Genomic DNA, 55534 nt, shown 5'->3' with positions numbered 1-55534 from the left:
GCCAGCCCGCCGGTGCTGCTGACCCTGGCCGGCATCCTGGTCACGCCGGTGCTGGTCGCCCGGAATGTGCCGGGCGCGCTGATCCTGTCGATCGCCGCCATCACCGCGATCGGCATCTTCGTGCCGCTGAAGGATGACGGCACCATGGTGACGACGCTGCCGGAAGCGGTGTTCGCCCTGCCGAAATGGCCGGCGAGCACCTTCCTGGCGCTCGACTTCAGCTACCTCGTCTCGCATTTCGTGGTGGCGCTGCCGCTGATGTTCTACTTCCTGTGCGGCGAGTTCTTCAGCACCCTGGCGACGCTGATCGGCGTCACCGGCGCGGCCAATCTGCGCCGGCCGGACGGGTCGATCCCGAACGCCACCGCCGCCTTCTCGACCGACGCCACCGCGACCATCGTCGGGCCGCTGCTCGGCACCTCGGTGGTCACCGCCTTCATCGAATCCGTCGCCGGGGTGCAGGCCGGCGGTCGCACCGGGCTGACCTCGGTGGTGGTCGCGGCGTGCTTCGTCCTGGCGCTGTTCATCTGGCCGGTCTTCGTCATCATCCCGCCCCAGGCCACGGCGCCGGCGCTGGTGGTGGTCGGCATCTTCATGCTGCAGGGGCTGGCGCGGGTCGACATGTCGGACCTCGCCAACGCCGTGCCGGTGGTGCTGATGCTGCTGGTGACGGTGCTCAGCAACAACCTGATCAACGGCATGGCGATCGGCACCTTCGCCTACATCCTGCTGTGCCTGGCGCTGGGCCGCCGGGGTGGCGTCACCCCGGTGGTCTGGGGGCTGGGGGTGATCTTCGTGCTGTTCTTCGTGGTGACCAGCCGGCTGATGTGAGACCGGTCGATAATGCTACTGGGGCGGCCGCCTGATGGCGGTTTCTCCGCTTCCGGTGCTCACGGACTTAAACGTCCGCTGCGCGCCGGTTCTCGAAACCACCACCAATCGACTCACCCCAGCGCATTCTCAACCGGCCTCTGCTGGCGAAGTACTCTGACCATGCTCTTTTCCTGTCATGCCCGGGCTTGACCCGGGCATCCAGGGAATGCCGATGCCGCTCTCGGTGGCCCCTGGATCGCCGGGTCAAGCCCGGCGATGACGATAAGGGAAGGGCGGGGAGACGAGCCTCACCCCATCCGCGGCCGGCCGGCGGCGGTGGCGGTGACGGTGCTTTCGACGAACATGTCGAGGCCGCCGGCCATCGACACCACGCGGTCGGCGCGGGTGACGGTAACCGCCACCTCCTGGCCGCCGGCCTCGCGGGCCAGGGCCTCGGCCCGGCCGCGGGCCTCGGCCTCGGCATGGGCGGCGGCCTCCTCCAGGCTGCCGAAGGTGCGGATGCCGGCCGGGGCGTGGACGCGGAAGCGGCCTTCCTCCGGCGCGGTGATGGTGATCGTGGCGCGCTGCAGCACGCCGCTGGCCACCGCGCCGATGGCGTTGGTGACGCCGGCATGCTCCGGCACCACGCTCTCGGTGCCGAGACGCCGGGCGATCTCCGGGTAGTAGGTCGCGGCCGAGGCGCCGATGCCGACCAGCGGCAGGCCGAGGGCGAGGGTGGGGCGCAGCAGGTCGGAGGCCGCGCGGTCGCCCGCCACCGCCCGGCGCGGCAGCAGGCCGCGCGCCTCCCGGGCCGGGTCGGCGACGCCGTCGCGGGCCAGCGCCGCCTCGACCAGCGCCAGGGCGCTGTCGGCGGTCAGCCGCTCCAGCACCGAGCGGGCGAAGGCTTCGGCATCGGCGGGCGGGGTCCAGCCGGGCTCGGCCGGGCGCCGGGCCCACAGGGCCGCGCCGAGCAGCGCCGCCTCGCGCGACCAGCCGCCATGCAGCCCCAGCACATGGGCGGCGTCGGTCGGGGTGAAGCCGGACAGGATCACCAGCCCGCGCGCCACCAGTCGCTCCAGCGGCCGGTCGAGCAGGTGGCTGCTCAGGACGGTCTCCAGCGGCTGCGGCCCGTCGGCCAGCGCATCCCAGATCCGCCGCTCCGGCGGCGACAGGGTGTCGGTGTCGAGCGCCCGCAGGCGCAGGGCGAAGCGGCCGTCCAGGCTGATGCCCTCGGTGCGCTCGGCCTGGCGACGCAGCGCCGCCAGCATCTCCGGATGCTGGTGCACCAGCAGGCTCAAGGGCACCGACCGGCGCGGGCCGACGGCGAGGCCGAAGCCCGGCTCGATCCGCACCTCGCTGTCGCCGCCCAGGCCGAAGGTGCGGATCTCCACCGCCTCGACCATGGTGCGCCAGCCGCCGACCTGGGCGCCCTCGCGGTTCACCAGGGGGCGGCCGTCCTTCAGGATGGCAATGTCGGTGGTGGTGCCGCCGATATCCGAGACGAAGCAGTCCTCGCGGCCGGTCAGCCAGCGGGCGCCGACGACGCTGGCGGCGGGGCCGGACAGCACGGTCTCGACCGGCCGGGCCAAAGCGAAGCGGTCGGCGATCAGCGACCCGTCGCCCTTCACCACCATCAGCGGCGCGGTGATGCCGCGGGCGTCGAGCCGGCCGCGCACGGCCCGGATCAGCGATGCGGTCAGCGGGATCAGCCGGGCGTTGAGCAGCGCGGTCAGGGCCCGCCGCGGCGCGTCGAGGCCGGAGGTCAATTCATGGCCGCAGGTCACCGGCTTGCCGGTCAGGTCGCGCACCAGGTCGCGCACCGCCTGCTCATGCGCCGGGTTGCGCACGGCGAAATAGCCGGCGACGGCGAAGGCGGTCACGGCCGGGGCGTGGCGCAGGATGGCGGCGCGGACCGCCTCCAGGTCCAGCGGCGCCTGCTCCTCGCCGGTCGACCGATGCCCGCCGGACACCGCCACCACCGGGTCGCTGCCGAGCGCCTCGCGCAGCCCGGCGCGGTCCAGCGCCGCCTCGGGATAGCCGATCAGGATCAGGCAGGCCGGGTTGCCCTGGCCCTCGACCACGGCGTTGGTGGCCAGGGTGGTGGACAGGCCGACGAAGCCGATCTCGGCCGGGTGCTGCTCCAGCACCGCGTCGATCGCGGCGCCGATGCCCAGCGCGAGGTCGTGCTTGGTGGTCAGCCGCTTGGCGGCGGCGACAACGCCGCGGTCCGGGTCGAACAGGACCGCGTCGGTGAAGGTGCCGCCGGTGTCGATGCCGAGGGAGAGGGACAAGATGAACCGCGCCGAAGCTGAAAATGCCGTCTCGGATTAGGACAAGACGTCTCGCGCGGCAAAGCTATTCGGCATGCGACGAGGATGGGTCCAGCCGCGGCCGGTGCCGGGTCGGATTTACCAGGTGTTGCCGGTCACCAGGAATTCGGCCTCGTCGAGAGCGGTGTCGAAATCCACCAAGTCGTAATCGGCATCGTCCCTTTCGTCGGGCTCGAAATTGGCGCCCGGCATCTCGACCAGCAGCGAGAGCACCTGTCCGGCGGCCTCGATGTGGTCGTATTCGTCACCGGAAGGCGGGTTCTGGCTGGCCAGCAGGCACCACAGGATCTGGTCCAGAACCCAGCGCTCCTGCGGCGGCGGAACATCGTCGTCGGACCACGATTCGCGAACCCGCCGGAGCGCGCGCAGGATCCTGGCGGCGTTCTGGCGCAAGGACTGGATTTCTTCCTGACGGCCGACCAGCGATGCCTGGATGACCCCGGGCGCTGCCGACGGAGAAATTCCGGAGTTGTCGAATTGCGTGAAGGGCATGGTGGTCCCCCCTCTGATCCCAATACGGCTCGCAGGCCTTAGACTATATACCTAAAATCTAAAGCATTTTATCTAATTTGCAATCATCCATTTGGCTAGGATCTGCTGGCCGGTTCGGGGATGCATCCGGCAAAATCGCGGCCAGAGGAGATCCTATACACCGCTGGCCGCCGCCAGATCCTCCGCATCGTCGAGATCAGCGTCGAAATCGACCAGGTCGTAATCGTCGTCGTCCCCGGCGACGGCCGCGAACTCCTCATCCGACATGTCGAACAGCAGGGCCAGCGCCTGGCCGGCCACCGCGATCCGGTCGAACTCGTCCCCGATCGGCGGGTCGCAGCTCACAGTCAGGCATTCGATCACCTGCTGCAGCACCCAGCGTTCCTGGGCCGGCGGCAGGTCGGTGTCGGGCCAGGTCTCGCGGACGGCCCGAAGCCGGAACAGGATCTCGGATGCGTTTTGCCGCAGGGAGAGGATCTCGTCCTGGCGGCTGACCAGGGCGGTTCGGATGGAGGTCGCGGGTGCCGTTGCCGGCAGGGCCCGATCGTCGGCGATCTGAATGACGGACATGACACCATCCCCTGAGCCAATGCGTTTCAAATGAGCATGACTATATACCTACAAACTACGGCATTTTACCTAATTTGCAAGTGATCCAATTGGGGTGCATCGCGAATTCATGAGGGGCGGCGGCTCAGCCGCCCTTCACTGCGCCGGAGGTCAGGCCGGCCACGATCTGCTTCTGGGCGACCACGGTCAGCACCAGCACCGGCAGCACCACCACCAGCGCCGCGGCCGAGAGCGGGCCCCAGCTGACCTGCTCGAAGGTCAGCGAGTTGTAGACCGCGACCGGCAGGGTGCGGGTGGTGCGTCCGGCCAGGACGATGCCGAACACGAAGTTGTTCCAGGAGAAGATGAAGGACAGCAGCAGCGCCACGGTCAGCCCCGGCCGGGTCAGCGGCAGCACGACGTGGCGGAACACCTGCCAGCGATTGGCGCCGTCGATCCGCCCGGCCTCCTCCAGCTCGATCGGCAGGGCCTCGAAATAGGAGATCAGGACCCAGATCACGATCGGCAGGGTGATCACCAGATGGGTGATGATCTGCGGCCACAGCGTGCCCATCAGCCCGAGCCAGCGGAACATCAGGAACAGCGGGATCAGGTAGCTGAGGCCCGGCGTCATCCGCGCGATCATGACGACGACGGACAGCTTGGTCGCCTTGGCCCGGGCGATGCCATAGGCGGCCGGCGCGCCGATCACCAGGCCGATCAGCGTGGCGCTGCCGGTGACGATCAGACTGTTGATGAAGTAGCGGCCGAAAGAGTTCTCGGCGAAGACCTGGGCGTAGTTGCTCCAGGCCAGGGTGGTCGGGATCAGCACCGGCGGGTAGCTGATGTTGTCGACCTCCGGCTTCAGCGACAGCGACAGCATCCACAGGAAGAACAGCAGCGCCGGCGACACGATCACCAGCACGGTGAAATACAGGGCGGCGCGGCGCAGGGCCTTGGTGAGAGCGCGGGGGGCGAGGGGGCGGGACATGATCTGGACCTCCTCAGGTGGCCGCGAGCTTGGCGCACTGGCGCAGCCACAGCAGCGCCAGGGACATGGCGACGACGATGCCGAAGAACACCACCGCGATCGCCGAGCCGTAGCCGATGTCGTAGTAGGTGAAGGCCTGGGTGTAGAGATAGATGTTGATCGTCTCCGACGCCGTGCCCGGGCCGCCCTGGGTGATGGCGTAGATGATGTCGAAGCTCTTCAGCGCGTCGATCGAACGGATGATCACCGCCACCATCAGGAAGGGCGAGATCATCGGCAGGGTCAGGTAGCGGAACTGCTGCAGCCAGCTGGCGCCGTCGATCTGGGCGCTTTCATAGGGCTCGGTCGGCAGGGCGGACAGGCCGCCCAGCACGATCAGCATGACCAGCGGCGTCCACTGCCAGGTCTCAACCAGCACCAGCGACGGGATCACCGTCGCCTGGTCGAACACCCAGAGCGAGGGCGGCAGCCCGACCAGGCTGAGCAGGTAGTTCAGCACGCCGAGCTGCGGGTGGAACATCATGGTCCAGACCAGGGCGATGGCGACCGGGGTCGCCATCATCGGCATGATGATGATGCCGCGGGCCAGGCCGCGCAGCGGGAAGCGCTCGTTGAACACCAGCGCCGCCGCCAGCCCGAGGACCAGCGGCAGCAGCACGGAGAGGACGGTGTAGACCAGCGTTTGCCACACCGCCTCGCCGAAGCGGGCGTCGGTGAACAGCCGGGCGTAGTTGTCGAGGCCGATGAAGCCGCCGGCGCCGGTGGCCTGCCAGTCATGCAGGCTGACCCAGCCGGTGAAGGCCCAGGGGAAGACGATCACCGCCCCGACCACCACCACCGCCGGCAGGATGAAGGGCAGGTAGGTGCGCAGGGTCGGCGCGACGGCGTTCGGCCGCCGCGCCCGCACCCGCCGCCTCGTCCCGGCGTCCGCGGCTTCGATCACCTCAGGCCTCGCTCTTGTCCAGGATCGGCTTGAACTGCTCGGTCGCCTTGGCCAGCTCGGCGGCCGGGTCGGCCCCGCCGGCGATGTTGGTCAGGGCGATGCCGAAGATGTCGCGGAACTCGGTCACCGGCACGATCACCGGCAGGCCGAGCTTGCTGACCTTGGACGAGCCGACGACGGCATCGATCCAGTCGGCCGGCAGGGTCACGCCCTTGCGCACCTCGGCATCGTCGAGGATCGAGGTGCGGAACGGCACGCCCGAGCCGCTCTGCAGCAGGTCGGCCTGCACCGTGCGCGACACCGCCCACTGGCAGAACAGGAAGGCGGCCTCCTTGTTCTCGCTGCCGGCGGCCACGCCGATGCCGTCGCCGAAGGTGGCGGAGGCCTGGGCCTTCGGGCCTTTCGGCATGACGCCGTAGCCGGTCTTGCCGACCACGCGCGACAGCTTCGGGTCCTCCAGCGGCTTGGCGAAGCCGACGCCGTCCAGCCACATCCCGACCTTGCCCTGCAGGAAGGCCGACTGGCACTCGTTCCAGTTGAAGCCGGCGACGCCGGGAGGGGCCGCCTTGGTCAGCAGGCGCTGGTACAGCTTCGCCGCCTCGACCGCGCCGTCGGAGGTGGTGGCCAGGCTGCGGTCGTCGGCGAGCGGGGCGACGCCGTTGCCGAGCATGAACGAGGTCCAGACCGGGACATTGGCATTCTTCATGCCGCGGGCGACGAAGCCGTAGGTGCCGGCGGCCGGGTCGGTCAGCGCCTCGGCGGCGGACACCAACTCCTCGAAGCTGGTCGGGTATTTCAGCCCCTTGGCCGCGAACAGCTCCTTGTTCCAGTAGATGATCCAGTAGTCGACGCTGAGCGGCAGGCTGCCGATGGCGCCGTCGTCGGCGGTGGCGTAGGCCAGGCCGGCGCTGGAGAAGTCGGTCAGGCTGAGGTTCGGGTCGGCGAGGGCCGGGTCGGCCAGGAACGGCCGCAGGTCGGCCAGCCAGCCGCCCTTCTCGAACATCCGCTTCTGCACATGGTAGCTGAGATGGATGACGTCGAAGCTGGGGGCGCCGCTGTTGAACTCGATCACCGCCTTCTGCCGCTGCTGCTGCTCCGGCGTCTGCTCCAGCCCGACATCGATGCCGGTCAGGTCGGTGAATTCCTTGAGGTTCCGGGCGATGGTCTCGCTGCGCGGGCTCTTGACCAGGTTCACCTCGATATGGGTGCCGGCGTATTTCTTCCAGTCCGGCGCGGCCCAGGCCGGACGGATCCGGGGCAGGGCGGCCGCAGCGGCGGCGGCTGCGGTGCCGGCCAGGAGCGAGCGGCGGCTCAGATTCAGTATGGACGCCATGATATCCTCCCTTTGATTGCTTGATCCGGGCTGAGCCCGGCCGATTTGCGTTATAGCCCGAGGGCGCGGTTGCGGGCGTTGGCGATATGCGCCGTCATCGCCTCGGCGGCGCGGACCGGATCCCGGCTCGCGATCGCGTCGATGATGCCGAGATGCTCCCGCATCACCGGCACGACCAGTCCGGCGATGCCGGTCAGCTCGCGCCGGATCAGCCGGATCTTGATCGAGTTGACGCGATAGGTCTTGGAGATGATCTCGTTGCCCAGCGCGTCGATGATGATGTCGTGCAGGCCCCAATCGGTGGCCTGGGCGTCGTCGACCACCTGCGGGGTTGGACCTTCGCGCTCGACCCGGGCGATGATCTCCTCATGCTGCGCCCGCAGCACCGCCAGGCCGCCGTCGGTGACCGAGCGGGCGAAGGCGGCGGTTGCCTCCTTCTCCAGGAACAGCCGGAACTGGTAGGCGTCGCGGATCATGGTCAGGTCGATGTGCATGATCTGCATGCCCCGCTGCGGCACGGTCTTGATCAGCCCCTCGGCCTCCAGCCGCGGCACCAGCTCGCGGATGGCGCCGAGCGGCATCTGGGTCAGCGCCACCAGCTCGCGCTGGGAGATGAACTGCCCGGCGTGCAGGTTGTTGGCCAGGAGGTGCTGGGTGAAGCTGTCATAGGCCTTCTCGCGCAGCTTCAGCGGCTCGCCGTCGCTCATCCGGTCGCCGCCATCGCCGTGAACAGGCTGTCCGCCACGGCGCCGAGCCGCGCCGCCTCGGTCGGCGACAGCGGCTGCAGCGGCGCGCGGGTGGCGAGCCAGGTGCGGTCGCCGGTGCGGTGAGCCACCAGCGCCTTGACCGCCGGGATCACCGGATAGGCCAGCAGCGCCGCGACCAAGCGGTGGATGCGGTCGTCCTCGCGGCCCTCCTGCACCAGCGGCAGCATCGCCTCGGGGTAGATGTTGGCGATGCCGGAGATGGCGCCCTGGCCGCCGAGCCGGACGGCGGCGGCGAGGCAGCGCTCGTCGCCGATCAGGATCGCCAAGTCGCGATGCTGCGCCAGCAGGGCCTGGGCGTAGTCCCAGCTGCCGGAGGAATCCTTGACGCCGCGGATCACCTCGGGGAAGGCCGCGCGGAGCCTGCCGACGAGGTCGACGGAGAGGGGCACCTGGGTGACGCTGGGGATGTGATACAGGAGGACGCCGCGGGCGGCGGCGCCGAGCTGCTCGAACACCCGGGCGAACCAGGCGAACAGGCCGTCGTCGCCGACGCCCTTGAAGTAGAAGGGCGGCGGCAGCAGCAGCGCGTCGGCCCCGAAATCCAGCGCCATGCGCGCCTGGGCCACCGCGTCCTCGGCCGAGGAGGCGGCGATGCCGCCGACCAGCTGGCGCCCCTCGATGCCGGCGCCGGCCAGCGCGCCCAGCACCTGATCGCGCTCGGCCAGGGAGAAGGCGGCACCCTCGCCGGTGGTGCCGAAGGCGGTGACGGTGCGGCAGCCCTGCGCCAGGCACCAGCGCACATGCGCGACGAAGCGCGGGAAATCGACATGCCCGTCCGGCCGGAAGGGAACGGTCAACGCCGCGGAAAGGCCGAAACGCTCGCCTGCGTGGGGCACGTCCAACTCCCTGTCGTCTGCCGCTTGGTTGCGTGCGGCCAGTGATATCGATCTGACATGTCAGTCGTAGCGCAGGGAGTATGGCCCGTCAATATGTCGAACAAAAAAGGTGCTGGATTCCGTCGGCAAGGCCTTCACATCGTCATGGCGAGGCGCGCAGCGCCGCGGCCATCCAGGTGCCGGAGTCTGCTCCGGCCGCGGGACTGGATGATCACGCTTCGCTCGCCATGACGAGGTGTGGCCTATGAGGTCCGGGCCAGCTCCGGCAACGCCGTCCGGATGCGGGCGATGTGCTCCGGGCCGATGCCGCAGCAGCCGCCGACAAGGGAGGCGCCGAGGCCGACCCAGCGCCGGATCCAGCCGAGATAGCTGTCGGGATCGAGGTCGGCGCGCAGCTCCGACAGACCGTCATTGGCGGCGGCGTCCTCCGGCTGCGGCGGAAAGGCGTTGGCATAGACGCCGATCCGGGCCGGCGCCGCGCCGATCACCCGCGCCGCGGCGGCGACGGCGTCGCCCATCGCCTCGGGCTGGCTGCAGTTGAACAGCACGGCCTCGGCGCCGAGGCCGAGGGCCGCGCGCACCGCCTCCGCCACCGGCTCGCCGGAGCGCAGCCGGGGCGCGCCAGGTTCGGGCCGCTCGTCCTCGATGGTGTAGGACATCCACAGCGGCTTGCCGCGCCCGGCGACGGCTGCGGCCGCCGCGGTGACCTCGCGGATCGAGCTCTGGGTCTCGGCCAGCCAGAGGTCGACATGCGGCGCGAGCCCGTCGACCAGGATCTTCGCGATCTCCGGCGCGCGCTCCGGCTCGAACAGGTCGGGGCGGTAGGAGCCGAACAGCGGCGGCAGCGATCCCGCCACCCGCACCGGGGCCACGGCTGTTTTCGCAGCTTGGCGCGCCAGCCGTCCTGACAGGTCGGCCAGCTCCAGCCCGCGTGCGGCAAAGCGCTCCTCGCCGATGTGGAAGGGCACCAGCGCATAGCTGTTGCTGGTGATCACCTCGGCCCCGGCGGCGATGAAGGCCTCGTGCGCCGCCTGCACCGTGTCCGGCGCCTCGATCAGCGCCAGCGCCGACCATTCCGGCTGCCGGAACGGGGCACCCATGCGGGCGAGCTGCCGCCCCATGCCGCCATCCAGCAGCGTCACGCCGGGTCCTGACATGTCGACGCCCTCGGTTCCGTTCGGGACGCGACACTGCAGCCCCGGCAGCCCCGCCGCCAACACAAACTGTCATCCTCGGGCTTGACCCGAGGATCCAGGGGCGGCCAGAGCGGTTCTTGGCGGCCCCTGATGAGGTGGACGGCCCCCGAACGGCATCAGTGTGCCAGGATGAGGCTGTCAAAGATCTCATCGAAGGAGGCCGTCCGTGACCGAGATTACGCGCATTGGGATGGACACGTCGAAGAGTGTTTTCCAGCTGCACGGGGTGGATGCAGCGGAGCAGGTGGTGCTGCGGAAGAAGCTGCGGCGTCAGGACGTGCTGAAGTTCTTCGCCAAGCTGCCGCCGTGCCGGGTGGGGATGGAGGCCTGTGGTGGATCGCACTACTGGGCTCGGGAGCTGCAGGCGCTGGGCCATCAGGTGGAGTTGATCCCGCCGCAATACGTCAAGCCGTACGTGCCGCGCGGCAAGACCGACGCGGCGGATGCCGAGGGGATCTGCGAGGCGATGAGCCGGCCGAAGGTGCGGCAGCGCCTGGTGCCGGTGAAGAGCGCCGAGACCCAGGCGGCTTTGATGCTGGCCGGGCTGCGCGAACGGCTGGTGCGGCAGCGGACCCAGCTGATCAACACGATCCGCGGCTATGCCTCCGAGTTCGGGCTGGTCGCCGCCAAGGGCCCGGCCAAGATCACGGCGCTGTTGCGGCGGATCGAGGAAGATCCGACGGTGCCGGAGACGGCGCGGGCCCTGTTCGCCGAGCTGGCCTGCGAGCATGCCCGGCTCGAGGTGCAGGTCGAGGCCGCCGACACCCGGCTGATGGCCTGGCACCGGCAGGACGAGGCGAGCCGTCGCCTGGCCGAGATCCCCGGCATCGGGCCGGTCGGCGCGACCATCCTGGTGCTGAGGGCGCCCGAGCCCCAGCGCTTCGGCTCCGGCCGCGACTTCGCCGCCTGGATCGGCCTCACGCCCAAGAACCACAACACCGCCGGCAAGCAGCGGCTCGGCGGCATCACCCGCGCCGGCGACGAGGCCTTGCGCAGCCAGCTCGTGGTCGGCGCCACCTCCGTGATCCGGCAGGTCAGCCGCGGCACCAGCCGCTCGGCCCCGCCCTGGCTGCTCGATCTCGTCGCCCGCAAGCCGGCCAAGCTCGCCGCCGTGGCGCTGGCCAACAAGATCGCCCGCATCGCCTGGAAGCTGATGGTCTCCGGCGAGCGTTATCGCCCCCAACCCGCCGCCGCAACCCTCGGCGCCTGAGAGCTCCGCGGCGAGCGGGAGCCCTCACGGGCTCGCCCGCTCCCGCTGAGGCCGGACCTGCAAGCTGACGAGCAGATGATTGGGATCGATCGATCCAAGCCGGGAGACACTCCGTGCAATCCAGTGGCGCCTCAACGTCTCGCCCCTGTCTGGAACTCCCGCCGTGGATATCATCTTGGCCAGCGGTCATCGCGACCGCACTCAACAGGCCGGACATATGGATGCTAGCGATCCGCTCCCTGACCATGCCCAAATGCCTTGCAGGCAGGGGGCCGTCCACATATGGATTGCCGGGTCAAGCCCGGCAATGACAATAGAATGGGACCTTACTACCCCTTTGGACTCACTTCAGTGCGGTCCCCTGCGGTCCGGCCTGGACCAGGCCCATGCCCATGGCCAGCCACACCAGATGGGCGTCGGTGCGGGCGCCGACCTTGGCCTTGATCTGGTAGTGGTAGTTGCGGACCGTCTTCAGGCTGAGATGCAGCGAGGCCGCGACCTCCTCATCCGACCAGCCCGAGGCGACGAGGCGCAGGATCTCGGTCTCGCGCGGGCTGAGCTCGTCGAGCGGGGAGCTCGGCCGGGCCAGGCGCTCGGCGGCGATCTCCTGGGCCACGTCGTCGCTCATGGCCCGGCCGCCCCGGGCGACGACCGCGATGGAGTTGACCAGCTCGGCGGCGTCGCTGCCCTTGGTGACATAGCCGGCGGCGCCCGCCTCGAACGCCTTCAGGGCGAAGCCGGCGCCGCTGTGCATGGTGAAGATCAGAATGCGCGCGTCACGGTCCCATTGCCGGATGTGCCGCAGCGCCTCGATCCCGCCGACGCCCGGCAGCGACAGGTCCATCACCACCACGTCGGGCCTGACCTTCTGGTAGGCCTGGTAGGCGGAGGTGGCGTCGTGGGCCTCGGCCACGACCTTGTAGCCCGGTATGCGCTCCAGCAGGCGGCGATAGCCCTCCCGCACCACGGGATGGTCGTCGACCAGCAGGATGGTCAGCTCGGTCATGCCGGCGCCGCTTCCGGCGCCTCGCGGGCGGGCAGCAGCGGGATCAGGGCAGCGACGCGCACGCCCCAGCGCGCCTGGCTGATCGACAGGCTGCCGCCCAGCGCCGTCACCCGCTCGCGGATACCGAGGATGCCGTAGCCCGGCGCCCAGCCCAGCCGGGACAGGGTGCCGCCGCCATCATCCTCGACGCTGACCGCGACGGCGTCGCGACCCTCCGCGTCGACGCGCTGCACCTGCAGCCGGACGTCGCGCGGCTTGCCGTGGCGGGCGGCGTTGGTCAGGCACTCCTGGGCGATGCGGTAGATGCTCAGTCCGGTCGCCTCGGGCACGCCGGCGAGGCTGCCGACGATATCGAGATGGAAGGCGGCCTGCCGGTCCTTCTGCGCGTTCCAGCCGGCAACGAGCTGGGCCAGGCTGGCCTCCAGGCCGAGCTCCTCGACCTCCTGCGACCGCAGCCGGGCCAGGGCGCCGCGCAAAGTCGCCGACATCCGCTTGCTGGTCTCGCGGATCGAGCGCGCATCCTTGGCGAGGTCGGGGCGGTCCGCCGCTTCCAGCTCGATCACCGTGGCCAGGGCGCCGACGGCCGCGAGGCACTGGCCGAACTCGTCGTGCAGGTCCCGGGCCAGCGCCCGGCGCTCCTCCTCCTGCACCTGGAACAGGCGGTTGGTCAGCGCCACGCGCTGCGCCGTGGTCTCGGCCAGGCGGGTGGTCAGGTCGTTCACCGCGCGGGAGATCTGGTCGAACTCCGCCGTGCGATAGCCGGGAAGGCGGTAGCTGTAGTCGCCTCGCCCGAGGCGCTGCAGGCCGGCGACGATGGTGCGGGCGGGCATCAGCGACTGCCCGATCAGCACGGCGGCCAGGATGCCGATGCCGGCCGCGAGCAAGGCGGCCACGCTGAGCACGACGGCCACCTGGTGCCAGGCCTGGCGGATCGCGGCGCCGCGGTCCGGCTCTGCCGTGACCATGCCGGCCAAGGGCTGCCGCGCGGACAGGGGACGTTCGATCCGGGCATAGGCGCCGAAGACCTGGTCGTAGACGGCCCGGAACCAGTCCGGCGCCGGATCGCCGATCGCTTCCAGCTGGCTGCACAGCCGCCGCGGCGGCTCGCTATCGGGGGAGAAGGTGACGCAGACCCCGGGCGCGATGACCTTCATGGTGGCCATGGTTTCCCAGGCCGGGATCGGCACGAGATGCTCGCGGCTGAGCCCGCCGCGCCACAGCAATTCGCGCCAGTACAGCGCCTCGAGGGTGCCGGCGACCCGGTCGGCGGAGGCCGCGGCCTCCTTCTCGATGGCGCGGTGGGTGTCGACCAGCACCCAGCCGACGGCGCAGGCCAGGCAGAGCAGGACGACGCCGGCGAGGCGCAAGACGAGATGAACGAATAGGTTCATTTCCCGGCTCTCGTCTGAATTGAACTTGCTCATACTGGGCGGCAGGCCCCCGGGCTGGCAAGCGCGCAGGCCATGGAGGAGCGGCCGGCGACGCAACTCGGGCATATTGCCCAGGCCGGTTCGGGACCGGTGCCCAGGCCTTTGCCCTGCCTCGCCGATAGGCTTCGGACGGTCGATCCCCTGCCGCCGGAGCCCCTGCATGAGCCAGCGTAGAGTCGATTTGCCCGGGGGTGATCCGCTGCTGCCCTGGTTGATCTTCACCGGCGTCAGCTTCTTCGCCGTTGTCCTCTTGTGGTATTTCGGCCTGATCGGCCGGATGGTGGCCAGCGACCCGACCCATATCTCGCTGATCATCTCGGTGCTCTACGTCGCCAGCAGCCTGCATTGCCTGTGGCGCGTCCTCGCGATCTCGCGGGAAGGCGATGCGGCCCTGAAGGCGGCGCAGGCCGTGGTCGAGAACGGCCGCCGGGTCCTGGCCGAGGGGAGCCTGCCGCCCGGCCTCGTCTCCGGCCATATCCGCGACCTCACCACCAAGGCCGCGCTGCAGGGCGGCGAGCGGCTCGACCAGACGCTGCTGCTGCGCGTTCTCGCCAGCCGGCTGCGCGGCTCGAATGCCTTCGGCGCCTTCGCCAGCGACACGCTGATGAAGCTGGGCCTGCTGGGCACCATCATCGGCTTCATCATGATGCTGGCGCCGATCGCCGGGCTGGACACCGAGAACCGCGAGGCGGTGCGGTCGTCGATGTCGCTGATGAGCGACGGCATGGCGGTGGCCATGTACACCACGCTGGTCGGGCTGGCGGGATCGGTCCTGCTCAAGATCCAGTACTCGCTGCTGGATGGTGCCACGGCGAAGATCTTCGCCTTCGCGGTCGACCTCACCGAGGTCCATGTCGTGTCGGCGCTGGAAGCCCGGGCACCCGCCGAATGATCGACGATTTCGACCTGCTGCCGCGCGACGAGGCTTTCGACCCGTTCAGCGTGGTGCTGTTCAAGGCGCTGCAGATCCTGGCCTTCCTGTTCTTCGTGGCGCTGCTGATCGTCGCGCCCGAGGCCAAGGAGGGGAAGGTCGACAGCAAGGCCGAGTTCCTGATCAGCCTGGACTGGCCGGACAACCACCCCGACGATTTCGACATCTTCGTCCAGGATCCGCTCGGCAACATCGTCTGGTTCCGCCGGCGCGAGGCCGGCTTCATGGTGCTGGACCGCGACGACCGCGGCGGCCTCAACGACTTCGTCCTGGTGAATGGGCGGAAGGTGCTGACGTCGACCCGGCAGGAGTTGGTCACCATCCGCGGCATCGTGGCCGGCGAATATACGGTGAATGTCTATCACTTCACCGCGCTGACCAGCCAGACCGTGCCGGTGACCGTGACGGTCCAGAAGCTCAATCCGATCGTGACGATCGTCGCCAAGGACACCGTCGAACTCGACCAGGGCGGGGAGGAGAAGACCGCCATGCGCTTCACCCTGGATGCGACGGGCCAGGTTACCGAGACCAGCCACATCCAGAGATCCATTCTCCAGACCTTCCACAACAGCAAGCGGAATGCAGGATGATGTCGCTGCAGACCGCCGTTCTCGGCCTGTCCCTGGCCTATGTGCTGCTGAGCGTGCTGCTGCTTGCGGTGCTGATCTGGCTGCCGGTCCGGCGGCTGTTCAAGATCACCGCGATCCTGGCCGCCAGCGCAGTCTACGTCGTCGTGTTCTTCGCCACCCAGGGGCTGCTCGGCTGGTCGGCGCCGGTGGCGGTGCCGGACCGGTTCCAGGTGCTGTGGACCCGGGTGCTGGAGCCCAACCCGGCGCGCGGCGAGCCCGGGGCCATCCATCTCTGGCTGGAGGAGCTGGACGACGCCAACCTGCCGAGCGGCGTGCCCAGGGCCTATCTGTTGCCCTATTCGCGGGAGCTGGCCGGCCGGGTGTCCGCGGCGCAGGCGGAGATCGAGAACGGCCACCCGCAGGGTGGCCGGGCGCAGCTGTTCGGCAGCCCGTCGCATGCCGGCGTGATGGGAGTCGTGGACACGGGGGCGCCGCCGGGCGGCGATCCGTCGGGCGGCGGGCTGCTCGACCCGGAATTCCTCGGCGGCCAGTCGAAATCGGTCGATCTGGTTCCGCTGCCCAAGCCGGTGCTGCCGGCCAAGGACATTCCGTAATGCGGCCGGTCAGGCCGGCCACTCCACAATGTGATCCTCGTATTCGTCCTCCTCGACCTCGGTCTCGGAGACCACCTTGTCGCGCACGCTGATGCCGGCGATGTGCACCGTCTCCGGGTCGCCGGAGACCAGCGGGTGCCACCAGTACAAATCGTGGCCCTCGGACAGCAGGCGGTAGGCGCAGGTCGAGGGCATCCAGCCGAGATGGTCGACGTTCTTCGGCGTCAGCTGCACGCAGTCCGGCACGTAGCGCCGGCGGGTCGGGTAGTTCGTGCAGCGGCAGCTGTGGGTGTCCAGCAGCTTGCAGGCGATGTCGGTGTAGTCGACGTTGGGCGTGTCCGGCGGCTCGTCGGCGTCGCGCAGCTTGTGCAGGCAGCAGCGGCCGCAGCCATCGCACAGCGACTCCCACTCCTTGCGGGTCATCTCGTCCAGGCGCTTGCGGCGCCAGAAAGGCCTGGTTTCCGTCACCATCAGGCGGTCATGGGCGGGCCAGCGGCGGCAGCGGCGCCGGGTGCAGCGCCTCGAAGGCGCGGGCGGCACGCAGCACCAGCGCGTCCTGGAACATCGGGCCGATGATCTGCAGGCCGATCGGCAGGCCCGCCGCGGTCAGGCCGCAGGGCACGCTGGCCGCCGGCTGCTGCGTCAGGTTGAAGGGATAGCTGAAGGGCGTCCAGTTCGCCCAATAGGAGCCGTCCGGCGCCGTCGGCTGGGCCCGGCCGGCATCGAAGGCGGGGATCGGCAGGGTCGGCATCAGCAGCAGGTCCCAGTCCTGGTGGAACTGGTTCATCCTCACGCCCAGCCGGCCGCGGGCCAGCGTTGCGCGAGTGTAGTCGAGCAGCGGGATCGCCGCGCCCTCGGCAGCCACGGCGCGCAGGCCGGGGTCGATCAGGGCGTGCTTCTCCTCGGGGATCGAGGACAGCAACGTCGCCGCGCCGACGAACCAATGGGCACGGAAGATCGGGCCGGTGTCGGGCAGGTCCAGCGTCACCGTCTCGACCCGGGCGCCGAGGCCGGCGAAGACCTCCGCCGCCTGCGCCACCGACGCCGCCACCTCGGGATCCACCGGCGCGTCGTCCAGGGTCGGGGCGTAGGCGATGCGCAGGCCGCGCACCCCGTCCTCCAGCCCCTCGGTGAAATCGGTCACCGGGAAAGGCAGGGCGGTCCAGTCGCGCGGGTCGGGCCGCGCCATCGCCGACAGCATCAGTGCCGCGTCGCGCACCGTGCGGGTCATCGGCCCGAGATGCGAGACGGTGCCGAACGGGCTCAGCGGATAGGCCGGCACCCGGCCGAAGCTGGGCTTCAGCCCGAAGATGCCGGTGAAGCCGGCCGGGATGCGGATCGACCCGCCGCCGTCGCTGCCGATGTTCAGCGCCGCCATGCCGGTGGCCGCCGCCACCGCCGCGCCGCCGGAGGAGCCGCCGGGCGTCTTCGTCGGGTCCCAGGGGTTGCGGGTGATGCCAGTCAGCGCCGAATCGGTGACGCCCTTCCAGCCGAATTCCGGTGTGGTGGTGCGGCCGACCAAGACCGCCCCGGCCTCGCGCAGCCGCGCCACCGACGGGGCGTCCTGGTCCCAGGGGCCGGCCGGGTCGACCGTCTTCGACCCGCGCAGGGTGGGCCAACCGCGGGCCAGGACCAGGTCCTTCACCGAGGTCGGGACGCCGTCGATCGGGCTCAGCGGCCGGCCCTCGCGCCAGCGCGCCTCGGACTGCCGGGCCGCGGCCAGCGCCTCGTCGCCATGGATGCCGCAGAAGGCGTTGAGCTGCGGGTTCAGCCGCTCGATCCGGGCGAGGCTGGCCTGCGTCGCCTCGACCGGGGACAGGTCGCGGGCGGCGTAGAGGCTCGACAGCTCGGCTGCCGACAACAGGGCCGGATCGGTCACGCAGGGTCTCCCGGGTCGCGAGGCAGGGCGGCGCATCGCGCCGCGCCTATCATCGCCGCCCCAGCGGGCTAATCAAGAGGCGGACCACCATGCTTCCGCAGAGAGCGTTGCCGCGCTATGGCTTGGGGCAGGATTCGAGGAGAGGCCCGTGACCGCTGCGTCGATCGCCGTGATGACCGAGACCGCGATGGTGGTGCGCTTCGGCGAGACCATCGATCCGGCGATCGCCGACGCCATCCATGCTCTGGCGTTGTCGCTGGAGCGCGACCCGTTCCCCGGCTTCGTCGAGGCCTCGCCCGGCTTCGCCACGTTGGCGGTGTTCTTCGACCCTGACGCCGTGCCGCGCGACCGCGACGAGCCGCCGGCGGCCACGGTGCAACGGCTGCTGGAGGCGCGGCTGGGCGGCCTCGACCCGGCGGCGCTGGGGGAACCCCGGCTGGTCGAGATCCCGGTCGCCTATGGCGGCGGCTTCGGCCCGGACCTGGCCGAGCTGGCGCAGCATCACGGCCTGACCGAGGAGGAGGTGGTCGCGCTGCATTCCGGCGCCGAATACCGGGTGCACATGATCGGCTTCAGCCCCGGATTCCCCTTCCTCGGCGGGCTGGCGGAGCGGCTGGCGACGCCGCGCCGGGCCTCGCCGCGGCTGAAGATCCCGGCCGGGACGGTCGCGATCGGCGGACCGCAGACCGGGATCTACCCGGTCGAATCCCCCGGTGGCTGGAACCTGATCGGCCGCACGCCTCTGGCGCTGTTCCTGCCGGCCGAGAACCCGCCCTGCCTGTTGGCCGCCGGCGACCGCATCCGCTTCCGCCCGATCGTGGCGGCGGAGTTCGAGGCCCTGGCCGGAGTTGCCAAGTGACCGTTGCCGTTCTCGACCCCGGCCTGCTGTCGACGGTGCAGGATCTCGGCCGCTTCGGTCATCGCCGCCACGGCGTGGTGGTGGGTGGGGCGATGGACCGGCGGTCGCATGCCGTCGCCAACATCCTGGCCGGCAACGGCCCCGGCGCCGCCACGCTCGAGATGACGCTGATGGGGCCGGTGCTGCGCTTCGAGGCGGAGACGCTGATCGCGCTGGCCGGCGGCGGCATGCGCGGGACGGTGGGCGGCGAGACGGTGCCGCTGCGCCGGCCGGTGCTGGTGCCGGCCGGGGCGGAGCTGCGCTTCACCCCGACGAATATCGGCTGCCGCAGCTATCTGGCGGTCGCGGGCGGCATCGCCGTGCCGCCGGTGCTGGGCAGCCGCTCGACCTATCTGCGGGCCGGGCTCGGCGGGTTCGAGGGTCGGGCGCTCAAGGCGGGCGACCGGCTTGCCGCCGGCGCGCCGACCGCGTTGGGTGAGCGCCTGGCCCGGCTGCTGGCGGCGGAGCGCGGCGCCCGGCCCTTCGCCACCACCGGCTGGTCGGCGGCCGCCGATCTCGACCCGTCGCTGCGGCGGTCGCCGCATGTCCGGGTGCTGCCGGGGCTGCAGGCGACCGCCTTCGATCCCGACAGCCTGGTCGCCTTCCACAATGAGCGCTTCACCGTCAGCCCGCGCTCCGATCGCATGGGCTATCGGCTGGACGGGCCGGTGCTGAGCCTGTCCTATCCCCGCGACCTGCTGTCCGAGGCGGTGACGACCGGCACGGTGCAGGTGCCGCCGGAGGGCAAGCCGATCGTGCTGATGGCCGACGCCCAGAGCACCGGCGGCTATCCGCGGATCGCCCAGGTGATCGACTCCGACCTGCCGGTGCTGGGCCAGCTGCGCCCCGGCGACGTGCTGCGCTTCGTGCCGGTCGGGCTGGCCGAGGCGGAGGAGCGACGGCGCCAGGCGCGGCTGGACCTGCGGCGCCTGGCCGCCGGGGTGACTGTCCACGCCGGGATCTGATTTCGAGGAGACGAGATGCGCGCGACGATCCGCGACACCGAGATCTGGTTCGACATCGACGGCGCCGGGCTGGTGCCGGAGGGCGGCGCGATGCGGCAGCGGCCGACCGGCTTCCTGATCCATGGCGGCCCGGGCTCGGACCACAGCGGCTTCAAGCCGAGCCTGAGCCCGCTGGCCCAGCACCTGCAGCTGGTCTATTTCGACCATCGCGGCCAGGGCCGCTCCGCCCGCGGCGACCCGGCGCGCTACACGCTCGACGAGAATGTCGAGGACATGGAGGCGCTGCGCCGCCATCTCGGCCTGGGGCCGATCGCCAGCATCGGCACCAGCTATGGCGGCATGGTGGCGATGGCGCATGCCGCGCGCTATCCGGAGGCGGTGTCGCATCTGGTGCTGATCGTCACCGCCGCCCATGCCGGCTTCCACCAGCGGGCGCAGGAGATCCTGCGCGAGCGCGGCAATGCCGAGCAGATCGCGGCGGGAGAGACGCTCTGGGCCGGCGGCTTCCGCAGCGAGGCCGAGCTGGAGGCCTATTACCAGGCGATGGGGCCGCTCTATTCCCGCCGCTACGACCCGGCGGCGGCCGCGGCGACGCGGGGCCGGGCGATCCATTCGCCGGATGCGATCAACCGCGCCTTCGGCCCCGACGGCTTCCTGCGCCGGCTCGATCTGCGGCCGGAGCTGGCGCGGATCACCGCGCCGACGCTGATCCTGGCCGGACGGCACGACTGGATCTGCCCGCCGGAATTCTCCGAGGAGATCCATCGCCTGATTCCGGGCTCGACCCTGCGCATCTTCGAGGACAGCAGCCATTCGATCCGGGTCGACGAGCCGGAGGCGCTGCGGGCCGCGATCGCCGGGTTCGTGGCCGGTTGACACCGGCCCGCTCCGCCGGTCATCTGCGGCCATGAATTCGGCCCACCGTACCATGCCGCGCCTGCTGCACCGCGCCCACAATGCCTATCTGCGGCTGCGCAAGCCGCTGACCCTCGGCGCCCGCATGGTGGTGCGGGACGGGGAGGGGCGTTTCCTGCTGGTGCACCACACCTACCGCCCCGGCTGGTTCTTCCCGGGCGGCGGCGTCAAGAAGTGGGAGAGCTTCGAGGCCTGTGCCGTGCGTGAGGCGCGGGAGGAGGCGGCGGTCGAGGTCGAATCGGGGGCGCGGCTGTTCTCGGTCTACGCCCATTTCGACAAGTTGCGCTGCGACCACGTCGCGGTGTTCCTGGCCGACCGCTGGCGCCCGTGCGGCGGCCGCCTGTCCTACGAAATCGCCGAGGCCCGGTTCTTCCCGGCCGACGGCCTGCCGCGCGACATCCACGGCGCAACCCATCGCCGGATCCAGGAGATCCTCGGCCACCGCAGCATCGACCCCGTCTGGTGACGCATCATGACTGAAACGCCCCCGCCCGCCGCCCCAATCCCTGGCGACCGCCTGGCCCGGATCCAGGAGTTCCTGCTGGTCTGCGACCAGTTCAAGCAGATCACCCGGCAGAACTATCTGACCGACGGCAGCCGGCGCGAGACCGACGCCGAGCACACCTGGCACATGGCGCTGTACGCCCTGCTGCTGAAGGACGAGATCGGCTTCGAGGTCGACATCGCCAAGGTGCTGTCGCTGGTGCTGACGCACGATCTGGTCGAGATCCATGCCGGCGACACCTTCGCCTATGACGATGTCGGCCGGCAGGGCCAGGCGGCGCGCGAGGCCGAGGCGGCGGTGAAGCTGTTCGGCCTGCTGCCACCCGACCTGCGCGACAAGGTGCATGGCTGGTGGACCGAGTTCGAGGCCGGCGAGACGCCGGAGGCGCGCTACGCCCGTGCCCTCGACCGGCTGCAGGCCTTCGCCCAGAACGTGCTCAGCGGCGGCAAGTCCTGGCACGAGCACGGCGTCACCCGGACCCGCACCTTCAGCCGGATGCAGGAGGCACTGGACAGCGACCCGACGCTGCGGCTGCTGGTCGAGCGGCTTTATGGTCGGGCTGACCGGGAGAAGATCTGGGTGCCGGAGCCGGATCAGGTCTGACGCCTCTGGGGCGTAGGCTGGGTTCGCATCGCGAACCCAGCATTTTGCAACCGATCCCGGCGAATGTTCGGTTCGCAGCCGCGAACCCAACCTACGAAGTCACCGCGCCGCCGCCAGCCGCTCCCGTCCGTGCGGCGCCGTCAGGTCCAGCATCGGGCCCTTCGGCACGATGCCGGTCGGGTTGATGCTGTGGTGGCTCTCGTAATAGTGCCGCTTGATATGCGTCATCTCGATCGTCGCGGCCACGCCCGGCAGCTGAGCGATCTCGCGGGTGAAGCCCCACAGCGCGGGGTATTCGTGCAGCGGCCGCAGGTTGCACTTGAAGTGGCCGTGATAGACCGGGTCGAAGCGCAGCAGCGTGGTGAACAGCCGGATGTCGGCCTCGGTCAGCCGGTCGCCGACCAGCCAGCGATGCGCCGACAGATGCGTCTCCAGCCGCTCCAGCATCTCGAACAGCCGGGTCACGGCCTCCTCGTACACCGCCTGGTCGGTGGCGAAGCCGGCCTTGTAGACGCCGTTGTTTACCCGGTCGTAGACCTCGGCGTTGATCGCGTCGATCTCCGGCAGCAGTTCGGCCGGCGCCAGATTGACCGACCGGTCGGCGAATTCCTCGAACTCCGAATTCAGCATCCGGATGATCTCGGCCGATTCGTTGTTCACGATCGTGCCGGTCTGCTTGTCCCACAGCACCGGCACGGTGACCCGGCCGGTATAGTCCGGCTTGGCCAGGGTGTAGATCTCGTGCAGCGCCGCCTTGCCGTTGACCCGGTCGCCGGTGGCGCCGGGCGAGCGGATGCCGGTGCGGATGTCGGCGAAGGTCCAGCCCTGGGCGCCCATGAACGGGTCGACCACATCGACCGAGATCACGTCCTGCAGCCCCTTCAGCGCCCGCACGATCAGGGTGCGATGCGCCCAGGGGCAGGCGTAGCAGACATAGAGGTGGTAGCGGCCGGCCTCGGCCTTGAAGCCGGAGCTGCCATCGGCCGTGACCTTGCCGCGGAAGGCGCTGTCCTGCCGCACGAAGCGCCCGCCGGTCGATCTGGTGTCGTACCACTGGTCGGCCCAGCGGCCCTCGATCAGCAGGCCCATCGCATCCTCCATCGGCCGCCGGGCAGGACCCGGCGGCGTCATCCTGCAAACACTCAGCCGGCGAGCTTGGACGCGATCTTGGTCACATGCGCGCCCTGGAAGCGGGCGCCGGCGAGCTCGTTCTCGCTCGGCTGGCGCTGGCCCTGGCCGCCGGCGATGGTGGTGGCGCCGTAGGGCGACCCGCCGGTGATCTCGTCCAGCGTCATCTGGCCCTGGAAGGAATAGGGCAGGCCGACCACCACCATGCCCTGGTGCAGCAGGAAGGTGTGGAAGCTCAGGATCGTCGCCTCCTGGCCGCCATGCTGGGTCGCGCTCGAGGCGAAGACGCTGCCGACCTTGCCGATCAGGGCGCCCTTCATCCACAGGCCACCGGCCTGGTCGAGGAAGTTCCGCATCTGCGCCGCCATCATGCCGAAGCGGGTCGGCACGCCGAAGATCACGGCGTCGTAATCGGCCAGCTCGTCGATCGTGGCGACCGGCGCCGCCTGGTCGAGCTTGAAGTGGGAGGAGCGGGCGACCTCTTCCGGCACCAGCTCGGGCACGCGCTTGATGGTGGGTTCGCCGCCCGCCTCGCGCACGCCCTCGGCCACCGCCGTGGCCATGGTCTCGATATGGCCGTAGGAGCTGTAATAGAGGACCAGGACCTTCGTCATCGCATGGATTCCCTTCGGACTGGCAGCCTGTGCTGCGGCTGAAAGGTAATCCTCGAGACGAGGCGGGATAACCCGCCGATCCGGCACAGGATTGTTTCCTGGGAGGCGACGATCGCTTCGCTAGGCCGGCTGCGGGCTCGCCGCCCGGCGGCGCGACGTCGCCGCCAGCAGCACCAGAGCGATCGCTGCCGACAGGGCGCCGACCCAGCCGAGCGCCGGGACGCCGCCCCGCTCCAGCGTCGCCGCCCCGACCGCCGAGCCGAAGGCGATGCCGGCATAGAGCGCCGAGGCGTTGAGCGACGCCGCGATCATCCCGACCTCCGGCGCCAGCCGGATCAGCCGCGTCGTCTGCGCCGGGTGGAAGGCCCAGCCGGCGATGCTCCAGACCAGCATCAGCGGCACGATGGCGATCAGCGCCTGATTGCTCGGCAGGGCGGTGGCGGCGCCCAGACCGGCCAGGGACAGGGTCAGGAAGACCAGGGCGGCGAGCTGCAGCCGGACCGGGCCGATCTTGTCGGTCAGTTGGCCGCCGACGGCGTTGCCGATGGCGGAGCCGATGCCGAACAGGAACAGCACCGCGCTGACCCCGTCCGGGCCGATCCCGGCCGCGCGCTCCAGATAGGGCGCGATGAAGGTGTAGAGGACGAAGGCGGCGGCGATCCAGAAGAAGGTCACGATCAGCGCCTGCAGCACCGCCGGCCGACGGGCCACGGCCAGCCGTTCCGCCAGGGTCGAGGCGCCGAGCGGCAGCTTGGCCGGCAGGCCGAAGCGCAGCCCCGCCACCCCGGCCAGGCTGAGGATTGCGACGATGACGAAGGTCGCGCGCCAGTCGGCATGGTTGCCGATCCAGGCGCCGAGCGGTACGCCCAATGCAGTGGCGATAGTCATGCCGCTGGTCACGGCGGCGATCGCCCGGCCGCGCCGCTCGGGCGGCACCAGCGAGGCCGCCACGGCATAGGCGGTCGGCATGAACAGCCCGGCGCTGAGCGCCAGCAGCACCCGCGCGGCGACCAGCTGCCACAGGCTCGCGGCCACTGCCGCCAGCAGGTTTGAGACGGCGAAGGCGAGCAGCGCCATGATCAGCAGCCGGCGCCGGTCGAGGCCGCCGCACAATGCCGACAGGATCGGCGAGCCGACGGCATAGGCGAGGGCGAAGATGGTGATCAACTGGCCGGCGCCGGCGACCGAGCTGTGGAAATCCGCGGCGATCGCGGGCAGCAGCCCGGCGATCATCAGGCCTTCGGTGCCGATGGCGAAAGCGCCGATCGCGAGCCAGACCAGGGAGGCGGGCATGGGCTGTGGTCCGATGTTCAATGATCGTTGAACATATTGCGATCTCCTGATCGCCCGTCAAGCAGATTGTTCAATATTCGTTGAACATTGAAACGGGACGGCCGATCGACTAGATTTCGCGGCATGCGCCCGCCCTTCCACCCCGATCGCGACCAGCTCGACCTCGTCACCATCCTGGCCGCGCTCAGCGACCCGACCCGGCTGGGCATCGTGGCCACGCTGGCCGAGGTCGGCGAGGTGTCCTGCAGCAGCTTCGGCGACGCCGCCACCAAGACCGCGCTGTCCTACCACTACGCCAAGCTGCGCGAGGCCGGCGTCACCCGGACGCGGATCGAGGGCACCCAGCGCTTCATCTCGCTGCGGCGCGACGACCTGGACGAGAAATTCCCCGGCCTGCTCGACTCGGTCGTGACAAATGCGCGCAGGGCGAAGCCGTCCGGGCCGGGGTCGTAGCGCTCCGCATCGAGCGAATCCGCGGCTGTCCGGGACCTTTCGGTTACGAAACGGTAATTTCGGCATACCATCCTAACCGGCTATGGTGCCCGTACCGCAAAGGCTCGGGAACGCAGCGGGTCCCCGCGTGTTTCGAGCCCAACAATCCCTGAAATCCCCAGTCGATGACAGTCGGCGTCATCCGAGTCAGCCCATGCGGACCTTCTCAGTCGTCACCACCTGCCACGCCGCCGGCTATGCCGAATACGGCCGACGCATGATCGAGACCTTCGATCGGCACTGGCCGGACGAGATCCCGCTGATCCTGTATCGCGAGAACTTCGTGCCCGAGGTGCGAAGCGACCGGATCGTGGTGCGCGACCTGGTCAGGAGCTGCCCGGACCTGATGGCGTTCAAGCGCCGCCATGCCGACAACCCGCTGGCGCATGGCCAGACCCAGCGCTACCGCTTCAAGCTGTCGCGCAACCCCTACAAGAACCGGATCAAGCTGGGCGAGCGCAACTGGGGCGCCGGCTTCCGCTGGGACGCGGTGCGCTTCGCCCACAAGGCCTTCGCGATCTTCCACGCCGCCAGGACCTGCGACAGCGACGTGCTGATCTGGGTCGATGCCGACAGCCTGTTTTTCGCCGCGCCGACGCAGGCGGAGCTGGAGAGCTTCGTGCCGCCGGACTGCTTCGTCGGCCATCTGCAGCGGCCGACCTACACCGAATGCGGCTTCATCGCCTACAACCTGCGCCACCCGGCGACGCAGGAGATGCTGGCGGCGTTCGAGCGGCTGTACACCGAGGATGGGCTGTTCCGGGAATACGAGTTCCACGACGCCTATCTGTTCGACGTGGTCCGCCGCCAGATCGAGCAGGCCGGCCACCGCTCTTACGACATCGCCGAGGGCATCGGTGCCCGGGCCAAGCATGTGCTGATCAATTCGCGCCTCGGCCGCTTCATGGACCACGTCAAGGGCGGCCGAAAGGATGCCGGCCACAGCGGGCGCGGCGACCTGGTGGTCGACCGCCGCGAGGCCTACTGGGCCAATTCCGCCTAGGGACCCGACACCGGCGCCGCCCGGGCGGCGCGGACCACGGTGCACAATATCGCCGCCGCGGCCAGGGTGATGGCGGCCAGCGCGGCGGAGAGCCACAGCGCCGCGGCCTCGCCCAGTCGTTCGATCACCGCGGCATAGACGATCGGCGCCGCGGCCGAGCACAGGAAGCCCGGCACCAGCAGCCGGCCGGCGATGGCGCCGTAGCGGCCCGGGTCGAACAGCACCAGAGGCAGCGTGCCACGGGTGATGGTCAGCAGGCCGTTGCCGGCGCCGTACAGGAAGGCGAAGGCGACCGCCGCCGCCGCGAACTGCCCGCTCCACAACCCCACCACGAAGCACAGCGGCAGCACGGCCGCTGCCGCGAGGGTCAGCGCCGGCGGCGACAGTCCGCCGCCGAACAGCACCTCCGCCAGCCGGGCGCCGGACTGGCCGATGCCGCGCAGAGTCGCGATCCACACCGCGACCGGCGCGGCGAGGCCGAGCCCGGCCAGGATGCCGATCATATGCGCCGACATGCCGGCGTTCAGGATGTTGGTCAGGGTCACGATCAGGGCGTAGAGGCCGCCGGCGATCCAATGCTCCCGCCGGATTTCGGCCGGGGGCGCCGCCACGGTCGGCCGCGCGTGCTCGCCGGCGCGGCCGGCGGGCAGGGCCAGATGCAACGGGATGGTCAGCAGCGCGAAGCCGGCATAGGCGAAGACCGCGCCGCGCCAGCCGAAGGCGGTGGCCAGCTGTTCGCCGATCGGCCAGAAGGCGGTCGAGGCCAGGCCGCCGAGCAGCGTGATCTGCGCCATCGGCTTGCGCGCCTGCGCCCCGCCGATCCGCGCCAGCGCGGCAAAGGCGGCGTCGTACAGGGTGCAGCGCATCGCCAGGCCCAGCACCAGCCAGGCGGCATAGTAGGAGACGGGATCCCGGGCCAAGGCGAGGCCGATGCAGCCGAGCGCCGACAGCACCGATCCCGCCGTCATCACGAAGCGGCCGCCGCGCCGGTCGATCAGCCGTCCGACCCAGGCGGAGGACAGCCCCATCGCCAGCAGCGCGGCGGAGAAGCCGCCATGCACCAGGGTGTGGCTCCAGCCGGTCTCGGCGATGATCCGTGGGCCGAAGCCGCCGATCAGGTAGTAGATGGTGCCCCAGCTGATCAGCTGCGCTAGGCCGAGGCCGAGAACCGTGCCGCGCCGGATCACCCGCGCGGCCAGGGCAGGGTGGTGTCGCCGGGCCCGAGCGCCCGCTGCATCAGCACGGTGTCGACCCAGCGCCCGAGCTTGAAACCGGTCGACTGCAGCAGGCCGGCCCGGCGGAAGCCGAAGGCCTCGTGCAGGGCGATCGAGCCGACATTGCCGCTGTCGCCGATCACCGCCACCATCTGCCGCCAGGGGCCGGCCTCGCAGCGCTCGATCAGCGCCGCCAGCAGCGCCCGGCCGATGCCGCGGCCGGCCAGGCCGTCGGCGACATAGACCGAATCCTCGATGGTGTGGCGATAGGCCGGGCGCGGCCGGTAGGCGCCGGCATAGGCATAGCCGACCAGCCTTCCCTCGATTTCCGCCGCCAGATAGGGCAGGCCCTGGGCCAGCACCGCCGCCCGCCGGGCCGCCAGCTCCGCGGTCTCCGGCGGCACCTCCTCGAAGCTGGCAAAGCCGTGCAGCACGTGCCGGGCATAGATCGCCTGGACGGCCGGCAGGTCCGCCTCCGCCGCGTCGCGGATGGTGATCGGGGAGGCGAGGGGTCGGTCGGGCATGGTGGTTTCTCGATCAGTATTTGGGCGCTCAGGATCGGCGCGGCCGCGCAGCGCCTCGCTACGGCAGATGCCGAGATCGGCCAGACGCTGGTCGTCCAGCCCGCGCAGCAGTACCAGCTGGCGCCGGCGGGACTGCGGCGAGGCAGCGAACCAATGCAGCATCTCGGACAACACAGGGCAAGGCATCGGGCAAGGCCGTGGTGGGAACAGGCCGAGATTGCGCTTTCGTGATGGATAAGGGAAATTTGGATATCCAATGCAGAGCATAAGGAATTCTTTGGATGCGCGGACTCAACCTCGACCAGCTGCGGACCTTCGCCGAGGTGATCCGGGCCAGCAGCTTCTCCGGCGCCGCGGCCCGGCTGAACCTGACCCAGCCGGCGGTCAGCCTGCAGATCCGGCAGCTCGAGACTCGGCTCGGCATCCGGCTGGTCGAGCGGGTCGGGCGGCGGGCCACGCCCACCGCGGCGGGGCGGGACCTGCTGGTCCATGCCGGTCGGATCGAGGCCGAGGTCGCCGCGGCGGTCGAGGCGATGGCGGAGCATGCCGGCGGCGCGGCCGGGCGGGTGCGTCTCGGCACCGGCTCGACCGCCTGCATCTACCTGCTGCCGCCGGTGCTGCGGGCGCTGCGCCGCCGCCTGCCGTCGCTCGAGATCGTGGTTTCGACCGGCAACACCACCGGCATCCTGCGCCTCTTGGAGGAGAACGCGCTCGACCTCGGCCTCGTCACCCTGCCGGCGCCGGGCCGCGCCTTCGCCGTGACGCCGCTGATGGAGGAGGAGTTCGTCGCCGTCGCCCCGGCCGAGGCCGACGACCTGCCGCCGGCGGTAACCCCGGCCTCGCTGGCCGGCCGGCCGGTGGTGGCGTATGAGCCCGGCGGCCACACGCGGCGGATCGTCGACGACTGGTTCGCCCGCGCCGGGATCAGCCTGAAGCCGGTGATGGAGCTGGGCAGCGTCGAGGCGATCAAAGAGCTGGTCGGCGCCGGCCTCGGCTGCGCCATCCTGCCTTCGATGGCGGTGCAGCAGGCGCCCGGCCTGACCGTCCATCCACTGTCGCCGCGGCTGCACCGCCGGCTCGGTCTGGTGCTGCGCCGCGACAAGCCGCTGGCCCGCGGCCTGCGCGAGATCATCGCGGCGCTGAAGCAGGCGGCGGCCGAGCGCGCATGAAAAAGGCGCCGGGCGGCGCGAACCGCTCCGGCGCTTGCGGCTACGGCCGATCAGGCCGCCTTCTTGCTGCCGCCGCCATTGATGGCAATGCGGCGCGCCCTGCTCTGGGCGCGCTCGGTCTTCGGCAGGGTGACCGTCAGGACGCCGTTCCTGAACGACGCTTCGATCTTGTCCTCGTCGACCTCGCGGCCGATCGCGACCCGCCGTTCGAAGCGACCATAGCTGCGCTCGCTGAACTGACGCTGCTTGTCCTCGATTTCGGATTTCTTTTCGCCGCGAATGGTCAGAACGCTATCGGCGAGAGTGACCTCGACATCCTTCTCATCGAGGCCGGGGATCTCGGCCGACACGGTCACGGTCTTGTCGGTCTCGGCCAGCTCCAACTGCGGCCAGCCGGCACCGTCGCCAAACAGCGACGGCGAACCGAAGCCGCGGAACGCCTCGTCGAACAGGCGGTTCATCTCGCGATGCAGTGACAGCAGAGGGCTGCCCTCGTCGCGATAAGGCTCGACCGAACGGCCGCGGCCCCAGGGAATCAGGTCACGCATCATCTCGTCCTCCTTCCATATCCTCGACACGAGCAACATGGGCTGAGGAAGGTCCGGAGAGCCGGAGCCCCCTCAGGACCGCCGGTCCCGGCAGGGCAGGCGACCGGCGCACCTTCCATTTAGGCCGCATGGGCTGAATTTCAAGGGAAGAATCCTGCGATAACAATGGATTATGGATGATTTTCTGCGGTGCCGGCACCGGCTCCCCGCCTCGGTGTCGAGGTCAAGCCCCGACCGGTCCCGACGGGAACCCGGCGACCGGATCGGCTGTCCTGTCGATGAACGACACGGGAGCGACGCATGTTCATCATCCTCGGCGGCACCGGCCATGTCGGCTCGGCGGCGGCTGGTGCGCTCCTCGACCAGGGCCAACTGGTCACCATCGTCACGCGCAGCGCCACCCAGGCCGAGATCTGGGAGCGGCGCGGTGCCGGAGCGGCGATCGCGGACGTGCATGACGTCGATCGCTTGCGGGCCGTGTTCCGCCGGGGCAGGTGCGCCTTCCTGCTCAACCCGCCGGCGGATGACTCGACCGATACGGATGCCGAGGAGCGCGAGACGGTGCGCTGCATCCTCGCGGCGCTCGACGGCTCGGGCCTGGAGAAGGTGGTGGCCGAATCGACCTATGGCGCGCAGCCGGGCGAGCGTGTCGGCGACCTCACCGTCCTGTACGAGCTTGAGCAGGGGTTGAAGGCGCAGCCGATCCCGGCCACGATCCAGCGCGCCGGCTACTATATGAGCAACTGGGCGCCGTCGCTGCCGGCAGTGCGCGATAGCGGCGTGCTGCCGACCATGCTCCCGGCCGGGCTGAAGATCCCGATGGTCGCGCCGCAGGATCTCGGCAAGGCCGCGGCGCGATGGCTGACCGATCCGGTCGAGCGGACCGGCCTCCACTACGTCGAAGGGCCGGAGGCGTATTCCGCCGCCGATGTGGCGACCGCCTTCGCCGCGGCGCTTGGCCGCCCGGTCGAGGTGAAGGAGATCCCGCGCGAGGCGCGTGGGAGCAGACCTTCCGCGATATTGGCTTCTCTGCGCCGGCCGCGCGATCCTATGCCCGCATGACCGCGGCCAGCGTCGACGGCGGCTTCGAGATGCCGGATCAGCCCGTGCGCGGGTCGGTGACGCTGCGGGATTATGTCGGCGCGCTCGTGCGCAGCGGGCCGCGCGATCGTTGACCCCGCGCTTCGCCTCGTAGACCTTGCCGGTCATGGACATGCCCGGCGCCATGATCGTCTTCGCCCAGGTCGTCGACAGCCGCAGCTTCTCGGCGGCGGCGGCGCGGCTCGGCCTGTCGAAATCGGCGGTCAGCAAGCAGATCGCGAAGCTGGAGGACCGGCTCGGCGCCCGCCTGCTGAACCGCACCACCCGCACTCTCAGCCCGACCGATGCCGGGCAGGATTTCTACGAGCGCTGCCTGCGGGTCGTCCACGAGGTGGAGGAGGCGGAGCGGGCGATCACCCATCTCTCGGCCGAGCCGCGCGGCCTGCTGCGGCTGAGCGCGCCGGCCAGTTTCGGCCGGGAATACCTGGCGCCGCTGGTGCCGGAGATGCTGGCGCGCTGGCCCGAGCTGCGGATCGAGGCGTTGTTCGAGGACCGTTTCGTCGACGTCGTGGCCGAGGGCTTCGACCTGGTGATCCGGATCACCCGGCTGCAGGATTCCAGCCTGGTGGCCCGCCGCATCGCCTCGTGCCGGCGGGTGGTCTGCGCCGCGCCGTCCTATCTCGAGCGCCACGGCGTGCCGCGCACCCCGGCCGAGCTGCTGCAGCACGACTGCATTCTCTACAGCTACGCCACCGACCAGAACGAATGGGAGTTCCTCGGTCCGGACGGGCGGCTGGAGACGGTGCGGGTCGACGGCAGGCTTCGCGCCAACAACGCCGAGGTGACGCTGGCGGCGCTGCTGGCCGGCGCTGGGCTGGCCCTGTCACCGGACTTCATCGTCGGTCCCGACATCGCCGCCGGGCGGCTGGTGCCGCTGTTGACCGACTACGAGAACCCGTTCGGCGCGATCTACGCCGTCTGGCCGCACAACCGCAACCTGGCTCCCAAGGTGCGCGCGGTGGTGGACTTCCTGGTCGAGCGCTTCGCCACGGAGCCGATCTGGGAGCGGCGTTAGCCCGCCCCTCCATCGGCGTTATGCGTCTGCGTGCGCAGCGGCCGGTGCTCGACCCGCAGATAGGTCACCAAGCTGAGGGCGAAGACCGTCGCCACTGCCGCGAACAGCACGGCAAAGGCGCGGGCGATCTCGACGCGCTCGGCTTCGCTCAGCGGCCGGCGCACCAGCTCCTCCAGCCCCGAGACCGAGCCGACCGACGGGCTCCAGGCCACGATCAGCCCCAGCACCAGCGCCGATCCGGCGGCGACCAGGATGGCGCCGCCCAGCGCGCGGGAGAAGCCGACGGCGCCGGTCACCGCACCGAGGTCGCGGATCGCCGCGGCGTTCTGCGACGCCACCATGCTGGCCGGGAAGATCGGGCCGACGCCGAACCCGACGATCATCAGGAGGCCGGAGGCGACCAGCGGCGTGGTGTGCGTCGCCACCGCCGCCAGCGCCAGCGACGCCACGATCGCCACCGGCAGCCCGAGCAGCGGCGGCCGGCGATAGGTGCCGGTGCGGGTGATGGAACGGCCGCACAGCGAGGCGGTGATGGTGGTCGACACCATCAGCGGGATCATCAGCAGCCCGACCTCGCCGGTGTCGGCCTGCAGCGCCACCTGCAGATAGGTCGGCGCCAGCACCGCCAGCACCAGATAGCCGCCGAAGGCGAGGAAGACGGACAGCAGCACCGGCCCGACCACGGCGTCGCCGAGGAAGCGCGGCGGCAGAATCGGCTCCGCCACCCGGCCCTGGCGGCGGAAGAACAGCCAGCCGCCGAGGACGGCCACCGCTACCGCCGTGACCACCGGCAGCGACGCCCAGGGGAAGGCCGTGCCGCCCCAGGACAGGCCCAGCAGCAGCGCCGTGGTGCCGAGGGTGAGCAGGGCGATCGAGACGAAATCGATCCGCGCCTTGATCCGCGGCACCGGCAGCCTGCGCAGCGCCCGGTCGACGATCACGAGCGCCAGCAGGCCCAGCGGCAGGTTGATCCAGAAGATCCAGGGCCAGCCGACATACTGCGTCAGGGCGCCGCCGAGGGTCGGGCCGATCAGGGCGGAGCCGGCCCAGACCGTGGCGAAATAGGCGGCGTAGCGGCCCCGCTCGCGCGGTGCCACCACATCGGCGATCACCGTCTGGGCCAGGGTCAGCAGGCCGCCGCCGCCCAGCCCCTGCAGGGCGCGGGACGCGATCAGCATGGTCATGGAGGTGGAGAGGGCGCACAGCGCCGATGCGACCAGGAAGAGGATCAGGCAGCCCAGCAGCATCAGCCGGCGGCCATACAGGTCGCTGAGCTTGCCGAGGATCGGCGTGGCGCAGGTCGAGGTCAGCAGATAGGCGGTGACGACCCAGGAGATCAGCTCGAAATCGCCGAGCTCGCGCCCGATCGAAGGCAGGGCGGTGGCGACGATGGTCTGGTCCAGCGCCGACAGGAACAGCGCCAGCAGGGCGCCGAGCACGATGGTGTGGACCTCGGACTGGGTCAGATTCATGTTTGCCGCTTCCTCCCGCCCCGCGCGAGTCGGGGCATCCCATCCTAGCGGCTCGCGCAAGCGGGGAGGGCGGCGAAGGACCGGGACCAGCCTTGCGGCTTAGGCTGCCGCGTCCTTCAGCGGCAGCGTCACGGTCTGGACCAACCCGCCCTTCGGCCGGTTGGCGATCTCGATGCGGCCGCCGGTGCGGTCGACGATCTCCTTGGCGATGGCGAGGCCGAGGCCGGCGCCCGGCACCGTCTGGCGCCGCGCAGGATCGACCCGGAAGAACGGCTCGAACACCCGGGCCAGCAGGTCCGGCGGGATGCCGGGGCCGCGGTCGGTGATGGTGATGCGGGCCTCGCCTTCGCCCTCGCCCCGGGCGGCGTCCAGCGTCACCTCCGCCCCCCCGCCATGGGTGGCGGCGTTGATCACCAGGTTGCGCAGTGCCCGCTTCAGCGCCAGCGGCCCGGCCTTGACCGACGCCGGCTCGGCCCGCAGCAGCGTCACCGGCAGCCCCTGCTCGGCCAGCTCGGTGCTGACGGTCGCGACCAGCCGGTCGAGCCGCAGCGGCTCGGCGTCGCCGGCCTCGACCTCCTCGCGCACCAGCCGGATGGCGCTGTCGGCGATGCGGTCGAGCTCGTCGAGGTCCTTCAGCCAGGCCTCGCGCTCCTCCTCCGGCAGGAACTCGGCGCGCAGCCGCATCCGGGTCATCGGCGTGCGCAGGTCGTGCCCGGCGGCCGCGACCAGGCGCATCCGGCTCTCCATCGCCGCGCGCAGCCGGGCCGACAGGCGGTTCAGCGTCCGCGCCGTGGTCTTCATCTCGGCCGAGCCGGTCTCCGCCAGCTCGGGCAGGGTGCCGTCCGGACCGATCCGGGCGATGGTGCCTTCCAACAGGGCCAGGGGCCGGATCACCCGGTCGGCGGCGACCGCGGCGATGCCGATCGCCCCCAGCACCAGCAGCAGCATCCAGCCGGCGAACGCCGTCGGCACGCCCTGCGGGATCGGCAGGTCGGGCATCGGCAGCCACAGCCAGCGGGCCGGGTCGATCTGCACCGACAGGATCGACTGCTCGTCCCGGCTCTGCCGGGTCACCATTACCCGCTGGCCGGGGCCGGTGGCGCGCATCGCGTCCTGCAGCAGCTCGCCCCCGCGCTGATCCGGCTCGCCGGGCGCCGGGGTCGGATGCACCTCGAAATCGGCGGCCCGCCGGGGGTTGTCGACCGGCCCGATGCCGTTCTCGACCAGGTCGGCGATCAGCCGGATCTGGCGGGCGAAGGGTTCGACGGTGCGGGCCGGCGAGGGCTCGCGCAGCAGCAGCAGGGCGACGAAGCTGGCGATACCGACCACGGCGATGATGGACACCGCCAGTAGCAGGATGATGCGGGCGCGCAGCGTGTTCACGCCGACGCCCCCATCGGCTCGACCGCGACGGCGAGCTGCTAGCCGCCGTTGCGCACCGTCTTGAACAGCTGGAACCGGCCGCCGTCGCCCAGCTTGCGGCGCAGCCGGCTGACCAGCACGTCGATCGACCGGTCCAGCGGCTCCGCCTCGCGGCCCTGGGTCAGGTCCAGCAGCTGGTCGCGCGACAGGATCCGGCCCGGGCGCTCCAGGAAGGCCAGCAGCAGCTCGAACTCGGCGCCGGTCAGGATCACCTCCTCGCCGGTGTCGTCGAGGATGCGCCGGGTGGCGGGGTCGGCTACGAAGCTGGCGAAGCGGTAGCGGCCGACCGGCGGCGCCTCGTCCGGCACGGTCGCCCCGGTCCGGCGCAGCACGGCACGGATTCGCGCCACCAGCTCGCGCGGGTTGAACGGCTTGCCGAGATAATCGTCGGCGCCGATCTCCAGCCCGATGATGCGGTCGACATCCTCCTTCAGCGCGGTGAGGAGGATCACGGGCAGATGCGGCTTGCGCCGGCTCAGCTCGCGGCAGATCTCGAGGCCGGAGCCGTCGGGCAGCATGACGTCCAGCACCAGCAGGTCGATCCGGCCGGCGGCCAGGCGCTCCTCGCATTCGCGCCGGTCGGCGGCCAGGGTGACCCGGAAGTTCTGGCCGTCGAGATAGCGGCCGAGCAGACGACGGATCTCGGGATCGTCGTCGACGACCAGGATATGGGGAGAATTCTGCATCGATCGTGAAGTCGCCAAAGCTGTTGCCATGATCTTTACGGGGCCGGACGCGGCGGGCGATGGATTTTCTGCAACGGAATATTGCCGGCGGCCGGATGGCAATGTTGAGACATCATTTTCCTCTGCCGGCTCATATTCGGCAACGGGACGACGAAAGGCAGCAACACGGCGCTCCTAGCTTCGCCTCGTCCACAGCAACCAGGAGCGAGGCACTCGATGAAATCCACTGTCGCCATCATCGGTGTTGCGACGGCCGGTGTCATCGGTCTCACCCTCGGCACGGTGATGAGCCCGGGCGGCACCGCCCTGGCCGACCCGGTCAACGCCAACACGATCCACGCCGCCACCTCCTATGCGATGCCGTGGGGGCCCGGCGGTGTGTCCGGTCCCGGCCGACCGGACGGGCACGGTCCGGACCGGCCGGGCATCTGGCGGCCCGACTTCAAGCTGAAGCTGGCCCGCGACCTGGCCGGTCTCGAGACACTGATCGGCATCCGCGCCGACCAGCTCGACGCTTGGCGCGACTACACCAGCGCCCTCCTGGCCGTGGCGGAGCCGCCGCGGCCGCCCACGCTGGCGATCGATGGCAAGGGATCGGAGGCCTTCGCCCCGGCCGAGCGCCTGGCCGATGCCGCGATCGCCCGGGCCGAGGCGGCGGAGACGCTGAAATCGGCGATCGCCACCCTGCGCGACCGGCTGTCGCCGGAGCAGATCGCCCTGCTGCAGCAGGGCGAGCGGCACATGGGACCGCCGCCGCGCGCCCTTCCTGGTCCCGGTCCGCAGGATCAGCGCTTCGGCCCCCCGGCCGAGCGTCCGGTGCCCCACGCCGGCTGACGGACCGGTCGGGCCGGCCTGGTGTTCCCCCCACGCACCCGGGCCGGCCCGATGGCTTCTGCCTCTTCCCGACACTGATCGGTCATCGTGAGATCACATCTTCTGCGGGGCACCGCGTCGCTGCCCTCACTAACTATGGTCGCCCTGATCCTGGCGGGCTGCGCGGTCGGCCCCGATTTCCAGCGTCCGGCCGCGCCGGGCGTCGGCCAGTACACGCCCGGCACGCCGCTGGCGCAGACCGCGTCGGCCAATGTGCCGGGCGGCGCCGCGCAGCGCATCCAGAGCGGCCGGGACATCCCGGGCGATTGGTGGCGCGTGTTCCGGTCCGAGCCGCTGAACCGGCTGGTGGCCGAGGCGCTGAAGGCAAATCCCGACATCCAGTCGGCCCAGGCGGCGCTGCGCCAGGCGCAGGAGAATGTCGCGGCCGGGCAGGGCGAGCTGTTCCCGACCGTCACCGGCTCCAGCTCCGCCACGCGGGAGCAGAGCAACAGCACGGTATCGACCACCGCCGGGTCGCGCACCGTCACCTCGGTCTACAACGTCACCGGCGCGTCGGTCGACGTGTCCTATGACCTCGACGTGTTCGGCGGCACCCGGCGCAATATCGAATCGCTGCAGGCCACGGCCGATTACGAGCGCTACCAGCTCGAGGCCAGCTACCTGACCATCAGCAGCAACGTGGTGACGGCGGCGATCCAGGAGGCCTCGCTGCGGGCCCAGATTGCGGCCACCGAGGACATCATCAAGGCCGAGCGCGCCTTCCTCGGTATCCTGCAGCAGCAATTCTCGCTCGGCGGCATCTCGCAGGCCGATGTGGCGTCGCAGCAGGCGACGGTGGCGCAGGACGAGGCGCTGCTGCCGCCGCTGCAGAAGCAGCTGGCGCAGCAACGCAACCAGCTCGCCGTCTATCTCGGCCGCTTCCCCAGCGAGATCTCCGGCGACGATTTCGAGCTGTCCGGACTGACCCTGCCGGCCGACCTGCCGCTCAGCCTGCCGTCCAGGCTGGTCGAGCAGCGGCCGGACATCCGGTCGTCCGAGGCGCAGCTGCAGGCGGCCAGCGCCAAGATCGGCGTCGCCATCGCCAACATGCTGCCGCAGATCACGCTCAGCGCCAGCTACGGCAGCAGCGCGAACAGCTTCGGTAACCTGTTCTCGCCCGGCACCATCGCCTGGAGCCTGGCCGGGCAGGTGGTGCAGACGATCTTCGACGGCGGCTCGCTGCTGCACGACAAGCGCGCGGCCGAAGCCGGCTTCGACCAGGCGGCGGCGCAGTACCGCAGCACCGTGCTGTCGTCGTTCCAGGACGTGGCCGACACGCTGCACGCGATCCAGTACGACGCCGACACGCTGAAGGCGCAACTGGCGGCGGAGCAGGCGGCCCAGCGCAGCCTCGGCATCGCCCGCAGCCAGTACCAGGCCGGCGCCACCACCTACACCACCGTGCTGACCGCGCAGACCGCGCTGCTGAACGCGCGGATCAGCCGGATCCAGGCTCAGGCCCTGCGGCTCAGCGACACCGCGGCGCTGTACCAGGCGCTCGGCGGCGGCTGGTGGAACCGCACCGACATCCCCGCCGGCAAGAAGCAGCCGACCCCCAGCCTGCCCGAGTGACGGACACAGACATGGCCAAGAGCAGAACGGCTTCGCTGATCCTCCGCATGGTGGTGATGCTGATCGTGATCGGCGTGATCCTGGGCGGCATCTTCGGCTTCCAGGCCTTCAAGAGCCGGATGATCGCCCAGGCGATCGCGGCCCGCAGCAACCCGGCCCAGACGGTGTCGACCATCACCGCGGCCTCCAGCGACTGGCAGGAGCGGCTGGAGGCGGTGGGCAGCTTCCGCGCGGTCAACGGCGCTGCCCTGTCCTCCGAGGTGGCGGGCATCGTCGAGGCGATCGGCTTCCAGGACGGCCAGGACATCGCCGCCGGCACGCCGCTGCTGCAGCTGCGCGCCGAGGAGGACCTGGCGACGCTGAAGCAGTACCAAGCGGCCGCCGACAACGCCCAGGTCACCTATGACCGCGACCTGAAGCAGCTCAAGGCCCAGGGCGTCAGCCAGGCCACAGTCGACAGCGACCTCGCCACGCTGAAGCAGGCGCAGGCCCAGGTGGCGGCGCAGCAGGCGCTGATCGACAAGAAGTCGGTCAAGGCGCCCTTTGCCGGCCGGCTCGGCGTGCGCGAGGCCGATCTCGGCCAGTATCTCGCCGCCGGCACCACCATCGTCACCCTGCAGTCGCTGGACCCGATCCTGTTCGACTTCACCCTGCCGCAGCAGGCGCTGGCCAAGCTCAAGGTCGGACAGCCGGTGGCGGCGACGGTCGACGGCTATCCGGGCCAGAGCTTCGACGGCAAGATCACTGCGATCAGCCCGCTGGTCGACAGCACCACTCGCAGCCTGACGGTCCGGGCCAGCTTCGCCAACCCGGACCATGTCCTGCTGCCGGGCATGTACGGCAAGGCCGCGGTCGCGGTCGGCCAGCCGCAGCGCTACGTCACCCTGCCGGCGACGGCGATCGTCTCCAACCCCTATGGCGACATCGCCTATGTCGTGGCGGGGCAGGGGGCGAACGGCCAGGGGGCGGCCCAGACGGTGAAGCAGATCTTCGTCACCACCGCCGGCAGCCGCGGCGACCAGGTCGCGGTGGCGAAGGGCGTGGCCGAGGGCGACACCGTCGTCACCTCCGGCCAGCTCAAGCTGCAGAACGGCTCGCCGGTCACCGTCAACAACGCGGTGACACCGCCGAACGACCCGGCCGCGGCCCCGGCGGACCCGAGTTGACGCCATGAACATCACCGACATCTTCATCCGCCGGCCGGTGCTGGCGCTGGTGGTCAGCCTGCTGATCGTGGTCCTCGGCTACCAGTCCTATGCCTCGCTGGCGGTGCGGCAGTATCCGAAGACCGAGAACGCGGTCGTCACCGTCTCGACCACCTATTCCGGCGCCGATCCGGACGTGATCGCCGGCTTCATCACCACGCCGCTGGAGAACGCCATCGCCCAGGCGAACGGCATCGACTACATGACGTCGTCCTCGACCAGCGGCGTCTCGAGCATCACTGTCAATCTGCGGCTGAACTACAACTCCGACGCCGCGGTCACCGAGATCAACACCAAGGTCAGCTCGGTCCTCAACCAGCTGCCCTCGGGGGCGCAGCAGCCGACCATCACCCTGTCGGTCGGCCAGACCATCGACGCCATGTATATCGGCCTCTACTCCGATGTCCTGGCGGCGAACCAGATCACCGACTACCTGACCCGCGTGGTGCAGCCGAAGCTGCAGGCGGTGCAGGGCGTGCAGACGGCGGAGCTGCTGGGCCCGAAGGTGTTCGCGCTGCGGGTCTGGCTCGACCCCGACAAGCTTGCCGGCCGCGGCCTGACCGCCAGCGACGTCTACACCGCGCTCGGCAACAACAACGCCATCTCCGGCATCGGCACCACCAAGGGCAACGCCACCCAGATCACCCTGACCGCCTCGACCGATCTGCACGATGTCGAGGAGTTCCGCAACCTGGTGGTCAAGCAGTCGGACGGCGCCGTGATCCGGCTGAAGGATCTCGGCCAGGTCGTGCTCGGCTCGCAGGATTACGAGAGCCGGTCCACGGTCGACGGCCGCACCGGCATCATGATGGGCATCCAGGTGGCGCCGACCGCCAACCTGCTCGACGTCGTCGCTGGGGTTAAGGCGGCGATGCCCGGCATCGCGGCGCAGCTGCCCAGCGGGCTGAACACCACCGTGATCTACGATTCGAGCGCCTTCGTCACCTCGTCGATCGAGGAGGTGGTGACCAGCCTGGTCGAGGCGCTGGTGATCGTGGTGCTGGTGGTGTTCCTGTTCCTCGGCTCGCCGCGCTCGGTCTTCATTCCGGTGGTGGCGATCCCGCTGTCGCTGGTCGGCACCTTCGCGATGATGCTGGCCTTCGGCTTCTCCATCAACCTCCTGACCCTGCTGGCGCTGGTGCTGGCGATCGGCCTGGTGGTCGACGACGCCATCATCGTGGTCGAGAACGTCAATCGCCACATCGAGGAGGGGGCGACGCCGCTGCAGGCTGCCCTCGACGCGGCGCGCGAGCTGGTCGGGCCGATCATCGCCATGACCGTGGTGCTGGTGGCCGTGTATGTCCCGATCGGCTTCCAGGGCGGGCTGACCGGCGCGCTGTTCACCGAATTCGCCTTCACCCTGGTCGGCGCCGTCGCCGTCTCGATGGTGGTGGCGCTGACCCTGACGCCGATGATGTGCGCCCACGTCCTCAAGCCGCACCTGGCCGACCGCAGCGGCTGGGAGGAGCGGCTGACGGATGTCATCGACCGCGGCTTCGAACGCATCCGCCGGCCCTATCAGCGCCTGCTGCGCGGCAGCCTGAACACCGTGCCGGTGACGATGGTCTTCGCCGCCATCGTGCTGGGCAGCATCTACTTCCTCTATGCCGACGCGCAGACCGAGCTGGCGCCGAACGAGGACCAGGGCGCGGTCCTGGTCTCGACCACCAACCCGCCGCAGGCGACCTTGGCGCTGAAGGCCTCGAACTCCGACCAGGTGGCGGCGGCGATGCGGGCCTATCCCGAGACCGATCACACCCTGGGCATCGACAGCAGCGGCACCTCGATCGCGGTCCAGGTGCTGAAGCCCTGGGACCAGCGTGAGCGCACCGCCGGCACGGTGCAGACCCTGCTGCAGCAGGATATCGCCAAGATCGCCGCGGCCCAGAGCGTGGCCTTCCAGCCGGCGCCGCTGCCGGGCAGCAACGGCCTGCCGATCCAGTTCGCGATCGGCACCACCGGCAGCTTCAAGGAGCTGAACGACGTCGCCGCCGCCTTCCAGCAGGCGGCGCAGAAGACCGGCCTGTTCGTGTTCCTGACCCGCGACCTGCAGGTCGACAAGCCGCAGGCCGAGATCGTGATCGACCGCGACAAGGCGGCCGCGCTGGGCCTGACCATGAGCGATGTCGGCACCGCCATGGCCACCATCCTCGGCGGCGGCTACGTCAACTACTTCAGCATCGACGGCCGGTCCTACCAGGTGATCCCGCAGGTGCAGCAGCGCTCGCGCCTCAACACCGACCAGGTGCTGAACTATCCGGTCACCGCGGTGAACGGCACCCAGATCCCGCTGTCGTCGATCGCGACGATCAAGACCGAGGCGGCGCCGCGCTCGATCTCGCATTTCCAGCAGCTCAACTCGGCGACGATCCAGGGCGTCCCCGCGCCCGGCATCTCGACCGGACAGGCGCTGGCCCAGCTCAAGACGCTGGCCGACCAGACGCTGCCGCCGGGCTACACGGTCGACTATGGCGGCCAGTCGCGCCAGACGGTGCAGGAATCGAGCGGCCTGGTGCAGATGTTCGCGCTGGCGCTGATCATCATCTTCCTGGCGCTGGCGGCCCAGTTCAACAGCTTCCGCGACCCGTTGATCATCCTGGTCTCGGTGCCGATGTCGATCGCCGGCGCGCTGGCCTTCATCAGCGTCGGAATCGGCGGCGCCACCATGAACATCTACACCCAGGTCGGGCTGGTCACGCTGATGGGGCTGATCAGCAAGCACGGCATCCTGATCGTCGAGGTCGCCAACAGCCTGCAGCAGGCCGGCAAGACCAGGCGCGAGGCGATCGAGGGCGCCGCCTCGATCCGCCTCCGCCCGATCCTGATGACCACCGGCGCCATGGTTCTGGGCGTGCTGCCGCTGATCCTGGCGACCGGCGCCGGCGCGGTCTCACGCTTCAACATGGGGCTCGTCATCGCCAGCGGCCTGACCATCGGCACGATCTTCACCCTGTTCGTGGTGCCCGCCGTCTACATGCTGCTCGCCGCGGATCACCACGCCGAGGGGGCAGGGGAGGCGGAGCCGAAGCCGACAGCCGCCTGACCGCTCGCCGACAACCGGCCCGGCGGACGGAATTCTCCGCCCGCCGGGGCTGCCTCACGCCTTCGCGTCCTTGTCCCGCATCGCGGCCTCGCCGGCGTCCGACACCTCGACCCATTTCTTGTCGGGGGCGGCGCCGTCATCGTAGTTGTCGTGCCAGTTCCACCATTTGTAGGTCGGGGTCTGCGGATAGCCCGCGGGCGAATCCTCCCAGACCTCCTGCCGGCCCAGCGGCGTGATGTCGAGGTAGTTCCAGGTGCTCCCCATCTGCTCGTCGCCGCGGTTGTTGACGAAGTAGGTGCGGAACACGCGGTCGCCGTCGCGGAAGAACACGTTCGTGCCGTGCCACTCGTCCACGCCGAAATCGGCGTCGAAGCTGTCGGTGACGGTGAACCACGGTATCTCCCAGCCCATCCGCGCCTTCAGCCGCGCGATGTCCGCCTGGGGCGCCCGCGAGACGAAGACCAGAGTGGTGTCGCGGGCGTTCAGATGGGCGACATGGGCGACCTGGTCGGCCACCATCGAGCAGCCCCGGCAGGCGTGGTCGGGCCAGCCGAACACGCCCGGCTCGAAGAAGGCGCGGTAGACGATCAGCTGGCGCCGGCCGTCGAACAGGTCGAGCAGGCTGACCTTGCCCGCCGGCCCCTCGAAGGCGTAGGTCGCGTCCACCGCCATCCACGGCATCCGTCGGCGCTCGGCGGCGAGGGCGTCACGGGCACGGGTGTGGGCCTTCTCCTTCACCAGCAGCTGCTGGTGGGCGGCCTCCCACGCCTCCGGCGACACGACGGGGGGCGTCTGCATGGCGGACCCGGTCCGTCCGGTCTCGGTCGATCTGGTCATGGCTGTCTCCGAATTCGGGCGACGCCCGCGGCTGAAGCGCAAGGCCGCTCATCGCTCGGTGTTGATGGTGAGATCAGAGTGACGCCGGCCGCGGACAGCGGGGAGTGACAAGTGTGGCGCGAGTCCCACGCCAACCTGGGGATCGATCCCCGCCGCGGCGTGTTAGCGAAGTGACGCCGCCCGACGGGCCTTCGCCGACACCGCATCCGGACCGCCGATGATCAATTTCGACAATCTGTGGGCGTTGTTCGCCTTCTACGGCCTCAACGCGCTCTATGCGATCGTGCTGCTCGGCCTCGGCTGGTGGCTGGCGCGCTTCGTCGAGCGCTGGCTGCTGCGCCTCGCCGGCCGCAGCCGCCATGTCGACCCGACCATCGCCGATTTCCTGGCGTCGCTGATGCGCTACCTGGTGCTTGCGGTCGTCGTCATCGCCGTGCTGCAGATCTTCGGCATCCAGACCACCAGCCTGGTGGCGGTGCTGGGCGCCGCCTCCCTGGCCATCGGCCTGGCGCTGCAGGGCACCCTGTCCAACCTGGCGGCCGGGGTCATGCTGCTGATCTTCCGCCCGTTCAAGATCGGCGACGCAGTCGAGGTCGCGGGCAAGGCCGGCACCGTCCGGTCGCTGTCGCTCTTCATGACCGAGCTGGTGACGCCGGCGAACGTCCAGATCCTGCTGCCCAATGGCGCGGTCTGGGGCGCCGCCATCGTCAACAATTCGACCTATCCCGGCCTGGCGAAGATGGAGATCAGCTTCCCGGCGCCGGCCGGCCCGGCTGGCGAGGACCTGGCCCGCGACATCGTCGCCGCGCTGAAGGCCGATCCGCGCCTGGCGCCGGGGGCGGAGCCGGCCGTCGCCGTGTCGAAGCTGGTCGACCTGTCCAAGCCCGGTGCCGGGGTGGTCGAGTTGACGGTCAGCGCCCCCGTGGCCACCGGCGATGTCGGCGCGGTGAAGACGGCGCTGATGCAGCGGATCAACCAGAGTATCGGGGCCAGCATGGGGCGCCTGACCGCCGGCGGCCTTGCCTCGGACGCGCCCGCCTCCTAAAAACCGCGGGCAACCGGAAGATCTGCCCGCATGTCCTCGCTCGCCTCGAAGCTGACCGAAACCGTCGCCGCCGCCTTCGCAGCGGAAGGCCTGCCGCCTGAGCTGGGCCAGGTCATCGTCTCGAACCGTCCCGATCTCGGGCAGTTCCAGTGCAACGGGGCGCTGCCGGCGGCCAAGCGCGCGGGCGCCAACCCGCGCGAGATCGCGGAGAAGGTGGCGGAGCGGCTGAAGGCGGACCCGCAGTTCAGCGCCGTGTCGCTGGCCGGCCCCGGCTTCATCAACCTGTCGCTGACCGACGCGGTCCTGGCCGGCCATGTCGACGCCCAGGCGCGGGACGAGCGGATGGGCGTGCCGAAGACCAGCCCGGCGCGCCGGGTGGTCTTGGACTATGGCGGGCCGAACATCGCCAAGCCGATGCATGTCGGCCATCTCCGCGCCTCGATCATCGGCGACAGCCTGCGCCGGCTGTTCCTGTTCGCCGGCGACGAGGCGATCGGCGACGTGCATATGGGCGACTGGGGCACGCCGATGGGCATGGTGATCAGCGAGATCGCCCGCCGCCAGCCGGAGCTGCCGTATTTCGACCCCGGCTTCACCGGCCCCTATCCGGCTGAGAGCCCGGTGACGATGGAGGATCTCGAGGTCCTGTATCCCGCCGCCTCCCAGGCCTCGAAGGCCGATCCGGAGCGGATGGAGGAGAGCCGCCGCGCGACCGCGGAGCTGCAGGCGGGCCGGCCCGGCTACCGGGCGCTGTGGCAGCATTTCATCGACGTCTCGATCGCCGGCATGCAGCGCGAATTCGACGCGCTGGGCGTGCAGTTCGACCTGTGGAAGGGCGAGGCCGCGGTCCACGACCTGATCGAGCCGATGGTCGAGGACCTGAAGGCCCGAGGCCTGGCCGAGACCGATGACGGCGCCGTCATCGTCCGCGTCGCCGAGGACGGCGACAGGAAGGAAGTGCCGCCGCTGATCCTGGTCAAGTCGGACGGCGCCTTCACCTACGGCACCACCGACCTCGCCACCATCGTCGACCGGCATCAGTCGCTCGACCCGGAACTCGGCCTCTATGTCGTCGACCGGCGCCAGTCGCTGCATTTCGAGCAGGTGTTCCGCGCCGCCCGCAAGGCCGGGCTGAACCACCGCTCCGACCTGGAGCATCTCGGCTACGGCACCATGAACGGGCCGGACGGCAAGCCGTTCCGGACCCGCGCCGGCGGCGTGATGAAGCTGTACGACCTGCTGGACACCGCCACCGAGATCGGCCTGAAGCGGCTGGAGGAGGCGCATCTGGCCGAGGGCTATTCGGAGGAGGAGCGGCGCGAGATCGCCCGCCGGGTCGGCATCGCCGCGATCAAGTTCGCCGACCTGTCGAACAACCCGTCCTCGGACTACGTCTTCGACCTCGACCGCATGCTGCGCTTCGAGGGCAAGACCGGCCCCTACCTGCAATACGCGGCGGTGCGCGCCAGGTCGCTGCTGCGCCGGGCGGACGGGCAGGGCGACGCGCCCGGCACCATCCTGCCGGCGGCGAACGAGGCCGACCGGGCGCTGATGCTGCAGCTGGGGCAACTGCCCGACGCGGTGCGCAACGCCTATGACAAGCGGGCGCCGAACGAACTGTGCGACTTCGCCTACGCCCTAGCGCGGGAGTTCAGCCGCTTCTACGACGCCTGCCATGTGCTGAGCGAGCCGGATGCGGCGCGCCGCGCCTCCTGGCTCGGCCTCACGGCGCTGACTCTGCGGCAGCTGGACCAGGTGCTGGGCCTGCTCGGAATCGAAATTCCGGACCGTATGTAAACGAACAGAACTGGTGTATCGTCCGACCAAAGGCGGAACGACGGGGTATGCCTTGTCGTTTTACCATGAGGGCACAAAGCCCCGCCGCGGGCCGTCGTCCGCGGTCGATGGAAGAGGACGGGTTATCATGACCGGTACTGCCGACCGGAGCGCCGCGCTCAGCGCGTCCTGGGCCGCGCCCTGGGCGTCTGCCGTCGAATACTGGGTCGATGCCGCCCAGCGCAGCGTGCTGTTCTGGGACGTGATGCGCCAGCGCGGCAACCAGTATCTGGCGCATGCCGCAGACCCGACGCCGCATGTGCTGTCCTATGAGTTCGAGGTGATCCTCGACGGCCGCGCCATGGAGCGGCCCTGCAACTACATGCTGGTCCGGATCGTGCCGCCCGAGGGCGTGACGGTCGACCCGGACAAGCGGCCCTTCGTCGTCGTCGACCCGCGCGCCGGCCACGGCCCGGGCATCGGCGGCATGAAGCCGGAAAGCCAGATCGGCCGCGCCCTGCGCGCCGGCCATCCCTGCTACTTCATCGGCTTCCTGCCGGTGCCGGTTTCCGGCCAGACGCTGGAGGATATCGGCCGGGCCCAGGCCGAGTTCCTGCGCATCGTCGCCGAGCGCCACCCGAAGGCCGAGGGCAAGCCCTGCGTCATGGGCAACTGCCAAGCCGGCTGGGCGCTGGCGATGCTGGCCGCGGTCAAGCCCGGCATCGTCGGGCCGATGATCCTGGCCGGCGCGCCCCTGTCCTACTGGGACGGGCCGCGCGGCAAGAACCCGATGCGCTATCTCGGCGGCCTGGCCGGCGGCGGCTGGCCGGCGGCGCTCAGCGCCGATCTCGGCAACGGCCGCTATGACGGCGCCCATCTGGTGCAGAACTTCGAGAGCCTGAACCCGTCCAACACGCTGTGGTCCAAGCAGTATAACCTGTACAGCAAGATCGACACCGAGGTGGCGCGCTATCTCAGCTTCGAGAAGTGGTGGGGCGGCTACGTCCAGCTCAACGCCAACGAGATCGAGACCATCACCGAGGACCTGTTCGTCGGCGACAAGCTGGTGGCCGGGCGGCTTGAGACCTCCAGCGGCAAGCCGATCGACCTGCGCAACATCACCTCGCCGATCGTGGTGTTCTGCTCGCAGGGCGACAACATCACCCCGCCGCAGCAGGCGCTGGGCTGGATTCTCGACCTCTACGACTCGACCGACGACATCGTCGCCAACGGCCAGACCATCATCTACGCCATCCACGACGATATCGGCCATCTCGGCATCTTCGTCTCCGGCCGCGTCGCGGCGAAGGAACACAACGAGTTCATCCAGAACATCGACCTGATCGACACGCTGGCGCCGGGCCTCTACGAGGCGGTGATCGTCGAGAAGCAGGCCGACGACCCGAATGCCGCGCTGATCCGCGGCGACCATGTGGTGCGGTTCGAGGCGCGCAGCATCAACCACCTGCGCGCGCTGGGCATCAACACGGCGGAGGAGGACAAGGCCTTCGCCACCGCCGCGAAGGTGTCGGAGATCAACCGCGCGCTCTACACCAGCGTGGCCCGGCCCTGGGTCCAGGCCATGGCCAGCGAGCCGGCGGCGGAGCTGGGGCGGCGTCTGAATCCGCTGCGGCTGCAGTATTCGCTGTTCTCGAACCGCAACCCGGCGATGGCGCCGATCCAGGTCGCGGCCGAGCAGGTGCGCGAGAATCGCCGTCCGGCCGCCTCCGACAACCCGTTCCTGGCCTTCCAGGACCTGGTGTCGAGCCAGATCGTCACTGCGCTGGACGGCTGGCGCGACTTGCGCGACCGCTGGATCGAGAGCAGCTTCTACGCGATCTACGGCAACCCGGTGCTGCAGGCGATGCTGGGCATCGGCGACGAGACCCTGGCCGAGCGCCGGCCGCCGCGCCGGAACGAGCCGGAGGACGAGCGGGAGGCGCTGCGCGGCAAGGTCGCCGAGGGCGACATCCACGCCGCCGTGCTGCGCGCCATCCTCTACGTGATCTGGCCGATGCGGGCGGTGGACGAGCGCGGCTTCGCCACGCTGCGCCAGTTCTATGCCGACCGGCTGCCCGGGCACTGGACGTCGCTGGCCGAGTTCAAGGCGGCGATGCGCAAGCAGTACCTGATCCTGCGCTGGCTGCCGGAGGAGGCGATGACCGCCCTGCCGGGCCTGCTGCCGGACGACGCCGAGACCCGCGACGGCGCCTTCGCCGTGATTGAGGCGGCCGCATCCGCCGCCGGCCCGGTGACGGGCGAGGTCAAGCTGCGGCTCGACCGCATGCGTGAGGCCTTCGCCGCCATGGCGGACGCTCCCGCCAAGCCCGTCCGCCGCGGTCGCACCGGCCGGCCGCTGAAGGTGGTGAAGTAGGGGGCTAGTCCCCCTCGCCGTCATTGCGAGGAGGCAAAGCCGACGAAGCAATCCATGCCTCCGTTCGAGCTGCGCCATGGATTGCTTCGCTGCGCTCGCAATGACGGTGTTTGGGAGCAGAAGGGTCTCTGGCTGAACCCTTCACCGCTCGTGCCGTCCTGATTTGACGGTCCTTCTTGACTCTTGTGTTCCTAATTTGTTCTAATAACGAATGTCTGAAGCCGCGTCAGCCCAGACCCCGGACCGCCGCAGCCGCCGCCTGCGGGTCGGTCCAGCCCTCCGCTGCCACGCGCCGGAAGTCAGCCTCCGGCAGAGCCGCGACGCAGGGCACTTCCATCATCTCGGTCCACCAGGACACGATCTCGGCATCGGCGTCGAAGCCGATGAAATCGGCGCCGGCCTCGCCGGCCTCCATCGCCTCGTGCCGGCTGGTGCCGACCGTGACGCCGACGATCGCCTGGGCGCCGACGGTCTTGCGCGCCGCGGCATAGGCGCCGGGGCCGACGACGACGCCGTCGCAGCCCGACCGGGCCGCCAGCGCCGCGTCGTCGCGCAGCAGGAAGGCGACGCCGCCCTCCTGGGCGATGCCGCGCAGCCGCTCGATCGCGGCCTTGGCCGCGGCCGGGTCGGCGGGCACCGCCATCTCGACGCAGGCGACGTCGCCGGCGCCGAGGGCGGCCGCGAGCACCGCCGGATCGAGCTCCGGCGGGATCGCGATGTAGATGCGGGAATCGCTCAGGATCTATTCCTTGCCCTGGAAGATGCGGACCAGGGTGTCCAGCAGTTGCAGCGCCTCTTCCCGCGGCCGGCGGAAGCAGTTGCGGCCGATGATCGAGCCATTGCCGCCACCATCGCGGATGGCGCGGGCGTCGTCCAGCACCGAGGCGGTGTCCTTGGCGGCGCCGCCCGAGAACACGACGATGCGGCGGCCGGCGAAGCAGGAGCGCATGACCTCGGCGACGCGCTCGGCCTGGGTGCCGATCGCAATCTTCGCGCCGTCGAACTCCTTCTTCGCCTCCTTCTGCTCGATGAAATCGGTCGGCAGCTTGACCTTGATGATATGGGCGCCGAGCTGGCTGGCCAGATGCGCGGCATAGGCCACCACGTCGACCGCGGTCTCGCCGTCCTTGGTGATGTTGCCGCCGCGCGGATAGGACCACAGCACGGTCGGCAGGCCGACTGCCTTGGCCTCGCGGATCAGCTCGGCGATCTCCTCCATCTGCTCCAGCCCATGGTCCGAGCCGGGATAGATGGTGAAGCCGATGGCCGTGCAGCCCAGCCGCAGCGCGTCCTCGACCGAGCCGAAGATCGCCTGGTCGGCGTCTTCCTTCAGGCGCGACAGGCTGTTCGAGTGGTTCAACTTCAGGATGGTCGGCACCTGGCCGTACAGCTTGCCGGTCGAGACCTCGAGCTGGCCGAGCGGTGCGGCATAGGCGTTCAGCCCGGCATCGATCGCCAGCTGGTGGTGGTAGAACGGATCGTAGCCGCCGGGGTTGACGGCGAAGCTGCGGGCCGGGCCGTGCTCGATTCCCTGGTCGACCGGCAGGATGATCATCTTGCCGCTGCCGCCGAGGCGGCCGTTCATCAGAAGCTGCGCGAGCTTGGCCTTCACGGCCGGGTTTTCGCTGTCGTAGTTCGACAGGATCTTCTGCACGCGCGGGCTGATTCTCATCGTCCGTCTTCCTCGAGGCGGTGGGGGCGGTCGGCTGCAATCCCTAGCCGACCGGGTCGGCTTGTTCAACGCCGCCGGCGCACAAATGTTTCGTGATAAATGTACGACGAATTTCCCGGCCTCAGGCCGCTTCGGTCCGTGTCCGGATCGAGGATAGCATCAGGCTGGTTTCGGTCTGCGAGATGCCCTGGACCTGCCGGATCCGGCGCAGCGTCTGGTCGAATTCCTCCAGCGTCCCGGTCTCGATCTCGGCCAGGATGTCCCAGCGGCCGTTGGTCGAGTGCAGCGCCCGGACTTCCGGGAAACCGCGCAGCCGCTGCATCACCCGGTCGGCGGCCTGGCCCTCCACCTCGACCATGGTGATGGCGCGGATCGGGTTCGGCTGGCTGCCGGCCTTGACCACGATGGTGAAGCCCTGGATCACGCCGGTGTCGACCAGCCGGTCGATCCGCGCCCGCACCGTCGCGCGGGAGACGCCGAGCGCCGGCGCGAGGGACGAGACCGGTGTGCGGGCATCGGCCCGCAGCAGCGACAGCAGCTTGTGGTCGAGATCGTCCATTCTGATCAATGTGCCTTGCCAGTTTGCTCAGTACACTGAGCAAAATAGCCAAGATGCCATCTTTATGTCACCCCCTCCCGGGCGGATAATCGGATCTCACACCCCCGCGGACAGGGATTGCAGGACATGGACGGAACGCAGACCGATCGCGGACAGGATCGCCCCTCGCGCATCGCCCTGGTGGGCGCGCCGGTCGAGGTCGGGGCCGGGCATCGCGGCGCGGTGATGGGGCCGGCCGGGCTGCGCACCGCCGGCCTGCTGCAGAGCCTGCAGGGCCTCGGCTTCGAGGTCGAGGACCAGGGCGACCTGGCCCCGGCCAGGCCGCTGCCGGCCGTGACCGAGACGCCGCAGATGCGCTTCCTGCCGGAGATCGCGGGCTGGGCCCGGGTGCTGAGCGACCGCGCCTATGACCTGATGGGGCAGGGCGTGCTGCCGATCTTCCTCGGCGGCGACCACAGCCTGTCGATGGGCACCGTCAACGGCGTGCTGCGCCACTGCCGCGAGGCCGGACGCGAGCTGTTCGTGCTGTGGCTCGACGCCCATGCCGACTTCAACACCCCGGCGACCACGCCGTCCGGCAACATGCACGGCATGTCGGCCGCCCTGCTGTGCGGCGAGCCCGGACTGGACGACGTGTTCGGACCGGAGCCGCGCGAACGCCTGGACCCGCAGAACCTCACCATCCTCGGCGCCCGCTCGATCGACCGCGAGGAGCGGGCGCTGCTGCGCCGCCGCGGCGTCGAGGTGTTCGACATGCGCCTGGTCGACGAATACGGCGTCTCGGTGCTGATGCGCCGGATCCTCGACAAGGTCGCGGCGCGCAACGGGCTGCTGCATGTCAGCCTCGACGTCGACTTCCTGGACCCGTCGATCGCGCCGGGCGTCGGCACCACCGTGCCGGGCGGGGCGACCTACCGCGAGGCGCATCTGATCATGGAGATGCTGTACGACAGCGGCCTGGTCGGGTCGCTCGACGTGGTCGAGCTGAACCCCTTCCTGGACGATCGCGGCAAGAGCGCCCTGCTGCTGGTCGACCTGGTCTCCAGCCTGTTCGGGCGGCAGATCATCGAGCGGGTCGGTGCGGTCGAACGCGCCGCCTCGGGCGCGCTGTAGGACGGGAGCAGGACCATGACCACATCGGCGACCACCCTCATCGAGACCGAAGCCCGCCTCGGCGCCCACAACTACAAGCCGCTCGACGTCGTGCTGTCGCGCGGCGAGGGCGTCTGGGTCTGGGATGTCGACGGCAACCGCTATCTCGACTGCCTGTCGGCCTATTCCGCGGTCAACCAGGGCCATTGCCACCCGAAGATCCTGGCGGCGATGGTCGAGCAGGCGCAGAAGCTGACCCTGACCTCGCGCGCCTTCCGCAACGACCAGCTGGCGCTGTTCTATGACGAGATCGCGGCGCTCACCGGCTCGCACAAGGTGCTGCCGATGAACAGCGGCGCCGAGGCGGTGGAGTCCGCGGTCAAGGCGGTCCGGAAATGGGGCTACGAGGTCAAGGGCGTGCCCGACGGCCAGGCCGAGATCATCGTCTGCGAGAACAACTTCCACGGCCGCACCCTGGGCATCGTCGGCTTCTCGACCGACCCGGATGCGCGCGGCAATTTCGGGCCCTTCGCACCCGGCTTCAAGGTGGTGCCCTTCGGCGACGCCGCCGCCTTCGAGGCCGCGATCACCCCGAACACCGTGGCTTTCCTGGTCGAGCCGATCCAGGGCGAGGCCGGGGTGATGATCCCCCCGGCCGGTTACTTCAAGACCGTGCGCGCGCTGTGCACCCGGCACAACGTCACCCTGATCCTGGACGAGATCCAGACCGGGCTCGGCCGCACCGGCAAGCTGCTGGCCGAGGCGCATGAGGGCATCGAGGCCGACGTCACCCTGGTCGGCAAGGCGCTGTCCGGCGGCTTCTATCCGGTCTCCGCCGTGCTCTCGAACTCCGAGGTGCTGGGTGTGCTCAAGCCCGGCCAGCACGGCAGCACCTTCGGCGGCAACCCGCTGGCCTGCGCCATCGCCCGGGCCGCGCTGAAGGTGCTGGTCGAGGAGGAGATGATCGAGAATGCCGCACGCCAGGGCGACTATTTCCAGGCCCAGCTGGCCGGGCTGCGCAGCAACCTGATCCGCGAGGTGCGGGGCCGCGGCCTGATGCTGGCGGTCGAGCTGCATCCAGAGGCCGGCGGCGCCCGCCGCTACTGCGAGGCGCTGCAGAAGCGCGGCGTGCTGGCCAAGGACACCCATGGCGACACAATCCGCATCGCGCCGCCCTTGGTGATCACCCGCGACCAGGTCGACTGGGCGATGGAGCAGTTCGCCGCGGTGATGACCGGGACCGCGTGATCCCGGTCAGTCGCGCGGCGTCGCGGACGGCGGCGGCAGGATCCAGTCGTACTGCTGCCAGGGCTGCCGGGTCTCGGTGGGGGCGGGGCTCTTCTCCGCCGGCTTCTTCTCCGGCTCGGCGGCGCTCAGCGGCTTCGGCAGCTTGAAGTCGTACTGCTCGGCGAACAGCACCACGTCCTCGATGCTGTGGATCTGGTAGCGCTGGATGTTCGGGCCGTTGCGGGCATTGGCGTCGTATGTGCCCATCGGGTACTCGCCCTTGTCGTTCGGCTCGACCTGCAGGGCGTTGTCGATGAAGAAGTCGCGCTTGCGCACGGGCTGCTGGTAGAGCCAGTCGACCAGCTCCGGCAGCTCGTTCTCCTTGAAGCCCAGCCGCTTGCCCAGCGTCGGCAGCATCGCCAGGAAGGGCCGGCCCTCCTCGTCGCAATTGGCCAGGCTCTCGGGCTTGTCGACGTCGGGATAGGCCGATTTCAGCCAGGCACCCAGCATCGGCTCGTAGTGGTTCGAGGCCGCGACCCGGGTGTATTGCGACTTGCCGACGACGGCGATCGCGGTCAGCAGCCACAGCGCGCCGCCGGTCTTGGGGCCGACCGATTTCAGGCTGCCGACGATCGCCGGCAACCAACTCACGGCGTCGAGCGGGCGGCCATGCACCAGGGCCTCGGCGGTGGTGGCCAGGGTTAGCGGCATCAGGCTCTTGTCGAGGATCGGCCCCATGATCGGGGTCGGCTTGCCCAGCGCCACCTTCCAGGTCTTCCAGGCATTGCCGGCGAACCAGTAGCCCCAGGCGTTGTTGATCGTCTTCGGGTCCAGCGTCGGCGCGCCGGTGATCACGTCCAGCGTCTCCTTCGGCCGGATGAACTCGACCCCGCCGATGGCGGAGAACAGCGAGGTCAGCGGCGTCGCCGGCGCGCCCTGCATCGCCCGGATGAAGTCGTCGCTGTTGCGGACGATGAACATGCCGGTCGGCTGCTTCGGCACCTCGGCGCCGTTCTCGGCATCGGTGCCGAACTGCTGGATCAGCGTCACCGTCAGGTCGGGGTCGGCCCGCAGCGCCCGGCGCGCAGCGTCGCCCTTGCCCAGCTTCGCCGCGATCTCCGCTGCCGGGTCGTCCGCCGGCAGCTTGTCCAGCCTGGCCAGGAGCTGGTCGAGCTCCTTGTCGGGCAGGCTCTTGACCTGCTCGCGCTGGTCCTGCTGCACCATGCGGCCCCATTCGACCGCCGCCTTCGGGCTCAGCCGCACCGTCAGGTTGACGTCGCTGCCGTCGGTGTCGGCCTCCTTCACCAGGGTGTCGTGGGCCTCGTCCAGGGTGCCGCCACCGGGCAGCCCGTCGAGCAGCTCGCGCGGGGCGTTCTCGAGGGCGGCGCGGGTCAGCACCAGCGAGGCGCCGGCCTGGTCGACCTTGTCGACCAGCGGCTTCTGCTGCTCCAGCAGGCCCTGCAGCCCCGCCAGCCTCTGCTGGTCGTCGCTGCCGGCCGAGGCCACCTGGTTCGGGTACAGCACGTCGGATCTGAAGGTCTTGCCGGTCTCGCCGGCCTGCTTCACCTGCTGCTTCACCCCTTGGCCCGTCTGGTCCAGCAGCGTGCTGGCCGCATCGGCGTGGCCGTTCTTCTCGAGATGATAGGCGACCCGGATGGCCAGCGCCGGCGTGCGGCCGGCGGCGATGCTGTCCTTGAAGGCGCTGCCGAACTCCTGGACGAAGTCCGGCGAGATGGTCGCGCCGTTCCGCCCGGCCTTCTCGGCCATCGCCACCAGCTGGCTGGCATAGCGGTCGACCACGGCCTCGCCATCCTCCGTCCGGCCGGCGCGGTCGGACAGCGCCGACAGCGTGTCGATGGTCTTGGCGCCGCGCTGGGCGGGGCCGTCCGGATAGTCCTGGATCACCGTGTCCAGCGCCGACTGGACCTTCGGGTTGCCCAGGATCTGCGCCGCCCATTCCGGCGACACGGTGTGGCCGGGCCGGTCGCGCGTGACCTCCTCCGCCTTGGTCAGCTCGGGCGCGATGGCATCGCTGTATTCCGGCTCGGCGATGTCGCTATCGACCACCGTCTTCTGGTGCTTTGCCGCCAGATCGAGGATCGGCTTGGCCGGGTCCTCGGTCAGCAGCTGGCTCTGCGCATTCTTGATCGCCGTCTCATAGCCGGGATCGGTCTTCGCGCCCGTCTTCGGGCCGCCCTGGATCAGCAGGTCGGCCAGGCCGTCGATCGCCGCCTTGGGGTCGGGGCTGCCCTTGGACAGCGCCGCCAGCTGCTTCCCGGCATCGGCCTGCACCTGGCTCCAGTCACCGCTGTGCCGCGCCGCGGCGATCGAGACGCGCAGCGGCTCGAACACCGTGTCGAGATCGGACTGGGCGGACAGCTTGGCGCGTGAGGCGATCTCGGCGAAGCCCGGCTGGCGCCTGCCCAGCCCGGCGACCGGCTGCTCATGCGCGTCCAGCGCCGCTTTCAGCTTGGCCTTGTCCCAGGCGACCGGCAGCCCCGCCTCGATGAAGCCGGGCGCCAGCTGCAGCGCCGCCTTCTGCCGCAGCTCGCCCGCGGTCTCCGCGGCGACCCGCGAGCCCTTGTTCTGCGAGGCCTGCTCGACTGTCTTAGTCGCGTCTGTGATCTCCTTGAACAGGGCCTTGTCGACCAGGACCAGGGTGTCACCACGCTCGATCCAGCCGGGGTTCTTCGCCAGCTTCGGGTTCATCAGCGTCAGCTCGGCCAGGGAGAAGCCGTGCTCGCCCCCGACCTTGAGCGCCGATTCGCCGTTCTGGATGCTGTGGATGATGACGCCGCCGTCC

At 70.1% G+C, this 55534-nt stretch carries 51 protein-coding genes (2 of these 51 cut by a window edge); 24 read left to right on the top strand and 27 right to left on the bottom strand.

What is annotated here, in order from left to right; all coding sequences use genetic code 11:
• Positions 1–831, top strand: partial view of an NCS2 family permease gene (locus QFZ27_RS29110; protein ID WP_429229946.1) — the 3' portion only. 534 nt of this gene lie to the left of the window's left edge; 831 of the gene's 1365 nt are visible here — the last part of the coding sequence; its start codon lies beyond the left edge, outside the window; it ends in the stop codon at positions 829–831.
• Between the two features lie 290 nt (positions 832–1121).
• Here QFZ27_RS29110 and QFZ27_RS29105 read toward each other — a convergent pair whose 3' ends face one another.
• The 9 genes from QFZ27_RS29105 to QFZ27_RS29065 form a co-directional block, all read right to left on the bottom strand.
• Positions 1122–3104 carry a hydantoinase/oxoprolinase N-terminal domain-containing protein gene (locus tag QFZ27_RS29105; RefSeq protein ID WP_429229945.1) on the bottom strand — a complete coding sequence of 661 codons (1983 nt, stop codon included), beginning with the start codon at positions 3102–3104 and terminating at the stop codon, positions 1122–1124.
• 117 nt (positions 3105–3221) lie between these two features.
• Positions 3222–3635: a hypothetical protein gene (locus QFZ27_RS29100; protein ID WP_429229944.1), complete on the bottom strand. Its 414-nt coding sequence runs from the start codon at positions 3633–3635 to the stop codon at positions 3222–3224.
• A 153-nt stretch (positions 3636–3788) separates the two neighbouring features.
• Complete coding sequence (locus tag QFZ27_RS29095; protein WP_429229943.1) at positions 3789–4205, bottom strand: hypothetical protein; 417 nt, start codon at positions 4203–4205, stop codon at positions 3789–3791.
• Positions 4206–4329: 124 nt separating this feature from the next.
• Positions 4330–5175: a carbohydrate ABC transporter permease gene (locus QFZ27_RS29090; RefSeq protein ID WP_429229942.1), complete on the bottom strand. Its 846-nt coding sequence runs from the start codon at positions 5173–5175 to the stop codon at positions 4330–4332.
• A gap of 13 nt (positions 5176–5188) precedes the next feature.
• Complete coding sequence (locus QFZ27_RS29085) at positions 5189–6118, bottom strand: carbohydrate ABC transporter permease (RefSeq protein WP_429229941.1); 930 nt, start codon at positions 6116–6118, stop codon at positions 5189–5191.
• A gap of 1 nt (position 6119) precedes the next feature.
• Entirely contained in the window at positions 6120–7451 is a 1332-nt protein-coding gene (locus QFZ27_RS29080; RefSeq protein WP_429229940.1) for an ABC transporter substrate-binding protein, read from the bottom strand.
• A 50-nt stretch (positions 7452–7501) separates the two neighbouring features.
• Positions 7502–8158: a GntR family transcriptional regulator gene (locus QFZ27_RS29075; protein WP_429229939.1), complete on the bottom strand. Its 657-nt coding sequence runs from the start codon at positions 8156–8158 to the stop codon at positions 7502–7504.
• Positions 8155–9054: a dihydrodipicolinate synthase family protein gene (locus tag QFZ27_RS29070; protein ID WP_429229938.1), complete on the bottom strand. Its 900-nt coding sequence runs from the start codon at positions 9052–9054 to the stop codon at positions 8155–8157. The genes QFZ27_RS29075 and QFZ27_RS29070 overlap by 4 nt, the downstream gene beginning before the upstream one ends.
• 242 nt (positions 9055–9296) lie before the next feature.
• Positions 9297–10211, bottom strand: a complete 915-nt coding sequence (locus QFZ27_RS29065; RefSeq protein WP_429229937.1) for a homocysteine S-methyltransferase family protein — start codon at positions 10209–10211, stop codon at positions 9297–9299.
• A gap of 205 nt (positions 10212–10416) precedes the next feature.
• Between QFZ27_RS29065 and QFZ27_RS29060 the strand changes: the two genes are divergently transcribed.
• Positions 10417–11460 (top strand): IS110 family RNA-guided transposase, encoded by a 1044-nt coding sequence (locus QFZ27_RS29060; protein ID WP_429229151.1) that lies wholly within the window; start codon positions 10417–10419, stop codon positions 11458–11460.
• Positions 11461–11803: 343 nt separating this feature from the next.
• On the opposite strand, the gene QFZ27_RS29055 is transcribed toward QFZ27_RS29060, so the two are convergent.
• Together QFZ27_RS29055 and QFZ27_RS29050 are read right to left on the bottom strand one after the other, a co-directional pair.
• Positions 11804–12466, bottom strand: a complete 663-nt coding sequence (locus tag QFZ27_RS29055; RefSeq protein WP_429229936.1) for a response regulator — start codon at positions 12464–12466, stop codon at positions 11804–11806.
• Complete coding sequence (locus QFZ27_RS29050) at positions 12463–13857, bottom strand: histidine kinase (protein WP_429229935.1); 1395 nt, start codon at positions 13855–13857, stop codon at positions 12463–12465. The genes QFZ27_RS29055 and QFZ27_RS29050 overlap by 4 nt, the downstream gene beginning before the upstream one ends.
• Positions 13858–14056: 199 nt before the next feature.
• On the opposite strand from QFZ27_RS29050, the gene QFZ27_RS29045 reads away from it, so the two are divergent.
• From QFZ27_RS29045 to QFZ27_RS29035, 3 genes are read left to right on the top strand one after another with little or no spacing between them, the layout of a single operon-like run.
• Positions 14057–14788, top strand: coding sequence for a MotA/TolQ/ExbB proton channel family protein (locus tag QFZ27_RS29045; RefSeq protein WP_429229934.1), 732 nt, complete (start codon positions 14057–14059; stop codon positions 14786–14788).
• The gene (locus QFZ27_RS29040; RefSeq protein WP_429229933.1) at positions 14785–15417 is read left to right on the top strand and encodes a hypothetical protein; all 633 of its coding nucleotides are present in this window, start codon (positions 14785–14787) and stop codon (positions 15415–15417) included. Before QFZ27_RS29045 ends, QFZ27_RS29040 begins: the two co-directional genes overlap by 4 nt.
• A complete protein-coding gene (locus tag QFZ27_RS29035) occupies positions 15414–16010 on the top strand; it encodes a hypothetical protein (protein ID WP_429229932.1) in 597 nt (198 codons plus the stop codon). The genes QFZ27_RS29040 and QFZ27_RS29035 overlap by 4 nt, the downstream gene beginning before the upstream one ends.
• Positions 16011–16019: 9 nt before the next feature.
• Here QFZ27_RS29035 and QFZ27_RS29030 read toward each other — a convergent pair whose 3' ends face one another.
• Both QFZ27_RS29030 and QFZ27_RS29025 read right to left on the bottom strand, forming a co-directional pair.
• Positions 16020–16481, bottom strand: a complete 462-nt coding sequence (locus QFZ27_RS29030) for a YcgN family cysteine cluster protein (protein WP_429229931.1) — start codon at positions 16479–16481, stop codon at positions 16020–16022.
• A 7-nt stretch (positions 16482–16488) separates the two neighbouring features.
• A complete protein-coding gene (locus QFZ27_RS29025; RefSeq protein ID WP_429229930.1) occupies positions 16489–17889 on the bottom strand; it encodes an amidase in 1401 nt (466 codons plus the stop codon).
• Positions 17890–18037: 148 nt separating this feature from the next.
• Here QFZ27_RS29025 and pxpB point away from each other — a divergent pair, with 148 nt between their 5' ends.
• Genes pxpB through QFZ27_RS29000 form a run of 5 tightly spaced genes read left to right on the top strand, consistent with a single transcriptional unit; the run spans position 18038 to position 21775 of the window.
• Positions 18038–18748, top strand: a complete 711-nt coding sequence (pxpB, locus tag QFZ27_RS29020; RefSeq protein WP_429229929.1) for a 5-oxoprolinase subunit PxpB — start codon at positions 18038–18040, stop codon at positions 18746–18748.
• The gene (locus tag QFZ27_RS29015) at positions 18745–19752 is read left to right on the top strand and encodes a 5-oxoprolinase subunit C family protein (protein WP_429229928.1); all 1008 of its coding nucleotides are present in this window, start codon (positions 18745–18747) and stop codon (positions 19750–19752) included. The genes pxpB and QFZ27_RS29015 overlap by 4 nt, the downstream gene beginning before the upstream one ends.
• Positions 19753–19767: 15 nt before the next feature.
• Positions 19768–20628, top strand: a complete 861-nt coding sequence (locus tag QFZ27_RS29010) for an alpha/beta fold hydrolase (protein WP_429229927.1) — start codon at positions 19768–19770, stop codon at positions 20626–20628.
• 52 nt (positions 20629–20680) lie between these two features.
• On the top strand, positions 20681–21133 hold the full coding sequence (locus QFZ27_RS29005; protein WP_429229926.1) for an NUDIX domain-containing protein: 453 nt from the start codon (positions 20681–20683) through the stop codon (positions 21131–21133).
• Between the two features lie 6 nt (positions 21134–21139).
• Positions 21140–21775 carry an HD domain-containing protein gene (locus QFZ27_RS29000; RefSeq protein ID WP_429229925.1) on the top strand — a complete coding sequence of 212 codons (636 nt, stop codon included), beginning with the start codon at positions 21140–21142 and terminating at the stop codon, positions 21773–21775.
• Positions 21776–21874: 99 nt separating this feature from the next.
• Here QFZ27_RS29000 and QFZ27_RS28995 read toward each other — a convergent pair whose 3' ends face one another.
• The 3 genes from QFZ27_RS28995 to QFZ27_RS28985 form a co-directional block, all read right to left on the bottom strand.
• Positions 21875–22864: a glutathione S-transferase family protein gene (locus QFZ27_RS28995; protein WP_429229924.1), complete on the bottom strand. Its 990-nt coding sequence runs from the start codon at positions 22862–22864 to the stop codon at positions 21875–21877.
• A gap of 53 nt (positions 22865–22917) precedes the next feature.
• Positions 22918–23517 (bottom strand): NAD(P)H:quinone oxidoreductase, encoded by a 600-nt coding sequence (gene wrbA, locus QFZ27_RS28990; RefSeq protein WP_429229923.1) that lies wholly within the window; start codon positions 23515–23517, stop codon positions 22918–22920.
• A 120-nt stretch (positions 23518–23637) separates the two neighbouring features.
• On the bottom strand, positions 23638–24810 hold the full coding sequence (locus QFZ27_RS28985) for an MFS transporter (protein WP_429229922.1): 1173 nt from the start codon (positions 24808–24810) through the stop codon (positions 23638–23640).
• Positions 24811–24933: 123 nt separating this feature from the next.
• Between QFZ27_RS28985 and QFZ27_RS28980 the strand changes: the two genes are divergently transcribed.
• Both QFZ27_RS28980 and QFZ27_RS28975 read left to right on the top strand, forming a co-directional pair.
• Positions 24934–25263, top strand: coding sequence for an ArsR/SmtB family transcription factor (locus tag QFZ27_RS28980; protein ID WP_429229921.1), 330 nt, complete (start codon positions 24934–24936; stop codon positions 25261–25263).
• A 193-nt stretch (positions 25264–25456) separates the two neighbouring features.
• The gene (locus tag QFZ27_RS28975) at positions 25457–26305 is read left to right on the top strand and encodes a hypothetical protein (RefSeq protein WP_429229920.1); all 849 of its coding nucleotides are present in this window, start codon (positions 25457–25459) and stop codon (positions 26303–26305) included.
• On the opposite strand, the gene QFZ27_RS28970 is transcribed toward QFZ27_RS28975, so the two are convergent.
• Together QFZ27_RS28970 and QFZ27_RS28965 are read right to left on the bottom strand one after the other, a co-directional pair.
• Positions 26302–27492 (bottom strand): MFS transporter, encoded by a 1191-nt coding sequence (locus QFZ27_RS28970; protein ID WP_429229919.1) that lies wholly within the window; start codon positions 27490–27492, stop codon positions 26302–26304. The genes QFZ27_RS28975 and QFZ27_RS28970 overlap by 4 nt on opposite strands.
• Positions 27489–28205 carry a GNAT family N-acetyltransferase gene (locus QFZ27_RS28965; RefSeq protein WP_429229918.1) on the bottom strand — a complete coding sequence of 239 codons (717 nt, stop codon included), beginning with the start codon at positions 28203–28205 and terminating at the stop codon, positions 27489–27491. Before QFZ27_RS28965 ends, QFZ27_RS28970 begins: the two co-directional genes overlap by 4 nt.
• Positions 28206–28324: 119 nt before the next feature.
• Here QFZ27_RS28965 and QFZ27_RS28960 point away from each other — a divergent pair, with 119 nt between their 5' ends.
• Entirely contained in the window at positions 28325–29212 is an 888-nt protein-coding gene (locus tag QFZ27_RS28960; RefSeq protein WP_429229917.1) for a LysR family transcriptional regulator, read from the top strand.
• 50 nt (positions 29213–29262) lie between these two features.
• Here the strand turns inward: QFZ27_RS28960 and QFZ27_RS28955 are convergent, their stop codons facing one another.
• A complete protein-coding gene (locus QFZ27_RS28955) occupies positions 29263–29763 on the bottom strand; it encodes an Hsp20/alpha crystallin family protein (protein ID WP_429229916.1) in 501 nt (166 codons plus the stop codon).
• A 297-nt stretch (positions 29764–30060) separates the two neighbouring features.
• Here QFZ27_RS28955 and QFZ27_RS28950 point away from each other — a divergent pair, with 297 nt between their 5' ends.
• Together QFZ27_RS28950 and QFZ27_RS28945 are read left to right on the top strand one after the other, a co-directional pair.
• A complete protein-coding gene (locus QFZ27_RS28950; RefSeq protein ID WP_429229915.1) occupies positions 30061–30822 on the top strand; it encodes an NmrA family NAD(P)-binding protein in 762 nt (253 codons plus the stop codon).
• A gap of 151 nt (positions 30823–30973) precedes the next feature.
• Positions 30974–31876: a LysR family transcriptional regulator gene (locus tag QFZ27_RS28945; RefSeq protein ID WP_429229914.1), complete on the top strand. Its 903-nt coding sequence runs from the start codon at positions 30974–30976 to the stop codon at positions 31874–31876.
• Here QFZ27_RS28945 and QFZ27_RS28940 read toward each other — a convergent pair.
• The 3 genes from QFZ27_RS28940 to QFZ27_RS28930 form a co-directional block, all read right to left on the bottom strand.
• The gene (locus QFZ27_RS28940; protein ID WP_429229913.1) at positions 31873–33348 is read right to left on the bottom strand and encodes an MDR family MFS transporter; all 1476 of its coding nucleotides are present in this window, start codon (positions 33346–33348) and stop codon (positions 31873–31875) included. The genes QFZ27_RS28945 and QFZ27_RS28940 overlap by 4 nt on opposite strands.
• 99 nt (positions 33349–33447) lie before the next feature.
• The gene (locus tag QFZ27_RS28935) at positions 33448–34731 is read right to left on the bottom strand and encodes an ATP-binding protein (RefSeq protein WP_429229912.1); all 1284 of its coding nucleotides are present in this window, start codon (positions 34729–34731) and stop codon (positions 33448–33450) included.
• A gap of 38 nt (positions 34732–34769) precedes the next feature.
• Positions 34770–35456 carry a response regulator gene (locus QFZ27_RS28930; RefSeq protein ID WP_429229911.1) on the bottom strand — a complete coding sequence of 229 codons (687 nt, stop codon included), beginning with the start codon at positions 35454–35456 and terminating at the stop codon, positions 34770–34772.
• 216 nt (positions 35457–35672) lie between these two features.
• On the opposite strand from QFZ27_RS28930, the gene QFZ27_RS28925 reads away from it, so the two are divergent.
• The 4 genes from QFZ27_RS28925 (at position 35673) to QFZ27_RS28910 (ending at position 42149) form a co-directional block, all read left to right on the top strand.
• Entirely contained in the window at positions 35673–36290 is a 618-nt protein-coding gene (locus tag QFZ27_RS28925; RefSeq protein ID WP_429229910.1) for a hypothetical protein, read from the top strand.
• Between the two features lie 87 nt (positions 36291–36377).
• Complete coding sequence (locus tag QFZ27_RS28920) at positions 36378–37901, top strand: efflux transporter outer membrane subunit (RefSeq protein WP_429229909.1); 1524 nt, start codon at positions 36378–36380, stop codon at positions 37899–37901.
• A gap of 11 nt (positions 37902–37912) precedes the next feature.
• Entirely contained in the window at positions 37913–39067 is a 1155-nt protein-coding gene (locus QFZ27_RS28915) for an efflux RND transporter periplasmic adaptor subunit (RefSeq protein ID WP_429229908.1), read from the top strand.
• 4 nt (positions 39068–39071) lie between these two features.
• Positions 39072–42149 carry an efflux RND transporter permease subunit gene (locus QFZ27_RS28910; RefSeq protein WP_429229907.1) on the top strand — a complete coding sequence of 1026 codons (3078 nt, stop codon included), beginning with the start codon at positions 39072–39074 and terminating at the stop codon, positions 42147–42149.
• Between the two features lie 54 nt (positions 42150–42203).
• Here QFZ27_RS28910 and QFZ27_RS28905 read toward each other — a convergent pair whose 3' ends face one another.
• Positions 42204–42986 carry a DUF899 domain-containing protein gene (locus QFZ27_RS28905; protein ID WP_429229906.1) on the bottom strand — a complete coding sequence of 261 codons (783 nt, stop codon included), beginning with the start codon at positions 42984–42986 and terminating at the stop codon, positions 42204–42206.
• A 217-nt stretch (positions 42987–43203) separates the two neighbouring features.
• On the opposite strand from QFZ27_RS28905, the gene QFZ27_RS28900 reads away from it, so the two are divergent.
• The 3 genes from QFZ27_RS28900 to QFZ27_RS28890 all read left to right on the top strand — a co-directional run bounded on the left by QFZ27_RS28900 (position 43204) and on the right by QFZ27_RS28890 (position 48181).
• Positions 43204–44031 (top strand): mechanosensitive ion channel family protein, encoded by an 828-nt coding sequence (locus tag QFZ27_RS28900; protein ID WP_429229905.1) that lies wholly within the window; start codon positions 43204–43206, stop codon positions 44029–44031.
• A 30-nt stretch (positions 44032–44061) separates the two neighbouring features.
• Positions 44062–45828 (top strand): arginine--tRNA ligase, encoded by a 1767-nt coding sequence (gene argS, locus QFZ27_RS28895; RefSeq protein WP_429229904.1) that lies wholly within the window; start codon positions 44062–44064, stop codon positions 45826–45828.
• Positions 45829–45955: 127 nt separating this feature from the next.
• Entirely contained in the window at positions 45956–48181 is a 2226-nt protein-coding gene (locus QFZ27_RS28890; protein WP_429229903.1) for a DUF3141 domain-containing protein, read from the top strand.
• A 226-nt stretch (positions 48182–48407) separates the two neighbouring features.
• Here QFZ27_RS28890 and QFZ27_RS28885 read toward each other — a convergent pair whose 3' ends face one another.
• The 3 genes from QFZ27_RS28885 to QFZ27_RS28875 form a co-directional block, all read right to left on the bottom strand.
• The gene (locus QFZ27_RS28885; RefSeq protein WP_429229902.1) at positions 48408–48869 is read right to left on the bottom strand and encodes a thiamine phosphate synthase; all 462 of its coding nucleotides are present in this window, start codon (positions 48867–48869) and stop codon (positions 48408–48410) included.
• Between the two features lie 54 nt (positions 48870–48923).
• Positions 48924–49853 carry a class I fructose-bisphosphate aldolase gene (locus QFZ27_RS28880; protein ID WP_429229901.1) on the bottom strand — a complete coding sequence of 310 codons (930 nt, stop codon included), beginning with the start codon at positions 49851–49853 and terminating at the stop codon, positions 48924–48926.
• A 121-nt stretch (positions 49854–49974) separates the two neighbouring features.
• Entirely contained in the window at positions 49975–50412 is a 438-nt protein-coding gene (locus QFZ27_RS28875) for an Lrp/AsnC family transcriptional regulator (RefSeq protein ID WP_429229900.1), read from the bottom strand.
• A gap of 126 nt (positions 50413–50538) precedes the next feature.
• On the opposite strand from QFZ27_RS28875, the gene rocF reads away from it, so the two are divergent.
• Positions 50539–51525 (top strand): arginase, encoded by a 987-nt coding sequence (gene rocF / locus QFZ27_RS28870; RefSeq protein ID WP_429229899.1) that lies wholly within the window; start codon positions 50539–50541, stop codon positions 51523–51525.
• Between the two features lie 15 nt (positions 51526–51540).
• On the top strand, positions 51541–52752 hold the full coding sequence (gene rocD, locus QFZ27_RS28865; RefSeq protein ID WP_429229898.1) for an ornithine--oxo-acid transaminase: 1212 nt from the start codon (positions 51541–51543) through the stop codon (positions 52750–52752).
• A gap of 6 nt (positions 52753–52758) precedes the next feature.
• Here the strand turns inward: rocD and QFZ27_RS28860 are convergent, their stop codons facing one another.
• A protein-coding gene (locus QFZ27_RS28860) for a hypothetical protein (RefSeq protein ID WP_429229897.1) crosses the window boundary here: on the bottom strand, positions 52759–55534 show its 3' portion. It continues 104 nt past the right edge of the window; only the last 2776 of its 2880 coding nucleotides appear in the window; its start codon lies beyond the right edge, outside the window; the stop codon is at positions 52759–52761.

Origin of the sequence: Inquilinus ginsengisoli (assembly GCF_050434925.1) — a bacterium.
Taxonomy (GTDB): Bacteria; Pseudomonadota; Alphaproteobacteria; order DSM-16000; family Inquilinaceae; genus Inquilinus; species Inquilinus ginsengisoli_B.
The sequence above is the reverse complement of the archived record's forward strand: the minus strand, read 5'-3'. Positions and strand labels throughout refer to the sequence as shown.

What these genes read in the sequence shown, in the direction of transcription:
- QFZ27_RS28875 (WP_429229900.1), bottom strand. Translation starts at nt 50,412, where the DNA reads ATGGACGATCTCGACCACAAGCTGCTGTCGCTGCTGCGGGCCGATGCC.
- QFZ27_RS28890 (WP_429229903.1), top strand. Translation starts at nt 45,956, where the DNA reads ATGACCGGTACTGCCGACCGGAGCGCCGCGCTCAGCGCGTCCTGGGCC.
- QFZ27_RS29005 (WP_429229926.1), top strand. Translation starts at nt 20,681, where the DNA reads ATGCCGCGCCTGCTGCACCGCGCCCACAATGCCTATCTGCGGCTGCGC.
- QFZ27_RS29065 (WP_429229937.1), bottom strand. Translation starts at nt 10,211, where the DNA reads ATGTCAGGACCCGGCGTGACGCTGCTGGATGGCGGCATGGGGCGGCAG.
- argS (WP_429229904.1), top strand. Translation starts at nt 44,062, where the DNA reads ATGTCCTCGCTCGCCTCGAAGCTGACCGAAACCGTCGCCGCCGCCTTC.
- QFZ27_RS28905 (WP_429229906.1), bottom strand. Translation starts at nt 42,986, where the DNA reads ATGACCAGATCGACCGAGACCGGACGGACCGGGTCCGCCATGCAGACG.
- QFZ27_RS29080 (WP_429229940.1), bottom strand. Translation starts at nt 7,451, where the DNA reads ATGGCGTCCATACTGAATCTGAGCCGCCGCTCGCTCCTGGCCGGCACC.
- QFZ27_RS28940 (WP_429229913.1), bottom strand. Translation starts at nt 33,348, where the DNA reads ATGAATCTGACCCAGTCCGAGGTCCACACCATCGTGCTCGGCGCCCTG.
- rocD (WP_429229898.1), top strand. Translation starts at nt 51,541, where the DNA reads ATGACCACATCGGCGACCACCCTCATCGAGACCGAAGCCCGCCTCGGC.
- QFZ27_RS28945 (WP_429229914.1), top strand. Translation starts at nt 30,974, where the DNA reads ATGCCCGGCGCCATGATCGTCTTCGCCCAGGTCGTCGACAGCCGCAGC.
- QFZ27_RS29045 (WP_429229934.1), top strand. Translation starts at nt 14,057, where the DNA reads ATGAGCCAGCGTAGAGTCGATTTGCCCGGGGGTGATCCGCTGCTGCCC.
- QFZ27_RS28900 (WP_429229905.1), top strand. Translation starts at nt 43,204, where the DNA reads ATGATCAATTTCGACAATCTGTGGGCGTTGTTCGCCTTCTACGGCCTC.
- QFZ27_RS28930 (WP_429229911.1), bottom strand. Translation starts at nt 35,456, where the DNA reads ATGCAGAATTCTCCCCATATCCTGGTCGTCGACGACGATCCCGAGATC.
- QFZ27_RS29040 (WP_429229933.1), top strand. Translation starts at nt 14,785, where the DNA reads ATGATCGACGATTTCGACCTGCTGCCGCGCGACGAGGCTTTCGACCCG.
- QFZ27_RS29095 (WP_429229943.1), bottom strand. Translation starts at nt 4,205, where the DNA reads ATGTCCGTCATTCAGATCGCCGACGATCGGGCCCTGCCGGCAACGGCA.
- QFZ27_RS28880 (WP_429229901.1), bottom strand. Translation starts at nt 49,853, where the DNA reads ATGAGAATCAGCCCGCGCGTGCAGAAGATCCTGTCGAACTACGACAGC.
- QFZ27_RS29050 (WP_429229935.1), bottom strand. Translation starts at nt 13,857, where the DNA reads ATGAACCTATTCGTTCATCTCGTCTTGCGCCTCGCCGGCGTCGTCCTG.
- QFZ27_RS28950 (WP_429229915.1), top strand. Translation starts at nt 30,061, where the DNA reads ATGTTCATCATCCTCGGCGGCACCGGCCATGTCGGCTCGGCGGCGGCT.
- QFZ27_RS28960 (WP_429229917.1), top strand. Translation starts at nt 28,325, where the DNA reads ATGCGCGGACTCAACCTCGACCAGCTGCGGACCTTCGCCGAGGTGATC.
- QFZ27_RS28985 (WP_429229922.1), bottom strand. Translation starts at nt 24,810, where the DNA reads ATGCCCGCCTCCCTGGTCTGGCTCGCGATCGGCGCTTTCGCCATCGGC.
- QFZ27_RS29030 (WP_429229931.1), bottom strand. Translation starts at nt 16,481, where the DNA reads ATGGTGACGGAAACCAGGCCTTTCTGGCGCCGCAAGCGCCTGGACGAG.
- QFZ27_RS28910 (WP_429229907.1), top strand. Translation starts at nt 39,072, where the DNA reads ATGAACATCACCGACATCTTCATCCGCCGGCCGGTGCTGGCGCTGGTG.
- QFZ27_RS29075 (WP_429229939.1), bottom strand. Translation starts at nt 8,158, where the DNA reads ATGAGCGACGGCGAGCCGCTGAAGCTGCGCGAGAAGGCCTATGACAGC.
- QFZ27_RS28915 (WP_429229908.1), top strand. Translation starts at nt 37,913, where the DNA reads ATGGCCAAGAGCAGAACGGCTTCGCTGATCCTCCGCATGGTGGTGATG.
- QFZ27_RS28995 (WP_429229924.1), bottom strand. Translation starts at nt 22,864, where the DNA reads ATGGGCCTGCTGATCGAGGGCCGCTGGGCCGACCAGTGGTACGACACC.
- QFZ27_RS29090 (WP_429229942.1), bottom strand. Translation starts at nt 5,175, where the DNA reads ATGTCCCGCCCCCTCGCCCCCCGCGCTCTCACCAAGGCCCTGCGCCGC.
- QFZ27_RS28975 (WP_429229920.1), top strand. Translation starts at nt 25,457, where the DNA reads ATGCGGACCTTCTCAGTCGTCACCACCTGCCACGCCGCCGGCTATGCC.
- QFZ27_RS28965 (WP_429229918.1), bottom strand. Translation starts at nt 28,205, where the DNA reads ATGCTGCATTGGTTCGCTGCCTCGCCGCAGTCCCGCCGGCGCCAGCTG.
- QFZ27_RS29010 (WP_429229927.1), top strand. Translation starts at nt 19,768, where the DNA reads ATGCGCGCGACGATCCGCGACACCGAGATCTGGTTCGACATCGACGGC.
- QFZ27_RS29055 (WP_429229936.1), bottom strand. Translation starts at nt 12,466, where the DNA reads ATGACCGAGCTGACCATCCTGCTGGTCGACGACCATCCCGTGGTGCGG.
- QFZ27_RS29035 (WP_429229932.1), top strand. Translation starts at nt 15,414, where the DNA reads ATGATGTCGCTGCAGACCGCCGTTCTCGGCCTGTCCCTGGCCTATGTG.
- QFZ27_RS28980 (WP_429229921.1), top strand. Translation starts at nt 24,934, where the DNA reads ATGCGCCCGCCCTTCCACCCCGATCGCGACCAGCTCGACCTCGTCACC.
- QFZ27_RS29100 (WP_429229944.1), bottom strand. Translation starts at nt 3,635, where the DNA reads ATGCCCTTCACGCAATTCGACAACTCCGGAATTTCTCCGTCGGCAGCG.
- wrbA (WP_429229923.1), bottom strand. Translation starts at nt 23,517, where the DNA reads ATGACGAAGGTCCTGGTCCTCTATTACAGCTCCTACGGCCATATCGAG.
- QFZ27_RS28955 (WP_429229916.1), bottom strand. Translation starts at nt 29,763, where the DNA reads ATGATGCGTGACCTGATTCCCTGGGGCCGCGGCCGTTCGGTCGAGCCT.
- rocF (WP_429229899.1), top strand. Translation starts at nt 50,539, where the DNA reads ATGGACGGAACGCAGACCGATCGCGGACAGGATCGCCCCTCGCGCATC.
- QFZ27_RS29000 (WP_429229925.1), top strand. Translation starts at nt 21,140, where the DNA reads ATGACTGAAACGCCCCCGCCCGCCGCCCCAATCCCTGGCGACCGCCTG.
- QFZ27_RS28925 (WP_429229910.1), top strand. Translation starts at nt 35,673, where the DNA reads ATGAAATCCACTGTCGCCATCATCGGTGTTGCGACGGCCGGTGTCATC.